We start from the raw sequence: 56,699 nt of genomic DNA on the forward strand, positions 1-56,699 counted from the left end.
CGTAATCCAGATTGAAAATAATCTACCTTGGATTACGATCTGAATTTCTTAAAATTATCGGTAGAGACGAGACAAAAGGGTAAAAAGAAATCATTGCAAAGTCTTTATCAAGAGCCTATTTTTAAATATAATCTGCCCACCAAAGTAGTTGAAAATGAAACCGTTAGATTGGTTTACGTGCTGCCAAAATTTTCGATAAGCAATGACCGCAGGGCGGTTTTAGAGATCAACGAAAAGAACGGGGAAAGGCACTTAAAATTAAAAATATCGCATAGATTTATCAATAACCCAAATTAACTTAGATATGAAAAGAATAGCCATTTTTTCGTTAGTAGCACTTTTTCTGTCCTGTGCTGGGAAACAAGATCTTTCGCCGAGCGAAACTTCAAAAATCGTGGTGGAAAGTTTCTACAATAAAGATAATACAACCCTAAAGAAACATACCACCCCCGAAGGTTTTGAAGGTCTAAAAATGATACAGGATTTGATGACCGCAGGCAAATCAGGGGATTCCAATTTTAAAGTTTTGGAAGAAACTTCCGATGATAAGACCGCTTGGGTAAGGTTTACAACCTCTTATGAAGAAAATCCTGAATTATTCAAACTGCTTAAGGTAGATGGTCAATGGAAGGTTACGCAGCAAGGGCCAAGGGAGAAAGGGCCGTTTTGAAATAGTTACATTTGTGGAATTACCGTTTCCTTCAACCAATGGAACGCAGCTTTTTGATCGTATTGGATTTCCGGCCGTAACAAGCCTTCCATATCACCTTCAAAAGATGCATCGTTTTCTTTGGCTTCCATATTTAGGAGGAACTCTTTTTGTGAAGGGACTTTGCCAACGGAAAATTCCATATAAGCCTTAAAGCACTTGATAATTTCATCAATGTCGATATCTACATTTTGTCTGGAATAATCCAGATCAAACAAATCCCTTCCTTTACTTCGTTGATAGAGTGCCCTTAACTTCGTGCCCAAAAGTTCATTGATTTTATATGTTTTAATATCCGCTCTTCCCGAAAACCAGGGGTTATCTATATCAAACGAGAATTCCATCCACTTCAGTACCTTAAAATGTTCTTTGCAGTTGATCTCTATCTTGAGCCGGCGACGCTCATTTTCATATTCCGATGTAAAACGGTACAGCGCTTTTGCTCCGTGCCCCCTTTTACCTGTGTACGCCTATCTTCCTCAAAAAAAGTAATGACCTCGCCTATGCGCTTCATAATGGGTTTGATAGGGCCTTCCTTAACCTGTACAAGGTCAATATCCTCGGAATACCTTGGAGCGGGGTTGAGATAAAGTTTATGTAAGGCTGTACCACCACGGAAAGCGAGGTTCTCCCTCAAAAAATCATCGTCAAAAATTGCCACCAATGCTCGGCTAATGACTAATCCTGTTCAACCTGTGCAAATTCTTTCCAAGGTGCGTTTTCCCGCCATTGGGCTATATAAGGTTTTGAAATCATAAGTCGCTTTCTAACTGTAGGTTGGTATCTACCTTCCATTTATTATCCACCGAACCAGGTCGTTGTTGGTTGGTCGGCTTCAATAAAACCGGATGTATTTTTTGATTTTCCAAATGTTGAAAAATTAAATTGGACAAACTATTCTCTTGATCTATTTCATCCAATAAAAAACCCAGTCGTTGGAGTGTTGCCTTATTGCCATACCAACTCAATAAATCATCAAGATCATTATGGGTAACTTCTTCCAACAATTCTTCGATGGTGGATAGCATCCGGTTCAGCCCCCCCAATTTATTTTGATAATGCACCAAGTCTGCCAAGGTCAACGCCGGACTGGAAATATGATAAATACCGGCATCTGATTTTTTGGAAAGTATATTTTTTTCCGGCCAAGCGGAAGTAGTCAAAAACCGGATATTAATGGCCGACTTTTGAATATTCAATAGTTTGGGAGTTACTGTCATTACATAATCGCGCTGGGCTTGTTGATGGCTTGCACCATAAGCTTTTGCGGCACTATAAAAACCCAAATAATAACTACGGTCTAAATAATCAAAAAGTTTATCGATATAGAGACTTATGGGTAGTTTTCCGAAATTGGAATATCTGGGAGTGAGTATTAGGTAAAAACCTTTTCTTAAATTAATGACTTTGTTCTTTTCAATTAAATGAGCCAATTCCAGCCAAATTGCATTTTTGCTCTTCGTGGTCTTTTCCAATAGTTCATCAAGGGAAAAAGAATATTCTTCCACAGACAGCAATTTATCAATATATTCCGCTACCATAACTTTAGTAATTATTAGAGCAATATATAGTTTTTAGACATAAAACTAAAATAAATACTATTAAAAGCTCAAGATAATGCGTAGTTGTGCGCTAACCCACACAGTTGCTTATAGCAAAAGTTGTGCTGACGCTTTTATCTTTCGTTCAGGTTTTCGATTTAAAGATCAAATTGTCCACTTCCAAATATTTCCGTTTCATAAGACTTAAAGCAAAAGCTCCGGCAGAAGCAGTAAAAACAGAAAAATCAAAAGCTCCTTTTATTCCGGTTGAAAAGGTCATTGACAAAGCAAACAGTAAAAGTAGCAATCCGCTCAATTTTGCAAACAGTTCCGTCTTAAATCCGATTATCAAAAAAACCGCAAAAATAATTTCAGCTCCTGTGGCCAAAATTCCGATGGTGGGGACGAGTGAATTCGGGATCCAAGGATTTATCAGTTGGGTATAGCCCAGAAAATTATCCCAATTGCCCCAAACAGAAACATTTTTGCTCCATATTCCGAACCTGTCGGCCACTGCCGATAAAAATCCGAATGAAATTGCCAATCGCAAAAAGAGCTTGATTATCTTAACAGTCATATTTATATACTTAAAAATTCCATTTTTCGATCAGGTTTGGTAAAACGCATCACAACTAGGCATCATCAGAAAGGGTATCTGGCTCAATATGAATCAAAATATTCATTAATTGGGGGAGTTCATTATGCAATCTATCTTTCAGTTTATGCGCAAGGTCGTGGCCTTCTTCAACACTTATTTTTCCATTGACGGTGGCGTGTAGATCCAAATGGTACTTCATCCCTGCTTTACGGACAAAGCATTTCTCCGTTCCCAATATTCCATCTACTTTTAGTGATACGTCACAGATTTTCTCTACCAGATCATCATAAACGTGTTCGTCCATTATTTCGCCAAGTGCTGGCCTGAAAATAAGGTAGGAATTGTACAAAATAAAAGCAGATGCAAAAAGTGCCGCCCAATCATCGGCAGTTTCATAACCCTTTCCAAAGATCAATGCAATACTGATACCAATAAAAGCGGTAACTGATGTAATGGCATCGCTTCGGTGGTGCCACGCATCGGCTTTGAGCGACGAACTGTTCGTTACCGCCGCTTTTTTGGAAACATAGCGATAAGACCCTTCTTTCCAAATGATGATTACACCAAGAACAATGAGTGTCCAAGCTTTAGGGACTTTATGCGGAGTTTGTATATTGATGATACTTTCATAAGCGATAATGGTAGCAGAGGTCACCAAAAAGGCAACCACCAAAAAGGTAATCAAAGGTTCTATTCGGGTATGACCATAGGGATGGTTTTTATCTGGTGGCCTCTGTGCGTATTTTAAACCTAAAAGAACAAATGTTGAAGAAAAAATATCAGCGGTAGATTCAATGGCATCAGCTATTAAAGCGTAAGAATTTCCTAAAATACCGGCACTTCCCTTGATCAAGGCCAATAAAATATTGCCCACTATGCTAAAGTAGCTTGATTTTATTGCCGTTTCCTCGTTTGTAACACCCATTGACCGCCCGTTTTATTTAACAAATTCAGAACAATCGGGGGAAGGCTGATAGGTTCCTGCGCCTTGCTGATAAACGAGGGAGGCACCTAAATGCCCAGTGTAGCAAAGTCCGAAAAGTCCGGCAGCCAATAAAAGAAGGGAAAAAGGCCTTGCCAAGGATAAAAATCTCTTGGGCATAAATCGAAAGCCTATTATCAATGCCAATGCAACGGAATACGTGATAAGGCTAGCATAACCCCACCATTGGTGTTCTTGAAGCACCTCGGGATCACATATTTTCCTTACTTCAATGTCGTACGCCAATTCCCCGGTATAAATGGTAATCCAGCCACTCAACACTCCAATAAACAACATTACAATGGTCGTTTGACCTAAAAAAAGTTTATGACCATCATTTGAGAAAAAAGGCTTCAATAGTGCTGCTATTGAAGCCAATAATAGGGTAACAATAGGCAAATGGACGAGAAAAGAATGCCATAATTCTTCCCTCCATATTGAAGGAATTTCTGCCATTAAAATCAGTTTAAGACTTTAACAGAAATAGGCACGAGCTTATTACCCTTTTTTTCAACGGTAACCTCTACTTTGCCATCTTCTTTTAAACTGTCGAAGATAGTGGTGCTACCATCTTTGGTTAGGGTCGTTTCATCGGTAAAATAGAGTTCCAACAATTTATCATCTGAAGTCCTAACATAAATTTCTTTCTCTCCCGGCTCTACTGTTTCGGCAACACCTTGATAAGTACCTGAATCCACTATGTCGGTTTTCTTGTTTTCTCCGCAGGAATTCAATAAAAATAGGCAGCCGAATAGTGCAGTTAAAATTAATTTTTTCATCTTTTTTGAATTTTTAGTTTTTCAAAGTTACTAAAATATCGTTCAAATGCTTATCAATATTGATAATTGATTGATGAATTTATAGAACCATCAAATAATAATCACAGAAGACAAGTGTAAGAAATATATTACATTTAAGGTTTTTTTAGAATCTTCAAAATAATTTATAAAAAACTCGGTTACCTTACGTATGAAAAATTGGTTATTAAGTATAAGTTTTGGTTTGCTTTCTTGTTTTTACTCAAATGCCCAGGATATTTTTGGAAAGTGGGAAACATACAATCGTCACACCGGCGAAGTTCGCTCTATAGTAGAGGTCTTTCAAAAAAACGGAAAAGTATATGGCAAGGTTTTACGGATTATGGATAAAGAAGACCGCGATAACCTTTGCACCGAATGTGAAGGAGACGACAAAAACCAGAAAATAGAAGGCCTTGTTTTAATGAAAAATTATGAGAAGGACGGAGAAGAATATGTTGATGGGACAATTACCAATCCGAATGACGGAAAAGTTTACCGGTCAAAAATATGGCTCGATGAAAATGACCCCAATATTTTGAACGTTCGGGGCTACATTGGCTTTTTCTATAAAACAATGGAATGGGAACGGATGACGGAGTAGAAATGATGCATAACTTCATTTTTCAAATATCGACCTCGCCTCCTCATAAACCCGCTCAAAATGAGCCTCTAAATCTGCTTGAGAAAGCTGCTTTATCTTTAGAAACCTTGATCCGTTATCCCTTCACAAGCTGAACTTCTTAAAAATCATCAATTAACAGGTTTAGATTAGTTTTGACACAAAGGGAAATTTATGATTAAAAATTCTCCTTAAATTTGGAGACCACCCATAAGACAGTTATATATTGGCCAAAATTTGAAAATTAATGATACCACGGGATTTAAGTAAAGACATAAAAACTAGGCTTCAAAGTATCAATGGGCAGATAAACGGACTCATAAATATGCTGGATGAGGATACTGACCCCGATAAGATATTGATTCAGTTTAAAGCAGCGCAGAAAGGACTGGACAAAGCGTACTTTCTTTTACTGGATGTGACCTACCGAAAGGCGCTGGCCATAAAAATATCCGAGACCGTGGAAGCCTGTCCCGGAGATTGTGGTAATGAAGACCGCATTGAATTTATACGGAAACAGTTCCCGGACTTGGAACTCGACACGCTTACTTCCCAAATGAAAGAAATCGATGCACTTAGAAAAAGGATCGATGGTAATGACTTAGATAAGGATGGATCATCCTAAATCTTTTAGAAAAAATTAATCTTCTATTGCCAACGGATAAAGGGCTTACTAAAAAGTAGGTCCTTTTTTTGTTTTCTTATTTGGAGACCACCCGGCCCTTGAGCCTACCTTTGGATTGTTGATTTTGATCAAATAGCAACAGAAAGGATTTATAAATAGTAAAAAAAGAAAGAAATGAAACGTAAAGTAGAAGTTTTTACCGCCAATTGCCCAGTTTGTGACCCGGTCGTAAAAATGATCGAGGAACTGGCCTGTGGCAAATGTGAGATAACAACTTACGATTTGGTAAAGCAATGCGATGATAAAACCTGCCTTGCCAAAATGAATGAATATGGAGTACAAAAAATACCAGCGGTAGCCGTTAACGGAAAATTGCTGGATTGCTGTAAGGATTCGGCCATTACCAAGAAAAAATTGATGGAAGCCGGTATTGGACAAAAGTAAGTGACAAATATTGGGTGCGGCCTATTCTCAATAAATATCCTGTTGCCGTACCAACGGGATATCATTTAAAATCAAAACATTATGAAACCTTTAAATTCAGAACTACAACAATGTATCGATGATTGTAACGCCTGTATCACCGCGGCACGAATCTGTCTGGACCAGCATCTGGGCGAACCCGATATGAAGCAATGCCACCAGTTTTGCCTGGATTGCATTGCGCTGTGTACCGCCTGTGTTCAATTATTGGCAAGTCAGTCCAACTATTCCAAACGCGTATGTGCCATCTGTGCCGATCTATGTAAAGCCTGTGCGGATGAATGTGCAAAATTTGATAGCGAGATATGCCAACAATGTGCCACTAAGTGTAATCTTTGTGCGGAGAGTTGTCAAAAAATGTTAGCTTAGAATCTGAAAACTCAAAGAATATGACAATTTCCAAAGTGTTTTTCAGAATCATTTTTATATCCTTTTTTGGTCTATCCCCACTATCCACATTAAATGCTCAGGGGCACGGCCCGCTGTATGGTCTGCAAACCCCAACACTTGCCAAGGGCGGGGTCGATTTAAATGTCGCAGGAATGAGCTTGGGTACAGAAAACGAAACCTCTTATATGATGCGCTATCTGTTTTCTTATGGGATAACTGAAGATCTGCAGGTCAACCTGACCACGCCCACGATGATCGAGCGATTCGACAATGCCCCCAGAACTCGTGGTAATAGCAATATGCCCGCTAATGGGGATATCGAGGCCTCGTTGTGGTACCGATTTTTTTCCAATGCCTTTGGGGTTGGGAAACGGTTTGAATCTACCGCTATTTTAAGTGTATCGACCCCTACCGATGATGTGCGTGGTCAAGTGAATGTCGGTAATTCAGTGCACGGGGCAATTTCAACGGGTTATGCTTCCCGTACCTGGTATGCCTGGTTGGGCGGTGGCTATCAGTATTATTTTGAAAGGAACAAGGAGCAACTGGGGGACCTGCCCTATGCAAGTGCGGTGGTCGGGTACCGGCCCAATATCTTTAAGGGCGATTATCCAAAACCCGACTGGAGGGTCTTTGTGGAATCCCTTGCTGAATTTCCCGGGGATAACCAATATCTGGGACAGCAGGACTTTAATGGTTCACGAAGTAAAAAAGTATTGGTGGGACCTTCATTTCTAGGGCTGTACGGAGCTTGGGGGATTTCATTTGGTGCCCTGTTCCCTGTAGTCCAGGATTTGACCCCAAGTGCGGTAAAGGAAAAATACAGAGTATCAGTTAATTTAAGTTATTGGTTATAATAGAAACAAATTTTAAAAATCAAAGAGATGAAAAAAATAGTGATGATTATGATAGTTGCAACATTTGGAACTTTTAGTTCCTATGCACAACTTCAAAAAGTAGATCAGGAAGTTTTTGGGATGGACTGTGCCCCTTGTGCCTATGGCCTGGAACGTGGGCTTAAGAAAATGGACGGTCTGCAAAATGTAAGGGTGAGCTTGAATGACGGGAAAGCGTATCTGGAACTTTCTAAAAACAACAGTTTAAGTCTTAAACAAATTCAAGAGGAAGTAAAGAAGAATGGTTTCTCCGCCAAAAAAGCCGAAGTGGTCATTGAAGGGAAATTGATAAGTAAAGACGACAAAACTGAAATTCAGACAGATACGGAAACTTATAGTGTCATCAAAGACGCTTCTAACGGTTTAAGTTCAAAGTTGAAGCCCGGAACAGTAAAGGTAAAAGGAATTGTTCAGAATGAAGACGATAAAAATTTATCAGGTAATTGGAAAATTAGACTGACTGAAATTCTCTAATATTTTGAGAAAGAATACAAGAAGGAATCGGGATTTACCCGGAAATCAAAAGAAACGTAAAAGATGAATAGGTTTTTAATAATATTGTTTTTCTCCTTGATGCTTTTCAGTTGTAGGGAAGAGGGTAGGAAATGGACATTTGTAAAGAAAATAGAACTTCCGCAAAAAGCGCGGCCACTTGCAATGGCCAAAACTGGAGCGGATCTATGGTTTTCAGACCCGGACCGTTTTAGGTTGCTTAAAATAGACCTTAACGGAAAAGTGTTGGATTCGATAGTGGGCATCCAGCGCCCAATGAACATCGATTTCAACAAAGGCAAACTGTATGTCCCGGAATTTTTAACGGATACCATCTGGATTTTTGAAAACGGGAAAAAATATTCGCTGTCCCTTAACGCCAAACCCCAAGCACCCGCAGGACTCAACGTAAAGGGCGATACTATCGCAATAGCCGATTTTTACAATCATAGGATCATCCTTCAAATAAATGGGAAGGTCAGTTTTATAGGAAAAGAAGGCCACGATAAAGGGGAACTCTACTATCCCATAGACGTAAAGGTTCAGGATGATAAAATATATGTTGCAGATGCCTACAATAACCGTGTACAAGTATTTGATCTTAGGGGAAAAATTCTGAATGTTATTGGAGAGCAGGACGGCTTAAACGTAGCTTCGGCAATTGCATTTAATAAAAATGGTTTTGCCGTTACCGATCAGGAAAACAGTAGGGTACTGATTTACGATCTGAACGGGACGTTACAGCAAATCCTTACCACCAATATCAATTACCCAACAGATGTAATGTTTGATGGAAATATGCTGTACATCACAAATTTTAAGGAGAATTCAATTGTTGAGTATAGTATGCAGTCTTAGGAAACATTATTTAATTAATTGTGTAAATAGAAAATGGGTTCCAGTTCCCCTTGCTATTTTTTTTCAAATATAGACCGCGCCTCCTCATAAACCCGCTCAAAATTAGCCTCTAAATCAGCTTGGGTAAATTGCTTTGGTTCCTCGGGAAGCTCACGCTGAATCTGCTGCAATTTAAACTGGACTTTTTTATCCTTCCCGTCCGCATAGGTTATAAACTCGCCCTGTTTCAATCTAAAAAATACATCAGCCCTGATCTTGGGAATTTCCTTTTCCCCAGTGGTAACCCTTGTATCAAAATCTAAGTTATGCCCTCGGCTCACGCTTTTGGTCGGATCTTTTATGATTTCAAAAAAGCGTTCGTAGTATTTGGCGGTGTCCGGGTCGTTGACCTTTCCAAAAAATTGATAAGAAAGATTACTTAATATCGCCTTGCTTGCCTTATCGCCGTACATCATATCGTTCTGTATCTTGTCCTGCATTACGTAGATGGTGGCAATGTCATAACTCCGCAACGTTGCCGGGATCCGGTGCATATTCAATAGCCGTATGGTCGGGGCTTCTTCCATCAACAGAAACGATGGTTTGGAATTGCGCACACTCATTTGTTTGGTGATCGTATGGATTATTGTTGCAATGACGGGCGAATAGGAGGTTTCAAATTTTGGATTGTTCACAATCGAAATTACCGCAGGGTTATCTTCATTATTGATGTTGAGCGGCACTTCGTCTGCGGATAATGCCATAAAGATACGTTGGGTGCTTATCCGTTTTAGTGCATTGGCCAAGGTGCTTTTTACACCGGCGGTCTGCCGTTCGGAATCCTTTCCGCTTATAAAAGCGTCCGCCATTGCCCGTACTGTTGTGTTGGTTTCCAAAAACTGGATGAGACTGTCCGTGTCCAGATACTGATAAATGGCGATCAGATGCGGCAGGGTACAGAATTTTGGATAAGAGGTTTTTAGCTTCCAGATCAGTCCACCAATCAATCCTTCCGCAGCATCATTGAAAAATTTGGTCGTTCCCGAAGTTCCGGACTCCCTTTGCTCCAAAAGGTTCTCGATCAGCACCCGGGAAACCTCGTTTACGCTTTCCTCGTTCTCTAAATACCGTGGGGCAATAGGATTGACCCTATGGATTATTTTATCAAAGGAAATGACCTTAAAAGGGATTTCATTATCCTTAAAAAGAGGATATGCCATTTCGGTAAGTTCAAAGTCTTTATAGTCGTGAATGATCCCACAAAAACCTTCTTTTTGAAAGTGTTTCAGAAATCCATAAACAACGCTTTCGGTCTTGCCGCTTCCGGCAGAACCTATGATGGAAGCACCTCGCTTTACATTTTCCAATATAAAACTTCCCTTGCTCGTTGCAAAGCTTACACGATACTTGCTCTCGGCACTTTTTGGCTCGTCCGTTTTATGCAAGAAAACGTACAGTCCGGTATTAATGAGCATCAGCGGACAGATCAGCACCAATGAAATCATAATTATTTCATTGCTGCTCGATTGGTAAAATACCAAAGTCCCAAGCAAAATCACGTTTAAAATAAAGGCATAACGCGTCAATCTGTAGAGTATATAAAACAGCGTACTAGCTAAACCAATGATTGAGAGTACTGTTGTAAGATTGTCCAGTTGCATAATAAAGATTTAGATTCCGATGGAACTTGATTTGATGGCCACGTCCAAACCCTTGCGCAGCTTATTGAAAACCTTTAGGGCAAGCTGTGCTTGATTTGTCGGGATACTTGGCATTATCGGGATACCCGTTTCCCGCATCAACTTAAAAGCAATCGCTTTTTCATTGGTGGGCAGTTTCATCAACGAGGCAAAATAGATTTTTGGGTTTTTAATAAAATCCTTCCTCGCCTTGTAGGTCTCTGTGAAGTTTCTTTGGTAGCCAAACGTCCTGTCAAAGGTCTTTTCGGCATTTTCAAAAAACTTGTCCCGGTCGAAACCCCGTTTGACTTTCTTACCGTTCATCTCGACATCGGAGGCTTTGTATTTGCTCCCGGGCGAAAGGCTGAACGAATTGGATGTATCCTTGCGGCTCACGATGATATGGATATGACTTTGGCTTCCAGCCTTTCGCATTCCCTGGACGATACGTTTCCCATCCTGTTGGTGTAGGGCTTGGCGTTCCAGTTTTGCGATTTCTTTTTCTCGTTTCCTAACACTTCCTTCCATCGAACCGCTTTCAATACTTCGGATCTCATTTTTTAGGTGCAATATTTTGGAGGCAAAAGGTTGGTTTTCCCTGATCTGTTTGTCCGTTCCCTTGAAGGTTCGTTGGTGCTCAATTTTTGCATAGTATTTTATATCATCGATAGTTACCGGTCGCCCATTGATTTCCCGGTTGAACGATTGCACATAATCTTTCATCAACTCACGGGTGTATTTTTTTAAGTCTTCGCTGCTGTTCTGTAACCGGTTCAATTCATACTTCGACGGACTGACCGTAATCGAATAGAATTTCGGTTCTTTCTTTTTTAATTTTGCACCATTTCCATCAATATCTTTTACCACTTCTTCCGCTGAAAATTCATCGCCATATTGATTGAAAAAGTGCTCCATTTCTTCCTGCTCCAGACCTTGGTTTTCCTTTTCCAAATAGCCCACAAAATCGGCCGAACTTTGGGAATAGTTCCCGCCCAATTTTTGAGGTGTGATAGTGATATACATAGCTCAAAAATTTACAGTTCGTTCTTTAGATTTTGCTTTTCGCGGAAGCGTACCTCCTTCTTTTCTTCCATAAATTTCTTCTCCAAGATCAAAGGTTTCTTTTTCGTTTCTTCGGTCTGAAAAAGGGATTCGATCATCGCCACGGTGGGTTTGGTTTGCGTCTTTTCCATATCCCGCATTATGGCGATTACGGCATTGATACGTTTCTTTAGATTGGCCTCGATCGTCCTTCCGGTCGGGCCCAGTTTTTCACGTGGCGAGATCTCGTTGTAGAAGAAAAAATCGAGCATCACAGCCATTGCCTCGGTGTGCGATTTGAAGTGTGCTTTTGAAAATTGCTGGAAACGTTTCGCCGTTTCCTTTTTGAATCTGATTCCGATAAATGAGTCCATAATTCGCCGATTTGTCGCAAATCCTTCCCTAAAAATGGGCGTTAACAGGGCATTTGTCGCAAATTGTAGAAATCTAAATAATCTACTGATTTTTAAGTGGTTAAAAATCAGTAGATTAACAAGGAATAGGAGTGCTTAACATCGCATCGCGTGTTACCCTCTTGCTACTCCTTTTCGTTCGCCACAGGCGAACCAAAATTTCGTACAATTTGGCTAAAAGCCAATTGCCAATTTCAGGGGAAAAATTTCCAGTTATGTAATTTTTCGATGGGCAGGGTTATCGGCGAAAGTCAAAAAATGGATACCCCTGCGTAAAATTGAATGCTGAATTTCAGCAAAATAAAGATAAGGTTTTTTATTGAATTGAAACCAACGGAATGAAAAAAGACCTCTGAAAATTCAAAGGTCTTTCCGTTCCTATTTGGCGCATCTCAAATATTAAACACATAGGTATAACTGTATAAATTCCGTAGTGCTTCCTCTTCGATCATCACATCAAAATTGGTGCAATGTTTTTTTGAATACTTTCGAATATCATCGCCAAATTTTTGCTCAACGTCGTTTTTTGAACTTTCCAAAAGGCGTTCTTGGGCTTCCCCGTTCAGGTCTGAAAAATTTAGATAAATCATAATTTTTAGGTTTTTGAAAGGGTTAATATTCGCTCGGCAGCATCAACGTATTATCCACAAAAAATAACCGTAGTTCATCGAGTGGAAAATCCGTTATCCGATAGCCGTGTTTTCCAAAAATGTTCCCGTTTCCATCGCCGTACGTTATTTCTGCTTCGTACCCAGAATAATCCTGTTTTTCCTTGGGCAACCTTTTAAAGTCGATAGTTATAAAATAGCTTTTGCCCATCAAGGTTTTGGCAAATGCCGATGTATCGGTTATCAGCCAAAAACATTCCGCAGCTTCCGCCAAATATTTTAGTCCGTTGGTGTATCGGGTTCTTAATAATGGGATTTGAAACACGGTTTCCGAACCGTGAAAATGTTGCAATCCCTCTTTGATTTCGTTAACTTGTGCTTTCATTGTGATTTCTATTTAAGGAGTTAATAATGAAAAAAGAGGGCTCAACTTTAGACGGAAACGCCCTCTTTAATTTTTAGATTAATCGGCTGAATTATTGCCGTTCTTAGTTCCCAACAAAAGGATTTCGTTGGCTTCCACTTCGGTAACATACCTTTTGATACCGTCCTTGTCCTCGTAGCTTCGGGATTTCAGTTTTCCCGTTACCCCGATTTCTTTGCCCTTTCCGGCATATTTCTCGATGATTTCGGCAGTTTTGCCCCAGGCTACAATCGTGTGCCATTCGGTATTTTGGACTTTTTCGCCCTCGCTGTTTTTGTAATACTCATTTGTGGCGAGTGAAAGACGGGCTACCTTTTTACCGCTTTCAAGGTTCGTAATTTGTGGCTCTTGGCCAACATTTCCGATTAACTGTACGTGATTTTTTAAAGTACTCATAATAAAAGAATTAAAGATTAATTAAAATACTACCCAAACCCTTCGGATAGTTTGGGTTTATATTTTTTTGAAGCGATTTACTTATTATATCCAGAGCGTTTTCCTTTTTTTGTTTTTTTAGTCCCGCTTTCTTTTTGATGTTTTTGTAAGATTTCATAATATTCGATTTAGATTTACTTCCCATAGAGCCGTCCGCTGTTACCTTTTTTTGTTGCTGATACATTTTCAATATTTGGAATTAATAAGGACTTATAAAAGGGAGGCACGACCGGTTATGCAGTCCGTTTAACTTCCAAATGTTGGTATTTTGCTTACAAAAAAACGGTTGGGACAGCGGCGGTTCGGGAGTAGGTCTAAATGCCTTTTGTGAAGTACGCAACCATAGGAAGCGGGACTAAATGATAAAATGGAATTCCTATCAGGCGGACTTAACTTTAAAGATGTAGATTGGGAATGAAGTGTTCCTGCCGTTTTTCAGGCAGGGTTAACGTAATGGAAATCGGAATCTTTAGAGTTGTGTCCAAGACCTTTGCAGGGAAGCTCTTTGCCCGGAATGCAGCTTTTCGCGAAATGGAGCGGCAATGTGCTGACCGGATTATAAAAACGGATTATCCTCTTAAAGTAGGATTTCAAGCGGATTTAACTTCAAAGGTGTAGATGGGAATGGAGCGTTCCTGCGTATTTCAGGCAGGTTTAACATAGTGTAAATCGGAAGCTTTGAAGTTGTGTCTAAGATCTTTGAAGGGAAGCTCTTTGCCCGGAATGCAGCCTTTCGCGAAATGCAACGGCAATGTGCTGACCGGCTTATGAAAACGGATTATCCTCTTGAAGTAGGATTTAAAGCGGACTTGACTTCAAAGCTGTAGATGGGAATGGAGCTTGGCCACTTCCCGGTTTTTCTCGGGAATGAGCGGGCAAGTGGAATGGAAATCGGAAGCTTTGGAGTTGTGTCCAAGACCTTTGTAATGAAGCGCTTTTCACGGAATGGAGCTTTTTCTGCGGAATGCAGGGGAATGGGCTGAGTGGGATTGCAAAGCCAACTTTCAAAACAAATTCTTTTCCTGAGAACAGGAAAAAATCCAGTTTAAGGTACTGGATAAACCTTTAATGACATTAAGCCATTTCATAGACAGCATCGAACAGTTTTTTGTCCAGCCGTTCCTGTTGCGAGAAGCTTTTCTTCAATGTATTGTGAAGCATTTGATTAAAAGCATTATAGCCTATCCATAAATTGGGGACTTCATTGAGCAGCAGGGCTTCATTATCCAGAATTTCAAGGACTTCACGGGATTTCTTTGAAGGATCATTGTTCTTATCACTACATTCGTACCGGAACAATTTTGTCCTTTCCAGAATTTCCTTCACAAATTCTTTGGTGTCGATGATCTTGAATTCCCTCATCCTGTCTAATTTCTTGGTAATTGTGTAAAATTCATTATCCAAGAACTTATCGAACAGATTGCTTAACCTTGGCATTATCAGGTCGGTATTGTTCTTACTATGTTTGATGGAGAACTCAATTTCCGCCTGTGAAACGTGCAGGCCATTGGAGCATACCTGCCGATAAAAGCCAAAATGGCCGGAAGTTTTTTCGCTCCCATCATAGGAATTCTTGAACCGCAGCATTGGCAGTATCAGGTCTTTTTCGTTCTTTACCGAGAATTGGCTGTTGTCATCGATGATAAAGTCGGTTATGAATGACCGGTCATCCCTATTGATCGTGCGCTTCTGATAGTTCAGCTCGGCATCGGTCAACATTTCTTCGGCTTTTTTGAAGAACAGTTCGTTCGGTACGTGGCCATAGCTGTTCGATACCACGTTGACAATCTTGCCATTTGATACAATGACATTTTCAAGCCCCCTTCGGGATTCCATCTGGGTCAGACTTTTCAAGGACTTCATTTCTGATGGAACGAAGATTTCATCCTGCTGTAAATTTGATAAATACATAACATTTGATTTTAGTTAAACAATTAATATTAAGCTAGAGCCAAACGGAAGATAAAATCTCGGCTCAAAAGGAAACGGAATAAAAGGAGTGAGGAACGAGCCCGGTTATGCCGTAGTCTTTTGATGGGAGTATTTTACGAGTTTACCTTTGCGCACATATTGATTGAATACTTTACCTCCCTTTTTTAAGGAAAAAAGAAAACCTACTCTTGCGAGTAGGCTTCCTGTTTAAAAGATTTAAAGTTACCTTAGAGTTCAAACTCTACAATTTGTTCCTCAATCTCGGATTTTCGTTCCTCCAAAGTGGACTGTAAGTGTGTTGTGACCAATTTGATAAGGTTCGTATTGGTCGTTTTAAACTCCAAATTGTGGGAATCCCGGATATAAAATGAAGCTGAATCCCCTTGGTTGTAGTTGAATTTCGTCAACTCGTTCAAGGTTTGGGATAACCGTTCCCGTTGGGTGGCCAATCCTCTCAGTTTTTCAAAATTTTGGATTCGATCATCCAAACTGATGGTAGCTTTTTTGGATGCTACCGCTTTTTCTGTAGAAGCGGTTTTTCCGATAGCTTCATCGGTCAGTTTTTTCTGTACTTCTTTTTTAACGGATGCATTTTCCTTTTTTGCAGTTCCGTTTTGTTTTACTGTTGTTGCCATAATTAAAATTTTTAAATTAAACATTATTTTAAATCGTTTTGGTAGCTTGTAAGGCAACGAGCAATACCAAAACAGGGCATTAACAGCCACAGGTAGGAAGGGGCAAGGTATGAGCGGTTATTTTTCGCAGAAAAATGTTCGGCATCCCGAAGGGCCTGGCCTTGACCAAGCGGTGGGATGTGGCTACATTTGCCCACGGTTTGGTTTTGGTTGCCTCAGCTGACCGAAACAAAAAATGACTTAACGCAGAAATTTATGGCTCAATAAAAAACCAAAATCTGCAAAGGATTTGACGAGAAAAAATAAGAGTGCCGACTGGATTAGAACCTAAAAGCTGTTTTCCAAACCGAATTATTGATAATGCACCCTTGTTTCGGCCGTGTCCTTGGTGTTTAATTTAGTGCGTAACGAACGCATATCCGATGATACCTTTTGCTCGATAACCCGGGCATAGATTTGCGTTGTGGAAAGCTTGGTATGACCTAGCAATTTTGAAACGGTCTCAATGGGTACGCCATTTGAAAGCGTAACTGTAGTGGCAAACGTATGTCTGGCCGCGTGGAACGTAAGCTTTTTATTGATTTTTAGAATTATCGCTATTTCCTTCAAATATTTGTTGATTTTCTGATTGGAAAATACCGGAAGCAGCTTTTCTTGCTTGCTTTTAGGATCTTGGTCATATTTTTTCAGTATGTCAAGGGCTTTATCCAACAGTGGTATTTTTACGGCTTCATCGTTCTTTTCCCTTTTTGTAAATATCCAGTAATCTCCATCGATGCCTCGTACAATATGGTCATCGCAAAGTAATTTTACATCGATATAGGACAGTCCCGTATAACAGGCAAAAACAAATACATCCCTCGTTTTCTGGTGCATCACTTTTGAAAGCTGACCAGATTCCAAAACTTCAAGTTCCGACTGGGACAGAAATGCCCGTTGGTGTTTTGTGAACTTCAGCGAGAACCTTACAAAAGGGTCTTTTTCGATCCATTCCAACCGAAGGGCAAGGTTCATCATCTTTTTCAAGCGTTCCAAGTGTTTCATAACCCCATTGTTCTTTAGGGGCTGTGAACGGTTTATGGATTTTCCGTTACGTAGGAACTGTTCAAAATCAATGATGAATTTATAGGACAGTTGTTTCAGGAAAACGTCATTGGTCTTTAGTTTGTGCTTCAGATACCGTTTGATATAGCGTTCCGTAGTGAAGTAATTTTTCAAGGTGCCGGGTTTGAGTACCGAAACCATATTCTTATTGTGATAGAAAACCAGTTGAAGCAGCGTTTTGTGCTGTTCATCTTCCCCAAGATATCGGGCTTTGATGGCCTGGGCGGTAACGTATTTGGTTTCGCCCAGAAGCTGTTTGTGGCATTCCAATAAATCAGAGTACACCTGGTCAAGGTAAACGTTTAATGACTTTCCATCGGAAGTCCTTAGCGTTGACCTCTTGGAACGGGTATCCCAATAGGTAACCGATGTAGATCGTTTTAAACTGATTTCGGCACGTTTTCCATCGACCGTAATACGGGCATAAATAGGTGCAAAATCATCTTTTGCTTTGGCCATACTCAGCCAAAAATGAATGGTAAAAGTCTTGGAAGTCTGCATAAACTCTCGCTTTAAGTTAATAATCGATTTGTTTACGAAAGTCAAATCGCTGCGAAAGTCAAGTCTATTGAATTACCAATGTAGTGAAAATTCTGGTAACAATTTAGGTAACCGAATAGGTAACCTTTGAATTGATATTAAAGCCAATCTTATGATTTCAAGAAAAATGAAAATCATTGATTTTCATAAGATTAGCTATATTTTAGTGTCTATTGACACCGTAATTGTCGGGGTGGCAGGATTCGAACCTGCGACCTCCGCGTCCCAAACGCGGCGCGATAACCGGGCTACGCTACACCCCGATGGTTATCTTTGATTTTGATAAAAAAATCAATTCTTTTAAAAGAAAAAGCGGAGAGACAGGGATTCGAACCCTGGCAACACTTACGCGTTGACAGATTAGCAATCTGCTCCATTACCACTCTGGCACCTCTCCTAATTCTTTAATATCTTTATGAACACACAACCTTAAATTGCGGATGCAAATGTAATAGTTCACCTAGAACAATGCAACTATTTTTCTAATTATTTTTACAACTATTTAATACTTCCCTAGCAACCAACAAAATACTATTCGGGATATTCTATTCTTAAGTGGTAAATATTGGTCAGTTTTTGCTTTAATACCTTTTTAATAGACTCTATTTCTTTAAAAGTAATATTAGCATTTAAGAACTGATCTTCTTCTATTTGCTTATTTATAATTTTATCTACAAATTGATTGATGGTTGTAAACGTAGGGTTTTTTAAACTTTTAGAAGCTGCCTCTACAGAATCGGACATCATTAATATGGCAGTTTCCTTAGAATAAGGAATTGGCCCTGGATATTGAAAATCTTCCCTGTTTACAGTTTCATCTACCTCATAAGCCTTTCTGTAAAAATAATATACCAGAGAAGTTCCATGGTGGGTTCTTATAAAGTCAATCACACGGTCTGGAAGATTATTTTTCTTTGCCAATTCAATCCCTTCTATTACATGGTTTATAATAATTTTAGCACTCTCTACAGGAGATAATTCGTTATGCGGATTTACACTTGTAGTTTGATTTTCGGTGAAATATGCTGGATTATTCATCTTTCCTATATCATGGTACAAAGCTCCTACCCTAACTAGCATGGAGTTTGCACCTATTTCATTAGCTGCAGCTTCTGCCAAATTTGCTACTTGCAATGAATGATGAAACGTTCCTGGGGCTTTATCGGAAAGCTCTTTAAGTAATTTTGAATTGGTGTCAGATAATTCTAACAAAGAAACATCGGAAACTAAAGAAAAAAGCTTTTCATAAATATAAATTAAAGGAAATGCAGCAAGTGTTGCCAATCCATTTAAAACAAACAATCCGAAGGTAACCCAATGAATTGTTTCAAAATTCCCCTCATGAATTACATAGAAAGCGAAATAAGCAATTATATACACTAAGGTTATTTGTCCTACAGAAATAAATAAATTAGCTCGTTTATGAAGTTCTGAGATCGTTTGTATTGTTACAATTCCCGCTATAATTTGTAAAAAAACATATTCAAAACTATTTGGAACTATAAAACCGAGTAATAAAACCGTTAATACGTGTGTAAACAACCCTAAGCGAGGATCGAAAAACGCTTTTAAAATTAATGGCATTATACAAAGTGGGACCACATATACATACTGTGCATTGAATTTAACCACGGTTGTGGTTAAGAAAATCATGACTAAAATATTAAAGAATATAAAAGTAACTTTATTGTTATTTATAAATACATCTGGTCGGTATTTTTGTAAGAATAACAAGAGCATAAACAGTGTAAGTCCTACTAAAATGGTGTAGCCAAAAACAATCCAATTGTAATTATTTTCATTCCATAGTTTCGATTGATATTCCTTACGAAGCGAATTAAGAATATTATATTTCTCTCCTTCAACTACCTCTCCTTTTGCTACAATTCGTTTTCCTTTATCAATATTGCCTCTTGTAGTGGTTACTTTAGCTATTTCTCGCTCCAATGTTTTTTGAGTTAAACCTTCATCAAAAAAAACATTTGGTTGAATAATATCAAAGTAAATACTACTATAAGATTCTTTATATTCAGTAATATTTTTTTCTGATAAAAAGGCGGTAATCACTCGGTCTAACTGACTTAACTTTACAAAGCTTCCGTATAAAATAGTTCGTTCTTCATTTCCTTTAACAACATTTACAACTTTATCTCCATTGTAATCTGTACTATTTTGAACTACCCCTTTCTCATAAATTGTATTTAGCAATTCTTTTCCGTAGGATTGCAATTGCTTCAATTCTCCATTACTAATATTTTCAGAAGAAAAATAAGAAGAAAATTTCTCGTCATATCCATTAAAAACGGCATCTCTAACAGCATTCTCATACCTAAAATAGTCAGGATGATTCGCTTTTATAGCTGCTTTATCACTTTTAATTTCGGCATCTGTTTTATAAATAGCAAAGTCAAAGGGAGCATATAAAGTTTCATACTGCCATAGCTTTCCCTTCTGAAAATCGTACTTAAATTTACCTCCCTTCGGAAATAAATACACTATAAGCACTATGGTGGCTATAAATAAAAACCCCTTGTAAATTAAAGATTGATTTTTATAAAAATTGTCTAAAATATGCTTCATCCATTAGGTATTGATATTCAAATGTAACAAAAAATAGTATCCTTATCAGCATTTATTAAAAACGAACTTTTTGTGATTATCTTTTTAATTTGACTAAATTCGCAACAACAAAACGAGTATTATAAAACCTTCAATATTAAAATAATCAATTTCTTCATTACATATTAGTTATTTTTATTATTGAAAGTTATAGGTAATAACCAGTAAGTATTGGTTCGTTATGCAAAAACAAAAACATGAAAAAAGTTGTAATAGTTTCGGCTGCTAGAACTCCAATTGGAAGTTTTTTAGGTTCACTTTCTACAGTTCCTGCTCCTAAATTAGGCGCAGTTGCTATAAAAGGTGCTTTAGACAAAATAAAATTAGATCCATCTTTAGTTGAAGAGGTTTTAATGGGTAATGTTGTGCAAGCTGGTGAGGGACAGGCTCCTGCAAGGCAAGCAGCAATCTATGCTGGTATTCCAAATACCGTTCCATGTACAACAGTAAATAAGGTCTGTGCAAGCGGAATGAAAGCTGTTATGCAAGCTGCGCAAACTATTGCTCTTGGAGATGCATCTATTGTTGTTGCTGGTGGAATGGAAAATATGAGTCAAATTCCGCATTATGTACATATGCGAAATGGTGTGAAATTTGGCCCAGGAAAAATGGAAGACGGACTCCAAAAAGATGGTTTAGTGGATGCTTACGACCAAAATGCAATGGGGGTTTGTGCGGATGCTTGTGCTACTGAATATAAATTTACTCGTGAAGATCAAGATGCTTTTGCTGTTCAATCTTACCAAAGATCCACAAAAGCATGGAAAGAAGGAAAGTTTGATAATGAAGTAGTTCCTGTTGAAGTACCTCAACGTCGGGGAGATGCTATTATAGTTAAGGAAGATGAAGAATATAAAAATGTAAAACTCGACAAAATACCGTCGCTTAGAGCTGCCTTTAGTAAAGACGGAACTGTAACTGCTGCGAATGCTTCTACAATTAATGACGGGGCTGGAGCAGTTGTTTTAATGAGTGAAGAAAAAGCAAAAGAACTAGGATTAACTCCTTTAGCTACCATAGTAAGTTATGCCGATGCTGCTCAAGAGCCTAAATGGTTTACTACAGCCCCAGCTAAAGCTTTACCAAAAGCACTTGCAAAAGCAAATTTAGAACTTGGAGACATTGATTTCTTTGAGTTTAATGAAGCTTTTTCGGTTGTTGGATTAGCAAATATGAAAATCTTAGGATTAAAAGACACCAATGTAAATGTAAATGGAGGTGCTGTTTCTTTAGGTCATCCACTAGGATGTTCGGGAGTTCGTATTTTAATAACATTACTTAATGTATTAGAGCAAAACAACGCCAAAAGAGGAGCTGCAGCCATTTGTAATGGTGGCGGAGGTGCTTCTGCAATTGTAATCGAAAGAAATTAATCCTATCTAATTAACATCAACTAAATGCAATACGGAATTTGTCATCTAAGTATTGTTCCTTTACGTAACGAACCACAACACACAGGAGAATTAAGTTCTCAAGTGCTTTATGGGGATCATTTTAAGGTGTTGGAACAAAGAAAAAAATGGAGTAAAATCCGCTTGGCTTTTGACAAATATGAAGGTTGGATTGAAAATGTTCAATACCAACTCATAGAAGAAGATTTGTACCATACTATCGATAAAGAACCTCAAGTTTTGTCGGCAGACTTGGTAGAGTTTGTTTACGATCAGCAAAACAATCTAATTCCAATTCCTTTAGGGTGTAATATCAAAACGGTTTCTTTTTTAGCCGCTAGTTTTGATGGAGAAAGTAAACATGGTATTTTTCCAAAAGGAAATATTATAGAAACTGCGTTTTTATATTTAAACACTCCTTATTTATGGGGAGGAAAAACGCCTTTTGGCATTGATGGTTCAGGACTAACACAGATGGTTTATAAATTAAATGGATATAAACTACCTAGAGATGCCGCCCAACAATCTAAACAAGGGGAAGCATTAAGTTTTATTGAAGAAAGCGAACCTGGGGATCTTGCTTTTTTTGATGATGAAGAAGGAAATATTGTACATGTTGGTATTATAATGATGGATAATTACATTATTCACGCTCACGGAAAAGTACGAATAGACCGGTTAGATCATACCGGAATTTTTAACGTCGACTCCAAAACACATACCCATAAATTAAGAGTTATAAAGAAAATAGTGTAGGTTTTTTATTTGGTTAATGGTTAATGGTTAATGGTTAATAGTTAATAGTTAATAGTTAATAGTTAATAGTTAATAGTTAATAGTTAATAGTTAATAGTTAATAGTTAATAGTTAATAGTTAATAGTTAATAGTTAATAGTTAATAGTTAATAGTTAATAGTTACAAAATTAAAAAATCCTACTGACACTTCTCTCTATTCTTTTCTCTATATTCTATATTCTTTCTTAATGAAGCAATATAATTTAGAAATTGACCAAGCTATGGAAGATTCCAAAAATGGACAAATGATAAAAGCGACTGATCTCAAAGCTAAAATCCAGAAATAGAGTTAGAAGTTTATTGGTTAGAACTTGCTGAAAATAAATTAGCAGATATTTATGCTTACTACTCAATAAAAGCTAATAAAAAGATAGCTAAGAAATTAATCAACGGTATTATCAATACAACTATTGGAATTGAGGAACAACCAGAAATCGGATAAATAGAAGTTAGCCTAAAACATAAAAATAAAGAGTTCAGATATTTTAAAAAATCATACTGAACTCTCTATATTCTTGTCTCTATATTCTATATTCTTTCTTAATTATTCTATATTCTTTTCTCTAAAAATCTTGATTCTTGATTCTTGATTCTAAATACTATATGCTTCCTCTACTTTTAACTCTCCAGAATTATCTTGTCTATTTTAGTAAGTTCCGTTTTTGTGAATTTTAGGTTGTTTAGAGCTTCAATATTATCTTTTAATTGAGAAACTCTACTAACTCCAATCAAAACAGAAGTTACGCGTTCATCTTTTAAAAGCCATGCTATAGCCATTTGTGCTAAACTTTGCCCTCGTTTTTCAGCAATTTCATTTAATCCTTGAATTTTAGCTATCAATTCAGGACTAATTCTAGAGGCATCTAAATAACTCCCTTCAGTAGCTGCACGCGAATCTTTTGGAATTCCTTTTAAATATTTTGCTGTAAGAATTCCTTGCTCTAAAGGAGAGAAAACAATACTTCCAATTCCTGTTTCTGTAAGCGCATCTAAAAGTCCGTCTTCCACCCAACGATCCATCATATTATATCTAGGTTGATGGATAAGAAATGGTGTTCCTTGTTCTTTTAAAATCTTAGCTGCTTTTTTAGTATCTTCAGCATTGTATTGAGAAATCCCAACATAAAGTGCTTTTCCCTGACGAACAATTTGGTCTAAAGCTCCCATTGTTTCTTCTAGTGGCGTATTTGGATCTGGTCTATGGTGATAAAAAATATCCACATAATCTAACTTCATACGTTTTAAAGACTGATCTAAACTAGAAATTAAATATTTTCTAGAACCAAAATTACCATAAGGTCCAGGCCACATATCCCACCCTGCCTTGGTTGAAATTATAAGCTCATCTCTATATTTTTTAAAATCTCTTTTAAAAATCTTACCAAAATTTTTCTCTGCCGATCCATATGGAGGCCCATAGTTATTGGCTAAATCAAAATGTGTAATTCCATTATCAAATGCTGTACGAAGTATCTTTGCGGCATTGTCAAAGTCGTCATTATCTCCAAAATTATGCCATAAACCTAAAGAAAGTAGTGGTAAATCTATTCCGCTTTTACCACATCTTCGGTATTGCATTTTTTCATATCTATTTTCTTCTGGCTTATATTTTTTCATTCTTTTTCTTTTAAAATCTTATTTATACTTATTTACTAGTCAATAATTCTTTAGACCTTAATTTTTTAAACCTTGAAATCATTTGCCTAGCCATTTCTCCATTACCTTCAATATCAAGATGATAGCCACATCTTCTAGACGTGACACTATCAAACTTAAAAATAATAATCTTATACTTACTTTTAAAATGCGCTTTTACACTCTCCAAACAGAATACTAAAATAGTATTATTTTCCACAGAAACCATTGGACTATGCAGTAAAATAATATTAACACTTTGAGGTTAATTATATAAAAGTTACAACAAAATAAGAAGACAGAAGATTCTATAAAAAAGAAGTGGCTGTCTAAAAAACTCCTAAACTGTTTGTGTTTTCCTTCCTTGTAAAAGGATTCTCCAGAATTTAAGGATTTGAGAAACTAAAAAATTCAAATCTAGATTATCGAATAAAATAAATGAGGTAGGTTTTGAGTTTTGTATAAGATTTGAAAAATAGATTTATGGCTTTACCTAATCTATTGTATTTTAGCATCAGAAATATATAATACTATGAACCCTTCTGCTCAAGGCTGGATTGATAAATTTGCTTCGCTAACAAAGAATAAAAAGTTGTTGTGCAACAGCACTACGTCGCTCTATTTAGAATTGAGAAAACTAGGATTTATTTATGGTGCAAATGTGGCTATTTCAGAGTTTTTAAATGTTAACAATGATCTTTCAGAAGATGAAATGGCTAAAGTTAACTTATTTTCAGCACTTCATAACACGTATTTAATTTATAACCCTGATGCCTCCTTTAAAGATTTCCTTGACAATTTATTAGCTTTTTATGAAGCTTTAGAAGCCGAAAAAATGTCATTTTTTGACAGTTTATTTTCAGGAAAAAAGAATACAACTAGACTGGAAAAAATTATACATGAGCGCGTATATATTTTAGATAATATTCTTACAAAAAATTTCAATAAAGTCCTTACAAACTCTTTGCTCTATGTAGATGTTATAATTTATGATAGATTTTTAAATGGCGCTCAAGATTTACGCATTCATGCACAGGAAATTGAACATATTTTGATTAATCTTTCCTATCATGCCATAAATATCAAACAAGAAAAAACAGAGAATGACGCCCAGTTATTAAAACTATTAAAAGCTTCTCTTATATATAATACTATTGAAGAAAACGAATTTAATGGAACCTATAGATCTCATTTAAAAAAGGATTTTACTCTTTTAGAAAAAAAATATTTTTTGGATATGGTTTGTCTCTCTGCGTGGGAAGATCATTCCGTGGATTACAAAGAGTCTGAATTTATTTTTGGAACGGGAAAAGACCTTAAATTAGAAGAACACCATGTGGTAGAAGCTATCCAAAACGTTAGTATTTTCTTTGAAAAATATAAAGATGAAGTCTCTCTTTTCAAAAGCGCAAATCCTGTCAAACAGTTTTTCGACAACTCACATACTTTAGTTAAAAGAACCATAACGAGAAACAGTAAGCGATTAAAAAAAGAGCTTATGGGGAGTAAAGAATTACTTTTACTACTTGGTAAATCTACTACAACGGAACTTACAGAAACAGAGCGAAAAAAGATAAAAGAACAGCTACTGGATATTTTTAAAACAATTCCTTCGTTGGCTATTTTTGCGCTCCCTGGAGGAGCAATACTATTGCCTATTTTCATCAAATTAATTCCGAAATTACTTCCTTCCGCTTTTGATGACAATCGTGTAGAAGACGAATAAAAAACCGCTTTATAAGTTTATAAAACCTACAAAACGGTTGTTTTTATTTGTACTATTTTTCAATCAACTACTACGAGGGATTCAAAGAAAACAAATTCAACTCATTTTCAATGCAGAGCCCTTAAGTAAACTCAAGAAAAGTTTTTGGAAATAAAACCCTCTATGAGAGATTCATAGAATCTAAAATAGCAGTAATATCTGCTTCTGTAGTATCAGGATTTATAAAACAGAAACGCGCTACCGTTTCAAAAGTATCGCCTGTTCTCCATTTTGTTGGTGTTACTAAAGCAAAACCATCACGATGATTTTTATACGTCCAATTTCTATAATCTTCTGGAGTCCATCCTTTTCTTCGGAACAAAACACACGATAAACTAGGCTCCCTTACCAACTCAACATTTTCATTTTCAGTAATTAACCTTCCAGCTAATTGCGCCAAATTTAAGCCTTCTTCAACAGCCCATTTATATTTATCGGTTCCGTGCATTGCTAAGGAAAACCATAATGGCAACCCTCGTACTCTTCTTGTAAGCTGAATTTGATAATCTGATGGGTTAAAACCTTGTGCCCCTTCGTCTTTAAAAATATCAAGATAAGAACCTTCTTGAGAGTGTGCTTCTCTTGCTAACTCCGGGTTTTTATAGATTATAGCACCACAGTCATATGGAGAAAACAACCATTTATGTGGGTCTATAGTAATGCTATCGGCACGTTCAATTCCATTAAAAAGATGTCTTACTGAATCGGCTGCCAAAGCACCTCCCCCATAAGCAGCATCCACATGAAACCATAAATTCTCTTTTTCACAAATAGTAGCAATCCCATTTAAATCGTCTATAATTCCAGCATTGGTAGTTCCTCCTGTTCCAACAACAGCAAACAAACGTTTACGTTCATGCGGTGTTAATTGGTCCAATTTATTTTGAAGATCTTGCTGCGTCATACAGTCTTCCGTTTCAATAAGCAGTACATCTGCATCTATAACTTTTGCCATAGATTTTACGGAAGAATGCGCCCCAATTGAAGTTATAATTAGTCCTTTTTCTCCAACATTAGCTTCGTCTTTTCTCCAATTCTCTCTAGCAGTAACCATTGCAGATAAATTTGCTGCTGTACCGCCACTAGTAAATACTCCAAAAGCTCCTTTTGGAAGTCTTGTTAAAGAAACCAACCATTTCATTGCTTCATTTTCGCAAAAAATTCCACCAGCTCCTTCCATCCAATAGGCTCCATGAATACTTGAAGCTGAAGTTACCAAATCGAACATAATAGATGCTCTTGTTGGGGACGCAGGAACAAATGCTAAATGTCTCGGATGGTCAATAGGGACAGTTGCTTTTATCAAAACATCTTTAAAAAGTTGAAATGCTTTCTCTCCTCCAATTCCTTTTTCGGTTACCGTTTCTCCAACTAAAGCTTTTAACTCTTCTTCTTTTTTTGGTTTTCCCAATTCTGGGGAAATCATAGTTATTCTATTCAATGCGTATTTCATGACATCAAGTGTCATTTCTACGGAATCCATATCTATATTATGCATAAAAAATCACTTTTTGCAAAGGTACGCTTTTGTTCTGTTTTCCGAAGAAATTGCTATCTTTATAAAAACCTAAATTGTGACGACCGAATTATTTCAAACCGCTAAATCTGCATTAATAAATGCTACGAAAGATGTAAAACATCCTTTTAGATATTTTACTATGGCAACTATTGGGATTAATAATAGTCCGAGGTTACGAACCGTAGTATTACGCGGAACCGAAGAGGATCTTTCTCTTAAAATATATACTGATAAACGTTCAAAAAAAGTAACACATATTAAAGAGAACAATAATGTTTGCTTGCTTTTTTTTGACCATAATGAAATGCTTCAGCTCAAAATTGATGGAAAAGCATATTTAGAACAAGATGAAAAAATCTTAAAAAAAGCTTGGAAACAAATTAGAGAACATGCAAAAAAAGACTACCGAACCTCCCAAGAACCTGGTTCTAAAATTAAAGACCCCGAAATGATTGAATATTTAGATACCTCTAGTCATTTTGCAATTATCCACATTATTCCTTCAAAAATAGAATATTTAGCACTGAAAAAAGACAAACATGTGCGCGCGCTATTTTCTAAAGAAGGTACAAATTGGGAAGGTAATTTTTTGGTACCTTAAACTAAAAGAGAGTTTGCCACGAATTCGTAAATATTTTTTGTTGTATCCTCCTGTTAGCAACTTTTCTAAATAAGGAGCATATTATAAATTTATGAATCTTTGGTGTAAACTTATAGAATCTACAATTCTAGTTAAATGGTAATTACTACAAAATCTTGCCGAAGGGGATCTAATTCTGACAAAAGCAAGTCAATAAATTCATTTCCATATTCATCGTAAATATTAGCAAAATTATCTATTCGCTCTTGTAATGACTCATTTGGAAAAAGTTCATTTTGAATTTCGGTAATTCGAGACACATGGTCGGAAAGCTTTTTCTTTTGCGCTTTTAAAAGTCGCTTTTCTAAATGTGCTAATCCTTTTAATTGTTTTACTTCTTGCGCTTTTACTGCTCCTAAAAAAGATTTATCGGTAAGTGCTGCTAAACGATACATTTCTTCAAATTGCGCTATTAAATGTTCTTTTTGATCATCAAAATTTATATCGATATTGCTAATTTCTCTTACTTTACGATTTATAAAAGAATGTTTCTTTAAGAACAATTGCTCAAAACTAATAGCTAAACGCTCTAATTTTTTTGCTTGTTTTTCTTTTATTATCAACGCTGAATTACGTAATAGCAGTATTGGAAAAGGAACATTTACAGTATTGAAAAAACTCTTGAGTTCTAACCAATAGGCAAGTTCTCCCCCTCCACCAATGTAACACAGATTTGGCAATATTACTTCTTGATAAAGTGGGCGCGTCATTACATTAGGCGAAAATAGTTCTGGACATTCATAAAGATGTTTTTTAAGTGCTTCTTTTGTCCATTTAATGTCTGTTTCATTTACTTGATACCCGCCATCCACTTCTATAATTCGCTCTCGAACACCTTCTGCCAGATAGAATAAATTGATTTCTCGTGGATTTACCTGTATTTTATAAGTAGCATCTACGGCATTTAATTTTTCTATTGTATTGGTAACTGCCTTTTGAGAATCTTGTTGAAACAACTCATTTTCCATATAAGGAACAAAAAGTTGTTTGAGTTTTTTATCTGCTCCATCAATAATTACGAGTCCGTGTGTTCCAAAAAGTTTATTTGCAAGGTATCTGGTAGCATCGGTAAGATTAGTGTGCTCTAAATAAGCTTCTTTAAACCAACTTTTTAATGTTTCTGCATCTTTCCCTATCCCTAATTCTTGACTAAACAGTTCTAAAACATGCTCCAACCCTTTGGTAGGAAGCTCGCCAACTGCGCCGCCTACTTCTTTGGTTTCTGGACCTTGCCATTGGAACTTCTTTCCTCGGAAATTAAAATAATTTATCTCCTCAAAATCGTGGTCTTCTGTTGCCATCCAATAAATTGGTACAAAGTGATTTTTAGGATATTTCTCTTGAAGTTGCTTTGCCAAATTTATTGTAGAAACTATTTTATAAAGGAAATAAAGCGGCCCTGTAAATAAATTTAATTGATGCCCAGTTACTATGGTGAATGTAGTATCGTTTTTTAAGGCAGTGATATGCTCTTGTGTAGCCTCAGAAATTTCTAGGTTTTTATATTGCGATTGTAAGACTGAAGACAACACCTCTCTGTGTGCTTTTGAGAAGGACTTTTGCTTTTCTTCTATCTGTTCTTCAAAATTTTCTAAAGTAGGAAAACGATTATAAAAAGGCTTTAAAGTTTCTTTTTCACTGAGGTAATCGCATATCAAATTAGAAAAATATCCTGTTTCTTTAAATGAAATATAATTTGTTGGCATAGTTATTTTATCAAAATTCTTGAGAAAACTTCCCAAGTACAGTAATACAAAGTTTTATATCTTATCTTTTTAGGCGTTGCGCTAGGGATTGCAGCGGCATCCTATTTTGCTATTGCTATAGGTCGATTATAAACAATTACCTTACTTAAAAATACAAACTTTGTTTCTACAAAAGTAAAGCAAAATAGATACAGCGAAAAGCCCGACCCTTAAATTATGAAATTCATAATTTAAGGGAAGCGCCCAAATCAAAAATATAAGTAGATATATTCTTTTATAAAACCTCATTTTGAGACTCTAAAGAAAATTCTCTCAAAGAATGAAATCTCGATTATTTAAGAAATGAAACTTTTTACTTCTAAAAGTAATTGAACCCTACAACAATTTTGGTAAGTTAATCCATGTCATTAATGTCCGAATCAACTACCTCGGGGCAAGCCCACAAGGTATTCAAAGGAAACAAATTTAATTAATATCGACGCAAAGCCCTTCGGTAAACTCAGCACAGGCTCTGGGGAATTAGACCCTCTATGAGGGATTAAAGATACAAGACCGCTGCGTTACAAGAAAATAGCGTAAAAAACTACACTTTAATCACCACATAATAAGCAGCTTACATAAAAAACATTTATTAAAACACTTTCCGTTTATACTTTTTAATAGCAAGGAGCTATTTTAAAAACCTCTTTTAAACCCTGATATAACTGGAGTTTAATAAATTCTATTTACTTTTATCGGACAACAATGAATCCATATATAGAACCATGAAATTTAGACTTTTCCTCGCTACACTTTTAATCTCGCTATTTTCATTTTCACAACAGGTAAAATCGCCTTCAGAATTTTTAGGATATGAACTGGGAACAACTTTTTCTAGACATCATCAAGTTATAGAATACTATAAATATTTGGCGGAAGTTTTACCAGAAGTGGTTCAATTAAAAACGTACGGAACTACCAATGAAGGCAGAGAATTACTCCTTGCCTTTGTCTCCACGCCTTCAAATATTAATAATTTAGAACATATTAGAAAAGAACATTTAGAGGCTTTAAATGGAAATGTAGCTTCTGAAAAAGCATTGGTTTGGTTGAGTTATAATGTACATGGAAATGAAGCTGTGAGCACAGAGGCCTCAATGAAAACTATTTATGAAGTAGTGACTCAAAAAAAGGAATGGCTAAAAAATACAGTAGTAATTTTTGATCCATGTATAAATCCTGATGGGCGAGACCGCTATGTAAATTGGTATAATAGCAATAAAAACACCCCCTTCACCATCGATCCAAATTCTAAAGAACACCATGAAGGTTGGCTTTCTGGGCGTTCCAACCATTATATGTTCGATTTAAATAGAGATTGGGCTTGGGTAACACAAAAAGAAAGCAAGCAACGTTTGGCTGTTTATAACGATTGGTTGCCACATATTCATGTAGATTTCCATGAGCAGGGAATAAACAATCCGTATTATTTTGCTCCCGCGGCAGAACCTATGCATGAAGTTATTACACAATGGCAACGCAATTTTCAGGTAGAAATAGGAAAAAATCATGCGAAGTATTTTGATGAAAATGGTTGGTTTTATTTTACAAAAGAAGTTTTTGATTTACTCTATCCAAGTTACGGAGACACCTATCCAATATACAGTGGATCTATTGGGATGACCTATGAGCAAGGCGGTAGCGGACGTGCAGGCTTAGGAGTAAAAATAGATAATGGAGATACTCTTACTTTAAAAGACAGAATTGCTCACCATTATACTACAGGACTTTCTACCATAGAAATGGCTACTAAAAATGCCGCTGAACTCAATGAAGAGTTTAGTAAATTTTACAGCAATAAAGATTATACTTACAATAGCTACGTACTTTCTGGAGATATTGATAAACTAAAAATGTTAACCGATTTACTTGATGTTCATAGAATAAAATATGGATTTACTAAGAGCAAAGTAAAAGGATTAAGTTATAAAAGTAAAAAGAACGAAACGCTAAACAGCAATTCTCAGAAATTGGTAATAAGCACTAATCAGCCTAAATCTACCTTAGTAACCGTTTTATTTGAACCAGAAACCAAGTTAACAGATTCCCTTACCTACGATATTACCGCTTGGGCACTTCCATATGCTTACGGCTTAGATGCTGTTGCAACAAAGAATATTGTAAGTACCTCTTCTAACAGTATTGAATATGTTCCTAAGGTGTTTGAAGAGAATGCATATGCCTATGTAACCAATTGGAATAGTATGAAAGATGCTCGTTTTATGACAACTCTTCTAAAAAATAAAATTCGCATTCGCTATGCAAAAGAGCCTTTTACTATACATAATGAGAATTTTGATAGAGGGAGTTTAATTATAACTAAAGGAGATAATAGCAATGTAAAAAACTTCAATACTATTTTAAAGACTACTGCTGAAAAATACCACAAACAACTTACAACAACAGCTACGGGTTTTGTAAATACTGGTAAAGATTTTGGATCTAGTGCTGTACAAATGATTGAAGATCAAAAAATAGCTGTACTTTCTGGTGGAAGTGTTTCTACTTTGAATTTTGGGGAAGTTTGGCATTTTTTCGAGCAACAATTACATTACCCTATTACCATTTTAGATGACGACTATTTTAATAGTATTGACCTCTCTGAATATACTATATTGATTCTTCCAGAGATGAATTCTTTAGATGATAAAAAGCTTGAAAAAATAAAAGAATGGATTCGTAACGGCGGAAAACTTATTGCTATTGGAGATGCTATAAAAACACTTAAAGGGGACGATTTTTCTATTTCTTCTAATGAAACATCTAAGGAGGAGGAAGAAAAAGACAGTATTTCTAAGCCAAAAAGTTATGCGTCAAGCACACGAGAATACATTAAAAACATGATTACCGGTGCCATTTACAAAGCTAAGGTAGATACAACTCATCCGTTGGCTTATGGCTATGATACTACTTATTACACCATGAAATTAAGTGGCGATTCCTATAAATATTTAGACAGTAAAAATGCTGTTTACATTGAAAATACTACCAAACCACTTACAGGGTTTGCAGGAAGCAATGCTCAAAAAAAGCAAGCTAATAGTCTTGTTTTTGCTACAGAAAGTATGGGGAAAGGAACCGTTGTTTATTTAGTAGACAATCCCCTTTTTAGAGGTTTTTGGGAAAACGGAAAACTCGTTTTTGTAAATGCTTTATTTATGGTTGAATAATATAATTCTATTTAAAATGAAAGTCATTTCTTATTTTTTAACTATTAGCTGTTTACTATTTTGTAGTAATGCAAGATCTCAAAGTCTAAATTTTGAAGCTTCGGCAGAAGGGATTCTAGTAAAAGAAGGGACTAAAAAAGTTTTGTTTTTTCAGAAGGAAATTAAATCTTTGAACGGAAAGTATCCCAGAGCAAATTATATACATCCACTCTATGATATAGAAGGACATATTCTTACCGAAGATTTCCCAGAAGATCATCTCCACCACAGAGGAATCTTTTGGACATGGCATCAAATTTTAGTTGATGGAATGTCTATTGGCGACGGTTGGGAATGTAAAGATATCTCATGGGATGTTACAGATGTAAGAGCTACTATAGAAAATGATGAATCGCTAAGACTTTACACAAATGTATTTTGGAATACCTCAGCTTATAAAGAAGGAGATTCCAACTTTCCATTTCTACACGAAAAAACGGAGATAAAAATTTACCCTTCAGAAGAAAACTATAGAATTATTGATTTTGAAATTTCTCTTTTAGCATTGGTAAATCATTTAAAAATTGGTGGTTCCGATGATATTAAGGGTTATGGTGGATTTTCAGTCAGATTAAAACTTCCAGAAGATATTAGCTTTTCTTCAGAAGAAATAAACATTCCCCCTACTAATGAAGCTTTGATTGCGAAAAGATGGATGGATATTAATGGCTCTTTTAACGAAAATAAAAAAAGTGGGGTTATTATAATTGCAAGTAAAGAAAATCCAACTCCAAATAATAAATGGATTCTGCGTTCCAAAAAAAGTATGCAAAACGCTGTTTACCCTGGAAATATTCCTGTAAAGATTTCTAAAGAGAACCCAACAATTTTAAAATATCGGATGATTCTCTATAAAAATAAGATTTCTTCAAGTTTATTAAATCATTTTTATCAATTCTAACAACTTTTCACACTAAAACTGTGTATTCGTTACACAATCAATTTCTCAATTACACAGTTTTTTCTCAATATATATTTTCACCTTAAAAAGTCAATTTACTGTAAAACAACAACTTAACTGATATTGTTATGACTAATAATGCCTTGGTATGAAAATAGCTTTATATACTACAAATAAAGAAATCAAAGTATAACCAAAAATTTTATATCATGAAAAAAGTAGTATTAGTAGCAGCAATGGCATTAGGAAGTTTAACAGCATTTGCAGCAGTTCCTGCAACAGCAAATAACGACACTAAGATTGTTGTAACGCAAGACGATTATAAAGAAATAGCTGTAGCAGAAGTTCCAGCAGCAATTCAAGAAGCACTTAAAGCGGATTATCCAGGGGCAGAAATTACTAAAGCATATGTGAATGAAGAAAAAACATATAAGCTAGAAGTTGCAATGGGAGACCAAACTGGAAACCTTTACGCTAACGAAAGTGGTGAGTGGGTTGAGCAATAAGAGCTTTTTTAACTAACCACCAATTTAAATCAACTATAAGTCTGCTGTTTTTGGATTATTCCTAAACGGTAGCAAAAATCCCGAATATCGGGGACTCTAAATGAGTAAAGTTTAAAATTTAAAATTAGAAATCATGAAAAAGGTAATATTAGTAGCAGCAATGGCATTAGGAAGTTTAACAGCATTTGCAGCAATTCCTGCAACAGCAAATAACGACACTAAAATTGTTGTAACGCAAGACGATTATAAAGAAATAGCAGTAGCAGAAGTTCCACAAGCAATTCAAGAAGCACTTAAAGCGGATTATCCAGGGGCAGAAATTACTAAAGCATATGTGAATGAAGAAAACACCTATAAATTAGAAGTAAAAATGGGAGACCAAACTGGAAACCTTTTTGCTAATGAAAGTGGTGAGTGGATAGAACAATAAGAATCTGTTTTAGGTAGTCAGGAAAGTGTCTTTTCAATTTTGAAAAGGCACTTTTTCTATTGAATTTTATAATCGTTTATTTTTAAAATTATCTTTCCAGACTTTACATCCATTTCTCTCATTTCTTTTTTATCAACTTCCATGTTTTTAGCCAAATATTGGATAGGAAGTTTTATTTTTTCAATTTCAAAACTGATAATAACTTCCTTTGGCAATATATCTTCAGTATCATTATAATCCATTAAAACAGTAAAAGTTCCATCTTTTTTGGTACTAATTTCAGATTTTTTTATTCGCTTTGAACTGGTATCAAGCCATAAAGTTGCAATGGCAAAATCTGCCTTTTTATCTGTAGGAATAATATTTATTTTTTTTGCTTGGACACCAGATACTTCTTCCACTCCTCTATTTACAGTAATAAAAGGGTACTTAAATAATTGCTGCATCGATAAATCCAACCCTCGCTTTGGAACCATTATAAAATCTTCAGATTCAAACTGCATGGCCTTTCCTTTTTCAAAGTATATATCGGCATACTTTGTAGGCATATTTATAAAACTAATATCCACATCCAATTGCATTTTTGCTTGAAAGCCCTGTATACTATCTAAGCGTTCCTTTATTAACAATAAATCTTTATCTATTTCTTGAGCAATCACAAAATTAAGTCCTACAAATAGGTATATAAAAAACAATAGTTTTTGCTTCATCCTATATCTCTTTTATTAAAAATTAAAACACCAGCAACTAAAAAAGCAATTGTATACAAACCTAACACCAGCGTATTATGATAAATTATTTCCCACGGAATTTCTTCATAAAAAAAGTATTGCCATGAATTATTCAGTTTAGGAAAAAACCATTCATTATAAAAAACATTAGCTACTTCAAACTTCAGTAATAAATTAGTTACGATCAAAAAAAGTGCTGCTATAATCCATGTTTTAGTGGCTTCTTTAAATAAGACTGCTATTGTTAAACTCGCCACAGAAAAGAAAACCATAGACCCCATTCCCGCAATAAAAGCTAATTGTAATCTATATTGAGCATCCGAGGCTTTATAGAAATTGAGATTTCCCAAATACACTATTAAATCTCCTTTTCCGAAGAGTGCATATGATAAAATAAAAGAAGATATAGCTGTTAATAACACAACCAAAAGTGTGAAGAATATAGCTACAATATACTTACTGAGGATAAACTTCCATTTCTCAACAGGTTGTAACATTACTGTTTGTATGGTATTATCTTTATATTCTGTAGTTAACATTCCAGAAATGATAATCATCAAAATAAGTGGCAAATGAAACCAAAGTGTATTGAGGATTAAATAGATTAGAAGATTTCCGTTTAAAAGATTTTCTTCAAAAAAAAACGAATCTTTTAAATTACTTAATAATATATCTATAATTGTAGCTCCTTGATAATAGGCACCAATCAATACCAATAACTCAATTAAAAAAATGGCTCCTAACGCATAATACGTTTTACTCTGTTTTAAAAGCTTATAAATTTCTGTGGCAAGAAGGTTTCTCATAGGTTGGCTGACTCAAATAAGTTGTCAAAATTAATTTCTGGCACACATGCAGTTATATAAATATTCTCTTCGGTTAATTGTTGTAATAAATATGGCACTTCCTGCTGAGAAATTAAAACCGTTGCACTATTCTTTTTTATTACTGAAGAAAACTGTTTTAAAGCAGTTGATTTTTCAATCCCCGAAGCATACACGGTGAACGAAGTTGTATTCTCTGCTATTATTTTTTGGGTTTCTCCACTGCTTATAATAGCACCTTTATTGATTACATAGAGTGTATCACACAATTTACTTAATTCTTCAATAAGGTGAGAGGCTATTATTATTCCTATTTTTTCTTTGGTTACCAATTCTAAAATTAACTTTCTAATAGCCTTTATTCCTATAGGATCTAATCCAGAAAAGGGTTCGTCCAATATTAAACATTCTGGATTATTAAGCAAGGAAATGGCTATGCCTAAACGCTGTTTCATTCCCATAGAAAAATTCTTTACTGGGTCGGTTCTATCTAATGGTAATCCTACTTTTTGTAAGCTTTCTTCTATTTCTACCTTGCCAAAGTTTAATCCTTGGATTTTGGAAAACACTTTAATATTTTCCTTTGCATTAAGGTATTCATATAATGCAGGTTTTTCTATAATTCCACCCAAAGGTTTTTCTTTTTCAGAATAAATTTTTAAGCTCCCACTATCTTGTTTTACCAATCCAAAGAGAATTTTAAATAAGGTTGTTTTTCCCGCACCATTTTTGCCAAGTAACCCTACAATTTCTCCAGCGCTACATGAAATGTTTACATCTTTTAAAGCGACTACTTTTCCGTACTTTTTAGAAATTCTTTCTGCAGATATTATCATAAATCAGTTTCTAATTGTAGATTTCTAAAATCAAATTTTGATTCATAATTCTTTTCAAGAAAAGTACGCGACCAAAAGCTTTTTCTAAATAAAAACAAAGGCTCTCTTACCATAAAATAAGGAATAAAATGATACCATTTTACACCTCTAGAATGGTAATATGCCTTTAAATTTTCTTCTATTCCCAGCTCTTCAGCAGCAACTTCTGCAGCCATGCGCTGGCATTTAGAACCTAAATAAGTCTCTGCAATTCTCGCATTAAAACCATACCTATAAAACTGATCTTTTGCTCTTTTATAATTTTGATATCTAGACCAACCATCCATAATTACCAAATAAATATGAATAAAAGAAAATAGAAAACACCAGATCCAAAATAACTTCCAAATCAAAGAAGAACCTTGTAATGATTCTTGTAAAAACTTCCAGTAGATCCAAGATTCAAGTACAAAAAGAAATAAAGATAAATACAATAACCTTCCTACTCTTAAATAAGAAATAATTGGGTGGGGTTGTAACGGAAGCGCTTTAAAAGACAAGATATACTTTAGTTTATAATCAACAAAAAGACAACATTATTCACTATCAAAGATAACAATTCATACGTAATTGAATTATTATTTTTGATTAATAGAAAATTATTTTCAAGAAAGAGAATTCCTACTATAAAGAGTGAGGTTTTAAAATAAAATCCTGTTAAACTCTAATTTCATTATAAAAAACAATTTTTTATCAATATATTGTTTCAAACTATCAAAGAGAATATGCACCCAAAATTAAGAGCTTTTATTAGCTTAATTTACATAATTGTTACAATTCACTATAGCTATTCACAGCAACAAAGTAACACCGATTCTATCCTGCCTTTTGGTCAATTAAACAATTATAATATAGAGCGCTATTTAAGTGAATATATAAAATTTGCCTCCGTTAGCGGGGAAGAAAAAAAAGCTGGAGAATGGCTAAAGAACATTTGTAAAAACAGTGGTTTGCATATCCAACAAATGGGAAATAAAGATGCACAATACAACTTTACAGCTTCACTTTATCCTCTTTCTAGTAAACTTCCAAACATTGTTTTTCTAAATCATATTGATGTTGTTCCTGCAGGCGATTTATCCAAATGGAAATACCCTCCTTATTCTGGAAAAATTACTGACACCGAAATATGGGGTCGCGGTTCTTGGGATAATAAAGGAAACGCGATTATGCAATTATTTAGTTTGGTAGAGATAATGAACAAATACAAAGGGCAACAACTCCCATATAATGTAACATTCTTAGCTGTTTCATGCGAAGAAACTCAATGCAGAGGAGGCGCAGAATACGTTATCGAAAACTACTTAGATTTGCTCAACCCAGCAGTAGTAATTGGAGAAGGCCCTCCAGCCATTAAAGGAGCTTTACAAACCAGACCCGACACTGCTGTTTTTCCAATTTCGGTTGCTCATAAAAGAGCTTTGTGGTTAAAATTAACTTTAAAAATAAATACCTCAGCTCATGGTTCGGTAACTCCTTTACGCTATGCCAATAGAGAAATGGTAAAGGCTTTAGATAATTTATTGGGGAAACATCAAAAAGCAGTTTATACAGATTTAAATATTAAAATGCTTAAAGATATTGGACAATTAGAGAAAGGACTTACAGGTTTTGCTATGAGGCATCCTAAAATATTTAGAATGTTTATTACTCCACAACTGAGGAAACAACCAGAGCTATTTTCTGTTTTTTCTAATACAATTACTCTTACAAGTCTTGAAAGTAATAACGATGTTGTTAACGTAATTCCAAGCGAGGTAACAGCTTTATTAGATTGTAGGCTATTACCAGAAGCTAATAAAGATAAATTTCTAGCCAATTTAAAAAAACGTCTAGATAATGACGATATTGAGGTCTCCACTATTTATTCCATGCCTAAAATGAAATCTTCTGACGATAAAAGTATTTTTTATAAAAACTTAAAAACTGCTATTTCAAAGACGTATCCTGAAAATGATGTAATTACTATTTTATTACCCAACACAAGTGATGCTGGGGTTTTTAGAGCCAAAGGTATAGCCACTTACACTACTGTTCCTATTAGCTTAGATATGAGTTACCTCGATAATATCCATAGTGAAAATGAACGCATTCCAAGAGGTGTACTTCATAAAGGAAAAGAAACATATACAAATTTTATTGAGGAATGCATCACAGAGAATAAGGAGAAAGAAAAAAAGAAATTCTTAATTTTTAATTTAAATGATAAATCAAAAGATAACTAAACCATGAAAATTTGCCTACCTTATTTTATACTTTTCCTTTCTCTATTTTCTATTGAAACGACGCTAGCGCAACAAAAAATAATTCCTTTATATGAAGGAGAAATCCCAAATAGTACAAATACTAAAGAGGATGAAAAGCAGGAAGAAAATGAAATTCTATGGATTACAAATGTTCAAAAACCTACATTAGAAGCTTATTTTCCTTCCAAAAGAAATACTAATGGAAAAGCGGTTATTATTTGTCCAGGCGGAGGTTACCACGGGTTAGCATACGATTGGGAGGGTACAGAAATAGCTCAATGGTTTAATACAAAAGGAATAACCGCATTTGTGTTAAAATATAGACTTCCTGTTGCCAATAATGTAACTAATAAAAGTGAAGCTCCACTTCAAGATGCCATTAGAGCCATTCAGATTGTACGTAAAAATGCTACTTCATGGAATTTAAATGAAGATAAAATAGGTATTATGGGATTTTCTGCTGGAGGGCATTTAGCTTCTACACTAGGAACTCATTATAATACGGATACAAAAATTCCAAACGACCCTTATAAAAATATAAGTGCGCGTCCGGATTATATGATTCTTATGTATCCTGTAATTACAATGAAAGAAAAATATACCCATATGGGATCTCGCAAAGCGCTTATAGGTAATAATCCAAGCGAGGAAATTATAGAAAAATACTCTAATGAACTACAAGTAACTTCAGAAACTCCTCCTACTTTTATTGTACATAGCGCAGACGATGGCGGCGTTCCTGTTGAGAATAGTTTGGATTTTTATAAGGCTTTAAAAGAAAATAATGTTCCTTCTGAAATGCATTTATACCCAACTGGAGGACATGGTTTCGGGCTGGGGTTGGAAAATAATCACCTTAAAAGTTGGACAGACAGATTAAATGAATGGCTTATTTTTTTAGACGAAAAATAAATGCTAGTTAAGAGAAATTAACTCCCTTTGGTAAGCCCACTAGACATTCAAAGGAAACAAATTAACTCATTCCAACGCAGAGCCCTTCAATAAACTCAGAACAGGCTTGGGAATTAGACCCTATTCTCTATGAGGAATTAAAAGCATCTTAAAAAAAAGCCTCGAATCACTAAGGTTCGAGGCTTTTATCATTTACAATCCGCTTATATAGCTTCCATATGGATCTTTAAACTGATACCCTTCTGTAAAACGGTGTTTACTTAGCTTTTTAAACTCTACTAATCCCCATAAAAGGAATTCTTTTAAGAAATATGCATCTTCTTTATTTATATCGGCTTGATGTTTTTGTATTAAATCCTCTAATGGTTTAATATCATTTAATGTTTTTTTATAATCCTCATCAGAAACATCATCTAATAGTTCAAAGCCAGAACCTTCAAAAAACCATGTTACCACATCATCATATGGACTTGGCGCATTGGGACGCTCTAATTTATCTATTTTTGGAAAATATTGAGGGAATATTGTTTTAATAGCATTTTCTATTAACTGATGCGCTACATAAGCAGCCCCCTCCTGCTCTCCCTCATATACTAATTCTACTTTTCCTGTAATGGCAGGAATAACCCCCATAAAATCGCTCAATCGGATACTCGTTTTACTTTCTCCATTACGCAACATTCTACGTTCTGCTGTGCTCATCAAGTTTTCAAAAGCCGAAATACTCAAACGCGCACTTATTCCACTCTTATTATCTATGTATTCACTATTTCGAGCTTCAAAACCAATTTGCTCCAATACATCATATACCATTTCAGAAACATAAATATTACTTTTCTGCTCCTCCTCTAATTTGGCTTCTTGCTTGGTTATTTTCTTAGCAACTTCAATAGTTTCAGGATAATGTGTTAAAATTTGCGACCCAATTCTATCTTTTAATGGGGTTACAATACTTCCTCTATTGGTATAATCTTCAGGATTGGCTGTAAAAATAAACTGAAGATCTAACGGCAACCTCAGCTTAAAACCTCTAATTTGAATATCTCCTTCTTGAAGAATGTTAAACAAGGCAACTTGAATACGAGCCTGTAAATCGGGGAGCTCATTAATTACAAAAATACTTCGATTGGCACGTGGTATCATTCCATAATGAATTACACGGTCATCGGCATAAGAAAGTTTTAAATTAGCTGCTTTTATCGGGTCAACATCTCCTATTAAATCGGCTACAGTTACATCTGGAGTTGCCAATTTTTCATAAAAACGTTCACTTCTATGAACCCATACAATTCTTGTATCATCGGCATGTTCTTCAATTGCTTTTTTAGCATATCTAGAAATCGGATTTAATGGATCATCGTTAATTTCTGATCCTTTTACAGCCGGAATCCATTCATCCAATAGGTTTACCATTTGGCGTGCTAACCTAGTTTTTGCTTGTCCTCTAAGTCCTAATAAATTAATATTATGTCTTGAAAGAATAGCACGTTCCAATTCAGGAATTACCGTACTTTCATAGCCATGAATGCCTTCAAAAGTAGTTTCTTTATTCTTTATTTTCTGGATGAGATTATCTCGTAATTCGTCTTTTATACTTTTCGATTTATAATCAGAACGGAGTAACTCCCCTAGCGTTTTTATTTTTTGTATTTGCATGTCTTATCTATTCCTTTATCTTGATTTTTCCTGAAAGGGTTAACTTCTCGCAAGCTTAACCTAATTAGGAAAACTATATTGAATACTATTAATTTTTTATTTACCTTCCTCAAAAATTTCCCTGAGGTTATTGTTTTTTTCTTCTAATTTAGTTTACCGAATTCGCTTTTTACGATTGGATTCATAATCTTCAAAAATCATTTCTCCTAAACCTTGTAATCCTGTAAAAAATGCCTTCCCCTTATTAGCTTCTGTAAATTGACGGATAAACTGCATTAAATAAGGATCTTGAGCTATCATAAAAGTAGTTATAGGAATATGAAGCTTACGAGCTTGTTGCGCCATATTATAGCATTTATCAACAATATAAGTATCTAATCCTACGCTATTCATATAATAATCGCCATTGGACTGCCTTATACAACTCGGCTTCCCGTCGGTAATCATAAAAATTTGTTTATTAGCATTACGTTTTCTGCGAAGAATATCCATAGCCAACTGTAATCCAGCTACAGTATTTGTATGATAAGGCCCTACTTTTAAATAAGGCAAATCCTTAATAGAAATTGGCCAAGCATCATTTCCAAAAACAATAATGTCTAGGGTGTCTTTTGGATATCTTGTGGTAATAAGTTCGGCTAATGCCATTGCCACTTTTTTTGCAGGGGTAATTCTGTCTTCCCCATATAAAATCATACTGTGACTAATATCAATCATGAGCACGGTACTCATTTGAGCTTTGTAGTGCGTTTCTTCAACTATTAAATCACTTTCATTTAAGGTAAAATTATTCAGTCCATTATTTATTTGGGCATTTCGCATACTTTCCGTCATAGAAATACGCTCTAAAGCATCTCCAAATTGATAACTCCTAAAATCGCCCGTATGCTCATCTCCCCTTCCCGTGTGTTTGGTACGGTGATTTCCACTTGCACTTTTCTTTAATTTTCCAAAAATTTGATTTAAGGCATGTTTCCGAATTAATTGCTCTGTTTTTGCGGTAATTGAAAACTTCCCTTCAACATCACCATTACCGCCTCCTTGACTATTAGGGTCAATTTCTTCTTGAATAAATCCTTTTTTCTTAAGGTCTTCAATAAAATCATCAATTGTATAATCGGCATCCGTGAGCTGATATTCAACATCCAGTTCACGCAGCCAATCTATTGCTTCATCAAAATCTCCAGAAGTATGTGTAATTAATTCCTTAAAGATTTCGAAGAGTTTATCAAACGGAGATTGTTCGGGAGCTTCATATTTAGTAAATACAAAACCTTTTCTTTTTAATTTATTCATAGCTCCATAAAATTAATCATTTTTATAGAGACTATAAAGATCCAGCTTATTTAAAATGTTATAGTTTTGATAAAAATACACTTACAATTAACGCTGTCTATTTCTGTCTACACAAAGCAGAAATAAGTCTCTCAAGGATTAAAGCCTCTTAATTTCTTCTTGTAGTGCTATTAATTGCTCCATATAAACTTGTCTGATTTCTTCTACATAATGTCTAGAACGAAAATGTCCAGCTTCATAATTAGCAATTGCTTTTTTTATATAAGTTAACGCTTTTTGTTTCTCGTTCTTATCCTTATAAACTGTAGCCAAATAATAATTTGCATCTGCACTAAGTCCTTTATTATACAACAGCATTTTATTAAAGTTAACCTCCGCCATCTCCAATTGTCCTAACTCGTACTGAGCAATTCCTAGATATAAAAAAGCAGATGGTTCAATCCAATCTTCGGTTAATGTTTTGAGTTCAATACCTATATGCTTCGTAAAAAAATCGAGTGCTTTTTCATAATCATTAAGACCAATATAAGCTATCCCTCTCCAATAATTTACACTATGCCCTTGAGGAGCGTCCACAAAATTAGGTGTTAAAACATCACTTGCATTAAAATCTATAATAGCTTTTTTATAATCTCTATAAAAGTATAAATACAAATATCCACGCATGGGTTGCCATGTATTTGGGTCGCACGCTATAGCCTTGTCAAATAATGGTTTCCATTGGTATGCCATTCCACGTTTTAAATAAGGAACAGATTTTTCTCGAATTGCATCACAGTGTAAAGAATCGAGTGCTATTATTTCATCCAAAAGAGTTTGTGAAGCGGGACTTCCTTGTATAGGCTTATTTGATTCCCATTTTTCATCAGCTAATTCTTTACGCTCTTCAACCGTTAAATCAGAATAACTGGATGATGTACAACTCCAGAGAAAAACAAACAAACCACTAAGGCAAAATTTCAACAACTTCTCCATTCTCTATCTTATAAATTAAATACATATAGTAATTTGCGTTTTCGTAAAATAAATTCCAATTATCTGGTGAATGAGTTAGTGTTATTAATTGCTCAACCATCCCATCTGATAAATCTATCTTTTCAAACTCTAAATTCAATTCATTTACTTCCATATCCCCAACTTCTCCTTTGCAATTTATATGAAATCTTAAATTTAGATATCCAGTATCTAGATACCCTTTATTTGTATAATTTGAATTGATTTTTTGCTTGAAACTGTATTTGTTGTTTTTGTATATTTTAGGAGCCGCACTGCAATATGTTCCTATTACTCCAACATCTTTACACAACTCAAAAGAATTATTTTTTAGAATGTCTTCAGTATAAATATGACCAATTGCATAAGGATACTTTTCTTCATTTATATTGAATTTCCCATAAAAATTATAATAAATATAACCAATACCGATAGCGACAACAAAAATTAGCGATAGCACAATTATTCCAACTATCTTCAGGATTTTATATTTTTTCATCTATTAATATTTATCGCTTTTTAAAGTCAGAAGTAATACCTTCAAATGTCATACATATAGGTTTGATAAACTGCTAATAGCATTTCATAAAAACTATAAATAACGAATAACTGGTAATTTATAACTATCCATATTAAGAATCAAGGATATAAAGGATTAAAATAAAACAACTTTACTATTTTGCCTCAAAACCTTTCGATTAATCAAAATAGACTTCGGAGAAATAAAACCATCTAGGAGAGATTAGCTCAGCCAGTCTTTAAAATCTTTAACGCGCTCTCTACTTACAATTATTTCTTGCTCGTTAAAATGATTTATTTTTACTTGTAAACGGGCATTGGTATAATTAATGATGTCTTTTACTGCATTTATATTGATACAAAATTTACGACTTACCCTAAAAAATTCATCTGGAGGAAGTTCTTCCTGCAAAGCCTCTAATGTAATATCCATTAGATAACTTCTATTTTCATTGGTATGTAGATAAGTCCCTTTATTTTCACTGTAAAAACAAACAATATCTTCTAAAGAAATTAATTTTAAATGTTGTCCTACTTTTACGGTAAACCGTTTTCTGTAAGTGCGTTCTATTGGGTTTACCAGTAACTTTTTAATATCATTAAAATTAAGCTGAACAGCGCTTTTTAAAGGTTTAAAGTTTTTATACTTTTCTACTGCATACGCTAATTCATCCTCATCTATTGGTTTTAAAAGATAATCAATACTGTTAAGTTTAAATGCTTGCAAGGCATACTCGTCATAAGCGGTGGTAAATATAATAGCACTTTTTATATCGATACTATCAAATATTTCAAAAGAGAGTCCGTCCGACAATTGAATATCTAAAAATATCAAGTCTGGATGTGGTTTGCCAGAAAACCAACTTACAGATTCTTCAACCGAGTGTAAAATCTTATCTACTTCAACCCCCAAGTCTTTTAGCATTCTATGTAAACGCCTTGCTGAAGGCGCTTCGTCTTCTATAATTAGTACGTTCATATTATTTATATAATACTGCTTTTATTCCCATTTTTGCCGTTCAAACTCTTCTTCTTTTATATACTTTTCAATTTGCTCTTCTTCCCATTTTTTTGAAAAGAAAAACTGGGTTCCAAAAACCTTCCAAGCATGCATAGCCATTCCAATACCCCAAAAAAACAATGTTGTAAAAGTAGCCCAATTCCAAAATTCCTCATTATTATAAGAGCTAGAGATATAAATGTTTACTAAAATATAGGAGTTGATTATTATAAAAATTGCTAAATGCCAGTAAAAGCCTTTTAAGCGTTTAACTCGTTCCTTTGCGTATTTATATCTTTCGTTTTGATCTGTTACTGTCATTTTTTTATATTTTATTCCCAACGAGTGGAGGTATTAGTTTCGTTATCTTCTTCCATAAATTCTTTAATCTTTCGCTCTTCCCAGTCTTTTGAAAATGCAGGGTTCCATCCATATACTTTGGCAGCTTGGAAAAGAAGCCCTACTGCCCATGGTCCAGCCGACCATAAAAACCATGGATAATTCCAACCATCTAACCAATAATTCAATATTGCTAAAAAAATATTGACTATAATATAGGACGTTAAACCATTGTAGAATTTCTTAATTTCTTCTACGCGCTCTTTTGCACGAAAATATTTATTATCCTTTTCTGAATTTTCCATAATTATAATATTAAATATCTTTCTCCATTAGTTCTCTAATCTTACGCTCTTCCCAACGTTTCCCCCATAATGGGTTATAACCAAAAGCTTCCATTCCATGTGCTAATAATCCAAATCCCCAACCCAGTGTAGGAAAAATAATCCATGGGAAATCGGTTGTTTGGTAATTTAACCATGCTAAACCTGGTATTATAATTAAATAAGCTGTTAGGTTTCCATAAAATCCTTTTATGGCATTTACACGCTCTTTTGCGCGTTTGTAGCGTTTATCTTGTATGTATATTTCTTGTTTTGTCATTGAAGTTGCTATTTGTTTAGTTAACATTGGAATCTTTACTTTAAAATGAGTGGCATTTTTCTCAATAACCACATCTCTAGTTGTTAGTAAATGATACCGTTGCTTAATGTTTGACAACCCTACTCCAACACTGCTTTTTAATACCGATTTTGGCTGAAGGTTATTAGAAATGATCAAATAATTATGCTCATCTGTTATGGTTATTTCTAATGGGTTTTTAGGATTTACTTGATTGTGTTTTACCGCATTCTCCAAAAGCAATTGTAACGATAGCGGAACTACTTTTGCTTCTTTGTTTATTAAAGTTTCAGAAATATTAAAAACAATACTATCTTCAAAACGTGTTCTTAGTAAACTTATATAGGTATTAGCAAAATTAATTTCTTCTTCTACGGTAACTAATTCCTTACTTTTTTGCTCCAACACATATCGATATACTTTTGAAAGCGATGTTGTAAATTTTTGGGCTCCCCTAGGGTTTTCTTCTATCAAACTTGTAAGAACATTTAAACTATTAAAAAGAAAATGTGGATCAAGTTGATTTTTTAAAGCATCAAACTGAGCTGTTGCTCTTCCGGCAATTACTTTTTGCTCTTTTACTTTTGACTCTTGCTTATTTTTATAAAAGAAGAATGCTGTAAAAATTAACGAAACAACAAGTGCTATCAACATTGGCCCTAAGAAATCTCCCACGTGTTGGTTTGCAATTGCTTGATTAAACGATGCTCCATGCACCAATACCCAAATAAAGGTATTTAATACAAATACGCAGAAAAAAGTGATGAGCATCGAACCTAATACAAAACGAAAAATAATCTGGAAGGAATATATTTTTTTTCCATATCTATTAAAAAGAAACCTAATAAAAAATGCATTCCCAAGATAAATTACAATGGTATAAAGCTGATTGTATAGAAACTTAGTTATCAAACTTTGATTAAAAACAATAACCCCTTCGTTTGCGAACGTAATGATATTGAGGATTAAAAAAATAAGCACCCCCAAAAAAAATGCCCTGCCAAGTTCTTTTATTATTGTAATCATTTTCTGTTTAAATAATGTATTGTTTGTTTTGCTTAAAGTTAATGAAAACTAAAAAGAGTTAATTACTCCTTATAAAAATTCAACTCTTTTCGATACAGAATCCTTTGGCAAACTCAGGAGAAGCTTTGAGAAATTAAACCCTCTATGAGAGATTAATTCTGTATTCTTATGAGACAAATACATTCTCTTGATGATTCATTCTTACTGATTCGATTTTTGATTGATGGTTTGCTACTTCTTCGATTGACGCCCCATCTACATCAATCAAACTAAAAAGAAGTAACAAAAAATAATAAAGCAATTGTATCATAATTTTCTAGTGTTAGTTATATAGGTTCAAAATTGATACATTTTAACATTCTTATAAAAAAGAACATTCCGAGTTGTTGATTTTTATAGATGAATTGTAAAAATAAAGGACGAAGCAAAAAAAAATAAGTAGTTTTGAAATATCTAAATACACTTTTTAAAGCATGAATCGTAGAAAATTTATCACTCGTAGTGTGCAAGCATCCGCACTTACTGCTGTTCCTGTGGGAACTATTTTTGCTCAAGAAAATACTATTAAACCTATTCAAAGTAATGTTATTCTTCCGAAGAAATTAAAAAAAGGGGCTAAAGTAGGTTTAATCGCACCAGGATATGCACTCTCTGATAAAGCTTTACAAAATGCAATTACCAATGTAAAAGCCATGGGGTATGAACCTTTTTATACTTCTAGGATTTCTGGAAACTATGGATATTTTAGTAATACAGATATTGCTAGGGTTGAAGATATCCATGAAATGTTTTTAAATCCAGCTATTGATGCTATTTTTTGTGCACGTGGAGGCTATGGGTGTACTCGAATCTTAAAAGATATTAATTTTGACTACATTCAGCAAAATCCTAAAATATTACTTGGGTTTAGTGATATTACTGCGCTTGTAAACAGTATTTATCAAAAAACTGGGATTGTAACTTTTCATGGGCCTGTTGGAACTACACTGGATAATCAATTTAATAGAACACAATTAGAACGAATAATTGAACATACAAATAATAGCATTCAGCTTGCTACAGAAACATTTCCAGCAAGCAAAACCTTAGCAGATTCTACTTTTGAGAATTATGTAATTACCTCTGGAACGGCTACAGGAAAGCTTGTTGGTGGTAATCTCTCCTTACTTTCTGCTATGACGGGAACCGATTTTGATGTTGATTATACGGATAAAATTGTTTTTATTGAAGAAATTGATGAAGACCCTTACCGTGTAGACCGAATGCTCACCCAACTTCTAGATTCTAAAACTTTTAAGCACGCCAAAGGGATTGTTTTAGGAGTTTTTAAAGGTTGTGACGACCCAAAAAGAGCTAATTCTTTTAGTCTGAAAGAAGTTATTTTAGATCGATTAAAACCTATGAATATTCCTTGTGTATATGGTTTCCCAATTGGACACGTTGATCATAACATTACTCTTCCGGTAGGAATTGAAGCTCGTTTAAACACACAAAACTACAGTTTAGAATTATTAAAGAATAGTGTATCCTAACCGTTTTAAGTGTTAGTATTTTATCATACCTTTAGTGTATGATATTCAACACACAAAGATTATCTGTTCGCGCGCTTAGTTTTGAGGATCTCGACTTGTTTCATAAAATGCAGAACGACCAAGCTGTTATGAAATATGTTGGGGGTAAAACTTATTCTTTGGAAGAGAATAAAAAAGACTTATTGAATATTTTAAAATTCTATGAAAATCCGAAAAACGACTTTTGGGTTTGGGCAATTACCTTAAAATCTTCCTCCAATTTTATCGGAACTATTGCTTTAGTAAGAAATGAAAAAGATGAGTACGAAATTGGCTACCGATTACTAAAAGAATATTGGAAACAAGGTTATGGAAAAGAAGTAACTAACGGACTCATTAAATATGCTTTTGAGGTTAAAAAGATAAAAGAAATTGTAGCTTACGTTGATAAAAACAATATTACCTCTGTTAGAATTCTCGATTCTACTTTTAACTTTATTAAAGAGTTTTATAATGAAGAAGATAATTGTATTGACCGCTATTACAAACTCTCTAATTAAAATATGCACGTCTTTGTTTACGGAACTTTAATGAATGACTTTAAAAATTCTATTGCTGAATTTTTAAGAAACAATAGCACATTTATAGGAAAAGGAATTACTAATGGAGAGATTTATGACCTTGGAAGTTTTCCGGGGGCTGTTTTTGATGAAAATTCCTTCAATACTATATATGGAGAAGTTTATAAAATCACCTCCAATATAGAAGCTGTTATTTCTGCATTGGACACCTATGAAGGTATTAACGACCCAACTTTTAATTATTACGAAAAAAAGGAGGCTTTTATTCAAGTTCATACTACTCAAATAAAAGCCTCAGTTTATCATTTTAAAAAATGTCCTAATGGTTTTAAACGCATTGAAAGTGGAGATTATTCAAAATACTTAGACAGTTTCTAAAAAATTAATTGGCTACATCACTAATAAATTTTATACGGTATAAGCGTATTTCATCGTCTTCATATTCGCCATCAAACTCTTCCATTGCATTTGAAATTTTATCGTCTTCAGCCTCTAAAAAGTAATCGTGTAACTCTTCTTGTTGGTCTTCATCTAAAATTTCATTAATCCAATAATCCAAATTCAATTTAGTTCCCATATAAACAATCTGCTCCATCTCTTTAATAAGGTCGTCCATTTTCAACCCTTTTGAAGCTGCAATATCATCCAAAGGAAGTTTTCTATCAACATTTTGTATTACATATAATTTTAAAGCAGAATTGGCGCCTGTAGATTTTACCACCATATCATCTGGTCGGATAATATCGTTTTCTTCTACATATTTATTAATAAATTCAATAAAAGGCTTTCCAAACTTCTTAGCTTTCCCATCTCCAACACCATGAATATTACTCATTTCGTCTAAATTGATAGGATATTTTAGAGCCATATCCTCCAAAGAAGGATCTTGGAAAATAACAAATGGTGGAACTTCAAGCTTTTTGGCTTGTTGTTTTCTAAGGTCTTTTAGCATTTTCAACAATTGCTCGTCGGCTACAGCCCCACCTCCTTTAGCGGCTGTAACAATTGTATCGTCATTGGCTTCTGTGTAAGAATGATCTTCGGTCATTAAAAAAGAAGTTGGGTTTTCTATAAACTCATTTCCTTTTTCATTTAAATGCAATACGCCATATTGCTCTATTTCTTTACGTAACATCCCTGTTACCAATACTTGACGGATTAATGCCATCCAATAAGATGCTTCATGCTCTTTTCCATTTCCAAAAAACGGACGCTCATCTGTTTTATGAGACTTTATAAGTGCATTTACTTTTCCAACTAGCGTATTAACAATCTCTTTAGCTTTATATTTCTCTTTGGTGCTTTTAATTATTTTTAAAAGCTTAACAACATCATCTTTAGCTTCATGTTTCTTTTTAGGATGACGGATATTATCGTCCATATCTGCGCCTTCTCCATTTACCTCGTCAAATTCTTCCCCAAAATAATGAAGAATATACTTACGTCTAGACATTGATGTTTCTGCATAGGCAACCATATCTTGTAGCAACGCATGACCAACTTCTTGCTCGGCTACAGGTTTTCCACTCATAAATTTTTCTAGCTTTTCTATATCTTTATATGAATAGAATGCTAAACAATGTCCTTCTCCTCCATCACGACCAGCACGACCAGTTTCTTGGTAATAGCTTTCTATACTTTTAGGAATGTCATGGTGGATTACAAAACGTACGTCTGGTTTATCAATTCCCATTCCAAAAGCAATGGTAGCTACAACAATGTCTGTATCTTCCATTAAAAACATATCTTGATGTCTTGCTCTGGTTTTGGCATCTAAACCTGCATGATAAGGAACGGCTTTCAAGCCATTTACCTGTAATGTTTGAGCCAATTCTTCCACACGCTTTCTACTAAGACAGTATATAATACCAGACTTTCCTTCATTCTGTTTTACAAAACGAATTATATCGGCATCTACATTTTTAGTTTTTGGGCGTACCTCATAATACAAGTTTGGTCTGTTAAATGATGCCTTATAAACCTCGGCACTATTAACTCCCAAATTTTTAAGAATATCTTCTTGAACTTTTGGTGTAGCAGTTGCTGTTAGGGCTATAATTGGAATATCATCTCCTAAACGCTGTATTATTGTTCTAATATTTCTGTATTCAGGTCTAAAATCATGTCCCCATTCTGATATACAATGGGCTTCATCTACGGCTACAAACGATATTTTTACCGTTCTAAAAAATTCTACATACTCCTCTTTTGTAAGAGATTCTGGTGCTACATACAATAATTTTGTAACGCCATTTGTAATATCTTCTTTTACTTGTCGAACTTCCGTTTTATTGAGTGAAGAATTTAAAACATGGGCAATGCCTTTATTCGAGGAAATTCCTCGAATAGCATCAACCTGATTTTTCATCAGTGCAATTAGGGGGGAAATTACGATGGCTGTCCCATCTTTAACTAGCGCTGGTAATTGGTAGCAGAGAGACTTTCCTCCACCAGTCGGCATAATAACAAACGTATTCTGATCATTAATAATATTTTTTATGACCTTTTCTTGTAAACCTTTAAACTGACTAAATCCAAAATACTGTTTAAGCGCTGCCTGTAAGTCAATTTCAGCTGAACTCATCCTTTCGTTTTACTATTTTATATACATTTGCACTACTAAAGATACTATTAATCTTTAGTTATTACAAATTCTAAAAAAATTTAAATTTGAATACTAAAAGTGTCATCAAAGCCAATGCAATAAAGGTAATTGATAACGAGAGTAGTGCCATCAAAAACCTTGCCTCTTTTGTAGATGATGAATTCGCTGACGCAGTAGAGTATATATACAATTCAAAAGGTAGAGTAATCGTCACCGGAGTGGGAAAAAGTGCCATAATTGCCACAAAAATTGTAGCTTCATTAAATTCTACTGGCACTCCTGCAGTTTTTATGCACGCAGGAGACGCAATTCATGGAGATTTAGGAACCATTTTAAAAGACGATGTTGTTATGTGCATCTCTAAAAGTGGAAATACCGCAGAAATAAAAGTATTAGTACCATTTATTAAAGAAGGTCCCAATAAACTTATTGCAATTACCTCCAACAAAAAATCATTTCTAGCGCAGCAAGCAGATTTTATAATAAATGCACATGTAGAAAAGGAAGCCTGCCCTCATAATTTAGCGCCAACTACCAGTACTACTGCTCAAATGGTTATGGGAGATGCGCTTGCTATCTGCCTTTTAGAGCTTAGAGGCTTTAGTAGTAAGGACTTTGCTAAATACCATCCTGGGGGAGCTCTTGGAAAGAAACTTTACCTTAGGGTTAAAGATATTGCTACTGTTAATCTTAAACCTGAAGTTACTGAAAATGCAGATGTTAGAGACGTTATTGTGGAGATTTCAGAAAAATTAATGGGGGTTACTGCAGTAATAAATCAAAATAAAATTGTAGGAATCGTTACAGATGGTGATATTCGTAGAATGCTAAGAAAGTATGATAGCATAAATGGATTAAATGCTAAAGACATTATGTCAGTTAATCCAAAAACTGTCAACTGCGATATGTTAGCAGTAGACGCCCTAGATATTATGGATCAATTTGGAATCTCTCAGTTACTAGTAGAAAAAAACGGAGACTATTTTGGAGTAATCCATATTCATGACTTAATTAAAGAAGGAATTTTATAATGACAAAACAAATTGGAACTGGTGAAACAGAAGAAATGTCTTTTCTTGACCACCTTGAAGAATTAAGATGGCACCTAATTAGAGCTGTTCTAGCAGTTATGATTATTGGGATTGTAGCCTTTATAGCTAAAGATTTTATATTTGACACCATCCTTTTTGGCCCCAAAAAAGCAGATTTCCCTACCTATAAATTCTTCTGTAATATTTCAAGATATTTTGGAATGGACGAATCTTTTTGTGAAGGGCCACAGTTTAGAATTCAGAGTAGAGAGATGGCTGGACAGTTTTCTGCACATATTTGGACCTCTATTTGGGCAGGGTTTATAATTGGATTCCCTTATATTTTATGGGAATTATGGCGCTTTATAAGTCCTGGACTTTATGAAAAAGAACGAAACAACTCACGTGGATTTATAATAATTGCATCTTTCCTGTTTTTTACAGGAGTTCTTTTTGGATACTATGTTATTTCTCCACTTTCTATAAATTTCTTAGCAAATTACCATGTTAGTGAAGAAGTATTTAACGATATCGATTTATCTTCTTATATCTCAACAATTCGATCTTCAGTAATTGCCTGCGGACTTATTTTTGAGCTTCCTATTTTAATGTATTTCCTTACAAAAATAGGATTAGTAACGCCAGATTTCCTTAGAAAATATAGAAAAATAGCCATTGTAATTGTATTAATACTTTCCGCAGTAATAACCCCTCCAGACGTTGCTAGTCAGATTGTAGTATCAATTCCGATTGTAATTTTATATGAAGTAAGTATTTATATCTCTAAAATAGTACTTAAAAGAGAAGAACGTAAACTAAAGAAAGAAAAAACTAAAAATGGGTGATATTGTAGATGATTTTAATGCGTATCGTTCTAAAATGAATGACCGCATTCTAGAAGACAATAATAAATTAATAAAACGAATCTTTAATTTAGACACCAATGCATACATGGCAGGTGCCTTAGATGTAAAAACTAAAGAATTATTAGGTTTAGTAGCTTCTGCAGTATTGCGTTGTGATGATTGTATAAAATACCATCTAGAAACAAGTTATAAAGAAGGACTAACCAAAGAGGAAGTAGTAGAAGCATTAGGAATTGCAACCCTTGTTGGCGGAACAATTGTTGTTCCACATTTAAGAAAAGCATATGAGTTTTGGGATGCGCTAGAAAATAAAGATTCCTAAACCTATATTAAACTGTGTTCTATTTAACCCCAAAATCCATACTTTTGATGGCGAATGGAGTATTTATTTCATCTGAATTACTAAAAATAAGCAACATCATATGAAGCTAAGAGCTGAAAACATCATGAAATCCTACAAGGGACGAAAAGTAGTGAAAGGAATTTCTCTTGAAGTAAATCGTGGAGAAATTGTTGGATTATTAGGCCCTAATGGAGCAGGTAAAACCACTTCTTTTTATATGATAGTTGGTCTTATTAAACCTAATGGTGGAAAAATATTTTTAGATAATCAAGAAATTACCAATTACCCAATGTATAAACGTGCTCAAAACGGAATTGGGTATTTAGCGCAAGAGGCTTCTGTTTTTAGAAAATTAAGTATTGAAGACAATATTATGAGTGTGCTTCAGCTAACAAAACTTTCTAAAAAAGAGCGCCAAATGAAAATGGAAGCGTTAATTGATGAGTTTAGCCTTGGTCATATCAGAAAAAACAGAGGAGATTTACTTTCTGGAGGAGAGCGTAGACGTACAGAAATTGCACGAGCACTAGCTACCGATCCAAGTTTTATTTTGCTTGACGAACCTTTTGCAGGAGTCGACCCAGTTGCTGTGGAAGACATTCAGCGTATTGTAGCGCAGCTTAAAAATAAAAACATCGGGATTTTAATTACCGACCATAATGTTCAAGAAACGCTAGCTATTACGGAGCGCTCTTACCTAATGTTTGAAGGTAATATCTTAAAAGCAGGAATCCCAGAAGAATTGGCTGCCGATGAAATGGTGAGAAAAGTATACTTAGGTCAGAACTTCGAGCTAAGAAAGAAAAAATTAGATTTTTAGACTAAAACTGATAATCCCTACTACTATATATTGAAAATCGTTTTATCTCAAAAATTAATTAAAAAGCAATGATGAATTTAAAATTAACTTCAATTGGTTTGCTATCTGCTGCCCTATTAGCTGTTGGATGCAATGAAAAACCAAAAAAAGAGGAAACAACAACTTCAACTGAAGAAAAAATGGTGGACACCCATACTAGCGAAAACTCCTTGGATTGGAATGGAACTTATAAAGGGATACTCCCATGCGCAGATTGTGAAGGAATAGAAACTTCTCTTCTCTTAAATCTAGATAAAACATATATTGTAACTACTACATATCTTGGTAAAGAAGAAGAACCATCTGAGAAATCTGGTTCTTTTACTTGGAATGCTAAAGGAAATCAAATTACTTTAGATGGAGATAAAAATCAACAATATGCTGTTGGAGAAAACACTTTAACAAAGCTTGACAACCAAGGTGCTAAAATTGAAGGTGCATTGGCCAATAAATATGTTTTAAACAAAGAACAAATAATATCTGACGAAGCGCTTACTGGAAAAAAATGGAGGCTTGTAAAACTTATGGGGCAACCAGTTTCTGAAATTGGAAAAGCAACTTCTGAACCTTTTATACAGTTTTTTGCTGAAGAAAATAGAGTTAGCGGAAACGCTGGATGTAATAGTTTTACAGGATCTTATACACTAAAAGAAGGTAATAGATTTGAAACTTCAAAATTAGCAAGCACCATGAAAGCTTGTTTGGATATGAAAGTTGAGAGTCAGTTTATGGGAATTCTTGAAAAAGCCGACACTTACACCATTAAAGACGGGGTGCTTTCTATTACTAAAGCACGTATGGCTCCTTTAGCAGTTTTTGAACTTGCTAAATAAGGTGCAATCCTGTATTTAGAATTAAAAAAGCCTTTGAGTTTACTTACTCAAAGGCTTTTTTAATAGTTTAGATTTATTTTTAAGCGCGACTCT

58 protein-coding genes, 2 tRNA genes and 2 pseudogenes (1 of these 62 cut by a window edge) are annotated in these 56,699 nt (G+C 34.8%); 26 read left to right on the plus strand and 36 right to left on the minus strand.

What is annotated here, in order from left to right; translation table 11 throughout:
- Positions 1–297: pseudogene (locus tag JOOMADRAFT_RS19885) on the plus strand (DUF4138 domain-containing protein); the annotation flags it as partial.
- A gap of 7 nt (positions 298–304) precedes the next feature.
- On the plus strand, positions 305–670 hold the full coding sequence (locus JOOMADRAFT_RS09330) for a hypothetical protein (protein ID WP_008612778.1): 366 nt from the start codon (positions 305–307) through the stop codon (positions 668–670).
- 5 nt (positions 671–675) lie between these two features.
- On the opposite strand, the pseudogene JOOMADRAFT_RS09335 reads toward JOOMADRAFT_RS09330, so the two are convergent.
- The 6 genes and pseudogenes from JOOMADRAFT_RS09335 to JOOMADRAFT_RS09360 form a co-directional block, all read right to left on the minus strand.
- Positions 676–1,370 (minus strand): annotated as a pseudogene (locus JOOMADRAFT_RS09335) (nucleotidyl transferase AbiEii/AbiGii toxin family protein).
- Between the two features lie 91 nt (positions 1,371–1,461).
- Positions 1,462–2,250 (minus strand): type IV toxin-antitoxin system AbiEi family antitoxin domain-containing protein, encoded by a 789-nt coding sequence (locus JOOMADRAFT_RS09340; RefSeq protein WP_008612779.1) that lies wholly within the window; start codon positions 2,248–2,250, stop codon positions 1,462–1,464.
- 145 nt (positions 2,251–2,395) lie between these two features.
- Complete coding sequence (locus JOOMADRAFT_RS09345; RefSeq protein ID WP_040879652.1) at positions 2,396–2,827, minus strand: hypothetical protein; 432 nt, start codon at positions 2,825–2,827, stop codon at positions 2,396–2,398.
- Between the two features lie 55 nt (positions 2,828–2,882).
- Positions 2,883–3,773, minus strand: a complete 891-nt coding sequence (locus JOOMADRAFT_RS09350) for a cation diffusion facilitator family transporter (protein ID WP_008612781.1) — start codon at positions 3,771–3,773, stop codon at positions 2,883–2,885.
- Between the two features lie 12 nt (positions 3,774–3,785).
- Positions 3,786–4,286, minus strand: coding sequence for a DUF2231 domain-containing protein (locus tag JOOMADRAFT_RS09355; RefSeq protein ID WP_008612784.1), 501 nt, complete (start codon positions 4,284–4,286; stop codon positions 3,786–3,788).
- 5 nt (positions 4,287–4,291) lie between these two features.
- The gene (locus JOOMADRAFT_RS09360; RefSeq protein ID WP_008612787.1) at positions 4,292–4,609 is read right to left on the minus strand and encodes a hypothetical protein; all 318 of its coding nucleotides are present in this window, start codon (positions 4,607–4,609) and stop codon (positions 4,292–4,294) included.
- Positions 4,610–4,799: 190 nt separating this feature from the next.
- Here JOOMADRAFT_RS09360 and JOOMADRAFT_RS09365 point away from each other — a divergent pair, with 190 nt between their 5' ends.
- From JOOMADRAFT_RS09365 to JOOMADRAFT_RS09390, 6 genes are all read left to right on the plus strand, one after another.
- On the plus strand, positions 4,800–5,231 hold the full coding sequence (locus JOOMADRAFT_RS09365; RefSeq protein WP_008612795.1) for a DUF2147 domain-containing protein: 432 nt from the start codon (positions 4,800–4,802) through the stop codon (positions 5,229–5,231).
- A 265-nt stretch (positions 5,232–5,496) separates the two neighbouring features.
- Positions 5,497–5,874 (plus strand): metal-sensitive transcriptional regulator, encoded by a 378-nt coding sequence (locus tag JOOMADRAFT_RS09370; protein WP_008612796.1) that lies wholly within the window; start codon positions 5,497–5,499, stop codon positions 5,872–5,874.
- A 174-nt stretch (positions 5,875–6,048) separates the two neighbouring features.
- A complete protein-coding gene (locus JOOMADRAFT_RS09375; RefSeq protein WP_008612800.1) occupies positions 6,049–6,318 on the plus strand; it encodes a thioredoxin family protein in 270 nt (89 codons plus the stop codon).
- A gap of 428 nt (positions 6,319–6,746) precedes the next feature.
- On the plus strand, positions 6,747–7,604 hold the full coding sequence (locus tag JOOMADRAFT_RS09380) for a hypothetical protein (protein ID WP_008612802.1): 858 nt from the start codon (positions 6,747–6,749) through the stop codon (positions 7,602–7,604).
- A 48-nt stretch (positions 7,605–7,652) separates the two neighbouring features.
- A complete protein-coding gene (locus JOOMADRAFT_RS09385; protein ID WP_245547664.1) occupies positions 7,653–8,117 on the plus strand; it encodes a heavy-metal-associated domain-containing protein in 465 nt (154 codons plus the stop codon).
- Between the two features lie 264 nt (positions 8,118–8,381).
- A complete protein-coding gene (locus JOOMADRAFT_RS09390) occupies positions 8,382–8,993 on the plus strand; it encodes a 6-bladed beta-propeller (protein ID WP_245547665.1) in 612 nt (203 codons plus the stop codon).
- Between the two features lie 53 nt (positions 8,994–9,046).
- Here JOOMADRAFT_RS09390 and JOOMADRAFT_RS09395 read toward each other — a convergent pair whose 3' ends face one another.
- The 13 genes from JOOMADRAFT_RS09395 to JOOMADRAFT_RS09455 form a co-directional block, all read right to left on the minus strand.
- Complete coding sequence (locus tag JOOMADRAFT_RS09395; RefSeq protein ID WP_008612805.1) at positions 9,047–10,633, minus strand: type IV secretory system conjugative DNA transfer family protein; 1,587 nt, start codon at positions 10,631–10,633, stop codon at positions 9,047–9,049.
- Between the two features lie 9 nt (positions 10,634–10,642).
- Entirely contained in the window at positions 10,643–11,674 is a 1,032-nt protein-coding gene (mobB, locus tag JOOMADRAFT_RS09400; RefSeq protein ID WP_008612806.1) for a MobB family relaxase, read from the minus strand.
- 11 nt (positions 11,675–11,685) lie between these two features.
- Entirely contained in the window at positions 11,686–12,066 is a 381-nt protein-coding gene (locus JOOMADRAFT_RS09405) for a BfmA/BtgA family mobilization protein (RefSeq protein WP_008612808.1), read from the minus strand.
- A gap of 431 nt (positions 12,067–12,497) precedes the next feature.
- Positions 12,498–12,695 carry a hypothetical protein gene (locus JOOMADRAFT_RS20520; RefSeq protein ID WP_008612809.1) on the minus strand — a complete coding sequence of 66 codons (198 nt, stop codon included), beginning with the start codon at positions 12,693–12,695 and terminating at the stop codon, positions 12,498–12,500.
- Between the two features lie 22 nt (positions 12,696–12,717).
- The gene (locus tag JOOMADRAFT_RS09415; RefSeq protein WP_008612810.1) at positions 12,718–13,098 is read right to left on the minus strand and encodes a DUF6876 family protein; all 381 of its coding nucleotides are present in this window, start codon (positions 13,096–13,098) and stop codon (positions 12,718–12,720) included.
- A gap of 78 nt (positions 13,099–13,176) precedes the next feature.
- Positions 13,177–13,533, minus strand: a complete 357-nt coding sequence (locus JOOMADRAFT_RS09420; protein WP_008612811.1) for a single-stranded DNA-binding protein — start codon at positions 13,531–13,533, stop codon at positions 13,177–13,179.
- A gap of 10 nt (positions 13,534–13,543) precedes the next feature.
- Positions 13,544–13,756, minus strand: coding sequence for a hypothetical protein (locus JOOMADRAFT_RS09425; RefSeq protein ID WP_008612812.1), 213 nt, complete (start codon positions 13,754–13,756; stop codon positions 13,544–13,546).
- Positions 13,757–14,646: 890 nt separating this feature from the next.
- Positions 14,647–15,483 (minus strand): DUF932 domain-containing protein, encoded by an 837-nt coding sequence (locus JOOMADRAFT_RS09430; protein WP_008612813.1) that lies wholly within the window; start codon positions 15,481–15,483, stop codon positions 14,647–14,649.
- 248 nt (positions 15,484–15,731) lie between these two features.
- A complete protein-coding gene (locus JOOMADRAFT_RS09435; RefSeq protein WP_008612814.1) occupies positions 15,732–16,139 on the minus strand; it encodes a hypothetical protein in 408 nt (135 codons plus the stop codon).
- A gap of 351 nt (positions 16,140–16,490) precedes the next feature.
- Entirely contained in the window at positions 16,491–17,744 is a 1,254-nt protein-coding gene (locus tag JOOMADRAFT_RS09440) for a site-specific integrase (protein ID WP_008612815.1), read from the minus strand.
- A 227-nt stretch (positions 17,745–17,971) separates the two neighbouring features.
- Positions 17,972–18,046: transfer RNA gene (locus tag JOOMADRAFT_RS09445), tRNA-Pro, on the minus strand.
- Positions 18,047–18,096: 50 nt separating this feature from the next.
- A tRNA-Ser gene (locus JOOMADRAFT_RS09450) sits at positions 18,097–18,180 on the minus strand.
- A gap of 134 nt (positions 18,181–18,314) precedes the next feature.
- Positions 18,315–20,363 (minus strand): HD family phosphohydrolase, encoded by a 2,049-nt coding sequence (locus JOOMADRAFT_RS09455; protein WP_008612816.1) that lies wholly within the window; start codon positions 20,361–20,363, stop codon positions 18,315–18,317.
- 236 nt (positions 20,364–20,599) lie between these two features.
- Between JOOMADRAFT_RS09455 and JOOMADRAFT_RS09460 the strand changes: the two genes are divergently transcribed.
- Together JOOMADRAFT_RS09460 and JOOMADRAFT_RS09465 are read left to right on the plus strand one after the other, a co-directional pair.
- Positions 20,600–21,775, plus strand: coding sequence for an acetyl-CoA C-acyltransferase (locus JOOMADRAFT_RS09460; RefSeq protein ID WP_008612817.1), 1,176 nt, complete (start codon positions 20,600–20,602; stop codon positions 21,773–21,775).
- A 24-nt stretch (positions 21,776–21,799) separates the two neighbouring features.
- Positions 21,800–22,549 (plus strand): C40 family peptidase, encoded by a 750-nt coding sequence (locus tag JOOMADRAFT_RS09465; protein WP_008612818.1) that lies wholly within the window; start codon positions 21,800–21,802, stop codon positions 22,547–22,549.
- A gap of 658 nt (positions 22,550–23,207) precedes the next feature.
- On the opposite strand, the gene mgrA is transcribed toward JOOMADRAFT_RS09465, so the two are convergent.
- Complete coding sequence (mgrA, locus tag JOOMADRAFT_RS09470; RefSeq protein WP_008612819.1) at positions 23,208–24,206, minus strand: L-glyceraldehyde 3-phosphate reductase; 999 nt, start codon at positions 24,204–24,206, stop codon at positions 23,208–23,210.
- Positions 24,207–24,756: 550 nt separating this feature from the next.
- On the opposite strand from mgrA, the gene JOOMADRAFT_RS09480 reads away from it, so the two are divergent.
- Positions 24,757–25,950, plus strand: a complete 1,194-nt coding sequence (locus JOOMADRAFT_RS09480) for an LETM1-related biofilm-associated protein (protein ID WP_008612822.1) — start codon at positions 24,757–24,759, stop codon at positions 25,948–25,950.
- Between the two features lie 160 nt (positions 25,951–26,110).
- Here the strand turns inward: JOOMADRAFT_RS09480 and JOOMADRAFT_RS09485 are convergent, their stop codons facing one another.
- Positions 26,111–27,487 carry a pyridoxal phosphate-dependent decarboxylase family protein gene (locus tag JOOMADRAFT_RS09485; protein WP_008612823.1) on the minus strand — a complete coding sequence of 459 codons (1,377 nt, stop codon included), beginning with the start codon at positions 27,485–27,487 and terminating at the stop codon, positions 26,111–26,113.
- 76 nt (positions 27,488–27,563) lie between these two features.
- On the opposite strand from JOOMADRAFT_RS09485, the gene JOOMADRAFT_RS09490 reads away from it, so the two are divergent.
- Positions 27,564–28,109 carry a pyridoxamine 5'-phosphate oxidase family protein gene (locus tag JOOMADRAFT_RS09490; RefSeq protein ID WP_008612824.1) on the plus strand — a complete coding sequence of 182 codons (546 nt, stop codon included), beginning with the start codon at positions 27,564–27,566 and terminating at the stop codon, positions 28,107–28,109.
- A gap of 131 nt (positions 28,110–28,240) precedes the next feature.
- On the opposite strand, the gene bshC is transcribed toward JOOMADRAFT_RS09490, so the two are convergent.
- The gene (bshC, locus tag JOOMADRAFT_RS09495; protein WP_008612826.1) at positions 28,241–29,854 is read right to left on the minus strand and encodes a bacillithiol biosynthesis cysteine-adding enzyme BshC; all 1,614 of its coding nucleotides are present in this window, start codon (positions 29,852–29,854) and stop codon (positions 28,241–28,243) included.
- Positions 29,855–30,618: 764 nt separating this feature from the next.
- Here bshC and JOOMADRAFT_RS09500 point away from each other — a divergent pair.
- The 4 genes from JOOMADRAFT_RS09500 (at position 30,619) to JOOMADRAFT_RS09515 (ending at position 34,939) form a co-directional block, all read left to right on the plus strand.
- Positions 30,619–33,063: a M14 family metallopeptidase gene (locus JOOMADRAFT_RS09500; protein ID WP_008612828.1), complete on the plus strand. Its 2,445-nt coding sequence runs from the start codon at positions 30,619–30,621 to the stop codon at positions 33,061–33,063.
- Positions 33,064–33,079: 16 nt separating this feature from the next.
- On the plus strand, positions 33,080–34,003 hold the full coding sequence (locus tag JOOMADRAFT_RS09505) for a DUF6807 family protein (RefSeq protein WP_008612829.1): 924 nt from the start codon (positions 33,080–33,082) through the stop codon (positions 34,001–34,003).
- A gap of 209 nt (positions 34,004–34,212) precedes the next feature.
- The gene (locus JOOMADRAFT_RS09510; RefSeq protein WP_008612830.1) at positions 34,213–34,509 is read left to right on the plus strand and encodes a hypothetical protein; all 297 of its coding nucleotides are present in this window, start codon (positions 34,213–34,215) and stop codon (positions 34,507–34,509) included.
- Between the two features lie 133 nt (positions 34,510–34,642).
- Complete coding sequence (locus JOOMADRAFT_RS09515; RefSeq protein ID WP_008612832.1) at positions 34,643–34,939, plus strand: hypothetical protein; 297 nt, start codon at positions 34,643–34,645, stop codon at positions 34,937–34,939.
- Positions 34,940–34,995: 56 nt separating this feature from the next.
- Here JOOMADRAFT_RS09515 and JOOMADRAFT_RS09520 read toward each other — a convergent pair whose 3' ends face one another.
- Genes JOOMADRAFT_RS09520 through JOOMADRAFT_RS09535 form a run of 4 tightly spaced genes read right to left on the minus strand, consistent with a single transcriptional unit; the run spans position 34,996 to position 37,869 of the window.
- Complete coding sequence (locus tag JOOMADRAFT_RS09520) at positions 34,996–35,649, minus strand: hypothetical protein (protein WP_008612833.1); 654 nt, start codon at positions 35,647–35,649, stop codon at positions 34,996–34,998.
- Complete coding sequence (locus JOOMADRAFT_RS09525; protein ID WP_008612836.1) at positions 35,646–36,476, minus strand: ABC transporter permease; 831 nt, start codon at positions 36,474–36,476, stop codon at positions 35,646–35,648. Before JOOMADRAFT_RS09525 ends, JOOMADRAFT_RS09520 begins: the two co-directional genes overlap by 4 nt.
- A complete protein-coding gene (locus JOOMADRAFT_RS09530; RefSeq protein ID WP_008612837.1) occupies positions 36,473–37,330 on the minus strand; it encodes an ABC transporter ATP-binding protein in 858 nt (285 codons plus the stop codon). Before JOOMADRAFT_RS09530 ends, JOOMADRAFT_RS09525 begins: the two co-directional genes overlap by 4 nt.
- A complete protein-coding gene (locus tag JOOMADRAFT_RS09535; RefSeq protein WP_008612839.1) occupies positions 37,327–37,869 on the minus strand; it encodes a hypothetical protein in 543 nt (180 codons plus the stop codon). The genes JOOMADRAFT_RS09530 and JOOMADRAFT_RS09535 overlap by 4 nt, the downstream gene beginning before the upstream one ends.
- 225 nt (positions 37,870–38,094) lie before the next feature.
- Between JOOMADRAFT_RS09535 and JOOMADRAFT_RS09540 the strand changes: the two genes are divergently transcribed.
- A complete protein-coding gene (locus JOOMADRAFT_RS09540) occupies positions 38,095–39,594 on the plus strand; it encodes a M20 family metallopeptidase (protein ID WP_157136668.1) in 1,500 nt (499 codons plus the stop codon).
- Between the two features lie 3 nt (positions 39,595–39,597).
- Positions 39,598–40,527 (plus strand): alpha/beta hydrolase, encoded by a 930-nt coding sequence (locus JOOMADRAFT_RS09545; protein WP_008612842.1) that lies wholly within the window; start codon positions 39,598–39,600, stop codon positions 40,525–40,527.
- Positions 40,528–40,719: 192 nt separating this feature from the next.
- Here JOOMADRAFT_RS09545 and JOOMADRAFT_RS09550 read toward each other — a convergent pair whose 3' ends face one another.
- The 8 genes from JOOMADRAFT_RS09550 to JOOMADRAFT_RS09585 all read right to left on the minus strand — a co-directional run bounded on the left by JOOMADRAFT_RS09550 (position 40,720) and on the right by JOOMADRAFT_RS09585 (position 47,977).
- Complete coding sequence (locus JOOMADRAFT_RS09550; RefSeq protein WP_008612843.1) at positions 40,720–42,183, minus strand: sigma 54-interacting transcriptional regulator; 1,464 nt, start codon at positions 42,181–42,183, stop codon at positions 40,720–40,722.
- A 153-nt stretch (positions 42,184–42,336) separates the two neighbouring features.
- A complete protein-coding gene (locus JOOMADRAFT_RS09555) occupies positions 42,337–43,479 on the minus strand; it encodes a vWA domain-containing protein (protein ID WP_008612844.1) in 1,143 nt (380 codons plus the stop codon).
- A 138-nt stretch (positions 43,480–43,617) separates the two neighbouring features.
- Positions 43,618–44,454: a tetratricopeptide repeat protein gene (locus tag JOOMADRAFT_RS09560; RefSeq protein WP_008612845.1), complete on the minus strand. Its 837-nt coding sequence runs from the start codon at positions 44,452–44,454 to the stop codon at positions 43,618–43,620.
- Complete coding sequence (locus tag JOOMADRAFT_RS09565; RefSeq protein ID WP_008612846.1) at positions 44,426–44,971, minus strand: hypothetical protein; 546 nt, start codon at positions 44,969–44,971, stop codon at positions 44,426–44,428. The genes JOOMADRAFT_RS09560 and JOOMADRAFT_RS09565 overlap by 29 nt, the downstream gene beginning before the upstream one ends.
- Positions 44,972–45,214: 243 nt before the next feature.
- A complete protein-coding gene (locus JOOMADRAFT_RS09570) occupies positions 45,215–45,970 on the minus strand; it encodes a LytR/AlgR family response regulator transcription factor (protein WP_008612847.1) in 756 nt (251 codons plus the stop codon).
- A gap of 21 nt (positions 45,971–45,991) precedes the next feature.
- The gene (locus JOOMADRAFT_RS09575) at positions 45,992–46,312 is read right to left on the minus strand and encodes a 2TM domain-containing protein (protein ID WP_008612848.1); all 321 of its coding nucleotides are present in this window, start codon (positions 46,310–46,312) and stop codon (positions 45,992–45,994) included.
- Positions 46,313–46,323: 11 nt separating this feature from the next.
- The gene (locus JOOMADRAFT_RS09580; protein ID WP_008612849.1) at positions 46,324–46,635 is read right to left on the minus strand and encodes a 2TM domain-containing protein; all 312 of its coding nucleotides are present in this window, start codon (positions 46,633–46,635) and stop codon (positions 46,324–46,326) included.
- 10 nt (positions 46,636–46,645) lie between these two features.
- Positions 46,646–47,977, minus strand: a complete 1,332-nt coding sequence (locus JOOMADRAFT_RS09585; RefSeq protein ID WP_008612850.1) for a 2TM domain-containing protein — start codon at positions 47,975–47,977, stop codon at positions 46,646–46,648.
- Positions 47,978–48,450: 473 nt separating this feature from the next.
- On the opposite strand from JOOMADRAFT_RS09585, the gene JOOMADRAFT_RS09590 reads away from it, so the two are divergent.
- Genes JOOMADRAFT_RS09590 through JOOMADRAFT_RS19685 form a run of 3 tightly spaced genes read left to right on the plus strand, consistent with a single transcriptional unit; the run spans position 48,451 to position 50,447 of the window.
- Positions 48,451–49,509: a S66 peptidase family protein gene (locus JOOMADRAFT_RS09590; protein ID WP_008612855.1), complete on the plus strand. Its 1,059-nt coding sequence runs from the start codon at positions 48,451–48,453 to the stop codon at positions 49,507–49,509.
- 38 nt (positions 49,510–49,547) lie between these two features.
- Positions 49,548–50,048 (plus strand): GNAT family N-acetyltransferase, encoded by a 501-nt coding sequence (locus tag JOOMADRAFT_RS09595; RefSeq protein WP_008612857.1) that lies wholly within the window; start codon positions 49,548–49,550, stop codon positions 50,046–50,048.
- A 3-nt stretch (positions 50,049–50,051) separates the two neighbouring features.
- A complete protein-coding gene (locus tag JOOMADRAFT_RS19685; protein WP_008612860.1) occupies positions 50,052–50,447 on the plus strand; it encodes a gamma-glutamylcyclotransferase family protein in 396 nt (131 codons plus the stop codon).
- 4 nt (positions 50,448–50,451) lie between these two features.
- On the opposite strand, the gene recQ is transcribed toward JOOMADRAFT_RS19685, so the two are convergent.
- Complete coding sequence (gene recQ / locus JOOMADRAFT_RS09605; RefSeq protein WP_008612861.1) at positions 50,452–52,653, minus strand: DNA helicase RecQ; 2,202 nt, start codon at positions 52,651–52,653, stop codon at positions 50,452–50,454.
- An 86-nt stretch (positions 52,654–52,739) separates the two neighbouring features.
- Here recQ and JOOMADRAFT_RS09610 point away from each other — a divergent pair, with 86 nt between their 5' ends.
- The 5 genes from JOOMADRAFT_RS09610 to JOOMADRAFT_RS09630 all read left to right on the plus strand — a co-directional run bounded on the left by JOOMADRAFT_RS09610 (position 52,740) and on the right by JOOMADRAFT_RS09630 (position 56,606).
- A complete protein-coding gene (locus JOOMADRAFT_RS09610; RefSeq protein WP_008612862.1) occupies positions 52,740–53,705 on the plus strand; it encodes a KpsF/GutQ family sugar-phosphate isomerase in 966 nt (321 codons plus the stop codon).
- Positions 53,705–54,550: a twin-arginine translocase subunit TatC gene (gene tatC, locus JOOMADRAFT_RS09615; RefSeq protein ID WP_008612863.1), complete on the plus strand. Its 846-nt coding sequence runs from the start codon at positions 53,705–53,707 to the stop codon at positions 54,548–54,550. The genes JOOMADRAFT_RS09610 and tatC overlap by 1 nt, the downstream gene beginning before the upstream one ends.
- Positions 54,543–54,893, plus strand: a complete 351-nt coding sequence (locus JOOMADRAFT_RS09620) for a carboxymuconolactone decarboxylase family protein (protein ID WP_008612864.1) — start codon at positions 54,543–54,545, stop codon at positions 54,891–54,893. Before tatC ends, JOOMADRAFT_RS09620 begins: the two co-directional genes overlap by 8 nt.
- 100 nt (positions 54,894–54,993) lie before the next feature.
- Positions 54,994–55,734: an LPS export ABC transporter ATP-binding protein gene (gene lptB, locus JOOMADRAFT_RS09625; RefSeq protein WP_008612865.1), complete on the plus strand. Its 741-nt coding sequence runs from the start codon at positions 54,994–54,996 to the stop codon at positions 55,732–55,734.
- Positions 55,735–55,802: 68 nt separating this feature from the next.
- Positions 55,803–56,606 carry a copper resistance protein NlpE N-terminal domain-containing protein gene (locus tag JOOMADRAFT_RS09630; RefSeq protein WP_157136669.1) on the plus strand — a complete coding sequence of 268 codons (804 nt, stop codon included), beginning with the start codon at positions 55,803–55,805 and terminating at the stop codon, positions 56,604–56,606.
- 79 nt (positions 56,607–56,685) lie between these two features.
- Here JOOMADRAFT_RS09630 and JOOMADRAFT_RS09635 read toward each other — a convergent pair whose 3' ends face one another.
- A protein-coding gene (locus JOOMADRAFT_RS09635) for a CDP-alcohol phosphatidyltransferase family protein (RefSeq protein WP_008612867.1) crosses the window boundary here: on the minus strand, positions 56,686–56,699 show its end. Its footprint extends 745 nt past the window's final position; the window shows 14 of its 759 coding nt (coding positions 746–759); the start codon falls outside the window, past its right edge — the gene reads right to left on this strand; its stop codon occupies positions 56,686–56,688.

The sequence above is a fragment of the Galbibacter orientalis DSM 19592 genome, from assembly GCF_000260115.1.
Taxonomy (GTDB): domain Bacteria; phylum Bacteroidota; class Bacteroidia; order Flavobacteriales; family Flavobacteriaceae; genus Galbibacter; species Galbibacter orientalis.

What these genes read in the sequence shown, in the direction of transcription:
- JOOMADRAFT_RS09355 (WP_008612784.1), bottom strand. Translation starts at nt 4,286, where the DNA reads ATGGCAGAAATTCCTTCAATATGGAGGGAAGAATTATGGCATTCTTTT.
- JOOMADRAFT_RS09360 (WP_008612787.1), bottom strand. Translation starts at nt 4,609, where the DNA reads ATGAAAAAATTAATTTTAACTGCACTATTCGGCTGCCTATTTTTATTG.
- JOOMADRAFT_RS09525 (WP_008612836.1), bottom strand. Translation starts at nt 36,476, where the DNA reads ATGAGAAACCTTCTTGCCACAGAAATTTATAAGCTTTTAAAACAGAGT.
- JOOMADRAFT_RS09590 (WP_008612855.1), top strand. Translation starts at nt 48,451, where the DNA reads ATGAATCGTAGAAAATTTATCACTCGTAGTGTGCAAGCATCCGCACTT.
- JOOMADRAFT_RS09455 (WP_008612816.1), bottom strand. Translation starts at nt 20,363, where the DNA reads ATGAAGCATATTTTAGACAATTTTTATAAAAATCAATCTTTAATTTAC.
- JOOMADRAFT_RS09415 (WP_008612810.1), bottom strand. Translation starts at nt 13,098, where the DNA reads ATGAAAGCACAAGTTAACGAAATCAAAGAGGGATTGCAACATTTTCAC.
- JOOMADRAFT_RS09560 (WP_008612845.1), bottom strand. Translation starts at nt 44,454, where the DNA reads ATGGAGAAGTTGTTGAAATTTTGCCTTAGTGGTTTGTTTGTTTTTCTC.
- JOOMADRAFT_RS09430 (WP_008612813.1), bottom strand. Translation starts at nt 15,483, where the DNA reads ATGTATTTATCAAATTTACAGCAGGATGAAATCTTCGTTCCATCAGAA.
- JOOMADRAFT_RS09380 (WP_008612802.1), top strand. Translation starts at nt 6,747, where the DNA reads ATGACAATTTCCAAAGTGTTTTTCAGAATCATTTTTATATCCTTTTTT.
- JOOMADRAFT_RS09515 (WP_008612832.1), top strand. Translation starts at nt 34,643, where the DNA reads ATGAAAAAGGTAATATTAGTAGCAGCAATGGCATTAGGAAGTTTAACA.
- JOOMADRAFT_RS09630 (WP_157136669.1), top strand. Translation starts at nt 55,803, where the DNA reads ATGATGAATTTAAAATTAACTTCAATTGGTTTGCTATCTGCTGCCCTA.
- JOOMADRAFT_RS09520 (WP_008612833.1), bottom strand. Translation starts at nt 35,649, where the DNA reads ATGAAGCAAAAACTATTGTTTTTTATATACCTATTTGTAGGACTTAAT.
- JOOMADRAFT_RS09385 (WP_245547664.1), top strand. Translation starts at nt 7,653, where the DNA reads ATGATAGTTGCAACATTTGGAACTTTTAGTTCCTATGCACAACTTCAA.
- JOOMADRAFT_RS20520 (WP_008612809.1), bottom strand. Translation starts at nt 12,695, where the DNA reads ATGATTTATCTAAATTTTTCAGACCTGAACGGGGAAGCCCAAGAACGC.
- JOOMADRAFT_RS09555 (WP_008612844.1), bottom strand. Translation starts at nt 43,479, where the DNA reads ATGAATAAATTAAAAAGAAAAGGTTTTGTATTTACTAAATATGAAGCT.
- tatC (WP_008612863.1), top strand. Translation starts at nt 53,705, where the DNA reads ATGACAAAACAAATTGGAACTGGTGAAACAGAAGAAATGTCTTTTCTT.
- mobB (WP_008612806.1), bottom strand. Translation starts at nt 11,674, where the DNA reads ATGTATATCACTATCACACCTCAAAAATTGGGCGGGAACTATTCCCAA.
- JOOMADRAFT_RS09435 (WP_008612814.1), bottom strand. Translation starts at nt 16,139, where the DNA reads ATGGCAACAACAGTAAAACAAAACGGAACTGCAAAAAAGGAAAATGCA.
- JOOMADRAFT_RS09330 (WP_008612778.1), top strand. Translation starts at nt 305, where the DNA reads ATGAAAAGAATAGCCATTTTTTCGTTAGTAGCACTTTTTCTGTCCTGT.
- JOOMADRAFT_RS09420 (WP_008612811.1), bottom strand. Translation starts at nt 13,533, where the DNA reads ATGAGTACTTTAAAAAATCACGTACAGTTAATCGGAAATGTTGGCCAA.
- mgrA (WP_008612819.1), bottom strand. Translation starts at nt 24,206, where the DNA reads ATGAAAAAATATAAGCCAGAAGAAAATAGATATGAAAAAATGCAATAC.
- JOOMADRAFT_RS09485 (WP_008612823.1), bottom strand. Translation starts at nt 27,487, where the DNA reads ATGCATAATATAGATATGGATTCCGTAGAAATGACACTTGATGTCATG.
- JOOMADRAFT_RS09405 (WP_008612808.1), bottom strand. Translation starts at nt 12,066, where the DNA reads ATGGACTCATTTATCGGAATCAGATTCAAAAAGGAAACGGCGAAACGT.
- JOOMADRAFT_RS09425 (WP_008612812.1), bottom strand. Translation starts at nt 13,756, where the DNA reads ATGTATCAGCAACAAAAAAAGGTAACAGCGGACGGCTCTATGGGAAGT.
- JOOMADRAFT_RS09550 (WP_008612843.1), bottom strand. Translation starts at nt 42,183, where the DNA reads ATGCAAATACAAAAAATAAAAACGCTAGGGGAGTTACTCCGTTCTGAT.
- JOOMADRAFT_RS09350 (WP_008612781.1), bottom strand. Translation starts at nt 3,773, where the DNA reads ATGGGTGTTACAAACGAGGAAACGGCAATAAAATCAAGCTACTTTAGC.
- JOOMADRAFT_RS09375 (WP_008612800.1), top strand. Translation starts at nt 6,049, where the DNA reads ATGAAACGTAAAGTAGAAGTTTTTACCGCCAATTGCCCAGTTTGTGAC.
- JOOMADRAFT_RS09465 (WP_008612818.1), top strand. Translation starts at nt 21,800, where the DNA reads ATGCAATACGGAATTTGTCATCTAAGTATTGTTCCTTTACGTAACGAA.
- JOOMADRAFT_RS09500 (WP_008612828.1), top strand. Translation starts at nt 30,619, where the DNA reads ATGAAATTTAGACTTTTCCTCGCTACACTTTTAATCTCGCTATTTTCA.
- JOOMADRAFT_RS09595 (WP_008612857.1), top strand. Translation starts at nt 49,548, where the DNA reads ATGATATTCAACACACAAAGATTATCTGTTCGCGCGCTTAGTTTTGAG.
- JOOMADRAFT_RS09460 (WP_008612817.1), top strand. Translation starts at nt 20,600, where the DNA reads ATGAAAAAAGTTGTAATAGTTTCGGCTGCTAGAACTCCAATTGGAAGT.
- JOOMADRAFT_RS09440 (WP_008612815.1), bottom strand. Translation starts at nt 17,744, where the DNA reads ATGCAGACTTCCAAGACTTTTACCATTCATTTTTGGCTGAGTATGGCC.
- JOOMADRAFT_RS09345 (WP_040879652.1), bottom strand. Translation starts at nt 2,827, where the DNA reads ATGACTGTTAAGATAATCAAGCTCTTTTTGCGATTGGCAATTTCATTC.
- JOOMADRAFT_RS09510 (WP_008612830.1), top strand. Translation starts at nt 34,213, where the DNA reads ATGAAAAAAGTAGTATTAGTAGCAGCAATGGCATTAGGAAGTTTAACA.
- JOOMADRAFT_RS09565 (WP_008612846.1), bottom strand. Translation starts at nt 44,971, where the DNA reads ATGAAAAAATATAAAATCCTGAAGATAGTTGGAATAATTGTGCTATCG.
- JOOMADRAFT_RS09585 (WP_008612850.1), bottom strand. Translation starts at nt 47,977, where the DNA reads ATGATTACAATAATAAAAGAACTTGGCAGGGCATTTTTTTTGGGGGTG.
- JOOMADRAFT_RS09580 (WP_008612849.1), bottom strand. Translation starts at nt 46,635, where the DNA reads ATGGAAAATTCAGAAAAGGATAATAAATATTTTCGTGCAAAAGAGCGC.
- JOOMADRAFT_RS09575 (WP_008612848.1), bottom strand. Translation starts at nt 46,312, where the DNA reads ATGACAGTAACAGATCAAAACGAAAGATATAAATACGCAAAGGAACGA.
- JOOMADRAFT_RS09340 (WP_008612779.1), bottom strand. Translation starts at nt 2,250, where the DNA reads ATGGTAGCGGAATATATTGATAAATTGCTGTCTGTGGAAGAATATTCT.
- JOOMADRAFT_RS09505 (WP_008612829.1), top strand. Translation starts at nt 33,080, where the DNA reads ATGAAAGTCATTTCTTATTTTTTAACTATTAGCTGTTTACTATTTTGT.
- lptB (WP_008612865.1), top strand. Translation starts at nt 54,994, where the DNA reads ATGAAGCTAAGAGCTGAAAACATCATGAAATCCTACAAGGGACGAAAA.
- JOOMADRAFT_RS09530 (WP_008612837.1), bottom strand. Translation starts at nt 37,330, where the DNA reads ATGATAATATCTGCAGAAAGAATTTCTAAAAAGTACGGAAAAGTAGTC.
- JOOMADRAFT_RS09620 (WP_008612864.1), top strand. Translation starts at nt 54,543, where the DNA reads ATGGGTGATATTGTAGATGATTTTAATGCGTATCGTTCTAAAATGAAT.
- JOOMADRAFT_RS09570 (WP_008612847.1), bottom strand. Translation starts at nt 45,970, where the DNA reads ATGAACGTACTAATTATAGAAGACGAAGCGCCTTCAGCAAGGCGTTTA.
- JOOMADRAFT_RS09540 (WP_157136668.1), top strand. Translation starts at nt 38,095, where the DNA reads ATGCACCCAAAATTAAGAGCTTTTATTAGCTTAATTTACATAATTGTT.
- JOOMADRAFT_RS09395 (WP_008612805.1), bottom strand. Translation starts at nt 10,633, where the DNA reads ATGCAACTGGACAATCTTACAACAGTACTCTCAATCATTGGTTTAGCT.
- JOOMADRAFT_RS09365 (WP_008612795.1), top strand. Translation starts at nt 4,800, where the DNA reads ATGAAAAATTGGTTATTAAGTATAAGTTTTGGTTTGCTTTCTTGTTTT.
- JOOMADRAFT_RS09545 (WP_008612842.1), top strand. Translation starts at nt 39,598, where the DNA reads ATGAAAATTTGCCTACCTTATTTTATACTTTTCCTTTCTCTATTTTCT.
- JOOMADRAFT_RS19685 (WP_008612860.1), top strand. Translation starts at nt 50,052, where the DNA reads ATGCACGTCTTTGTTTACGGAACTTTAATGAATGACTTTAAAAATTCT.
- JOOMADRAFT_RS09370 (WP_008612796.1), top strand. Translation starts at nt 5,497, where the DNA reads ATGATACCACGGGATTTAAGTAAAGACATAAAAACTAGGCTTCAAAGT.
- recQ (WP_008612861.1), bottom strand. Translation starts at nt 52,653, where the DNA reads ATGAGTTCAGCTGAAATTGACTTACAGGCAGCGCTTAAACAGTATTTT.
- bshC (WP_008612826.1), bottom strand. Translation starts at nt 29,854, where the DNA reads ATGCCAACAAATTATATTTCATTTAAAGAAACAGGATATTTTTCTAAT.
- JOOMADRAFT_RS09480 (WP_008612822.1), top strand. Translation starts at nt 24,757, where the DNA reads ATGAACCCTTCTGCTCAAGGCTGGATTGATAAATTTGCTTCGCTAACA.